General features: G+C 65.9%; 49 protein-coding genes (2 of these 49 cut by a window edge). 15 read left to right on the forward strand and 34 right to left on the reverse strand.

Annotation, left to right across the window (positions count from 1 at the left end):
- A protein-coding gene (locus ICJ04_RS17265; RefSeq protein WP_188325389.1) for a methyl-accepting chemotaxis protein crosses the window boundary here: on the forward strand, positions 1-318 show its 3' portion. It extends 1806 nt beyond the left edge of the window; only the last 318 of its 2124 coding nucleotides appear in the window; its start codon lies off the left edge, out of view; its stop codon occupies positions 316-318.
- Between the two features lie 32 nt (positions 319-350).
- Here the strand turns inward: ICJ04_RS17265 and ICJ04_RS17270 are convergent, their stop codons facing one another.
- Positions 351-1259 carry a LysR family transcriptional regulator gene (locus ICJ04_RS17270; protein ID WP_188325390.1) on the reverse strand — a complete coding sequence of 303 codons (909 nt, stop codon included), beginning with the start codon at positions 1257-1259 and terminating at the stop codon, positions 351-353.
- A gap of 105 nt (positions 1260-1364) precedes the next feature.
- Here ICJ04_RS17270 and ICJ04_RS17275 point away from each other — a divergent pair, with 105 nt between their 5' ends.
- Complete coding sequence (locus tag ICJ04_RS17275) at positions 1365-2579, forward strand: MFS transporter (protein ID WP_188325391.1); 1215 nt, start codon at positions 1365-1367, stop codon at positions 2577-2579.
- Between the two features lie 89 nt (positions 2580-2668).
- Positions 2669-3472: a 2,5-didehydrogluconate reductase DkgB gene (gene dkgB / locus ICJ04_RS17280; RefSeq protein ID WP_188325392.1), complete on the forward strand. Its 804-nt coding sequence runs from the start codon at positions 2669-2671 to the stop codon at positions 3470-3472.
- Between the two features lie 66 nt (positions 3473-3538).
- Here the strand turns inward: dkgB and ICJ04_RS17285 are convergent, their stop codons facing one another.
- From ICJ04_RS17285 to mgtE, 3 genes are all read right to left on the reverse strand, one after another.
- On the reverse strand, positions 3539-4240 hold the full coding sequence (locus tag ICJ04_RS17285) for an alpha/beta hydrolase (protein ID WP_188325393.1): 702 nt from the start codon (positions 4238-4240) through the stop codon (positions 3539-3541).
- A gap of 25 nt (positions 4241-4265) precedes the next feature.
- Positions 4266-6980, reverse strand: a complete 2715-nt coding sequence (locus tag ICJ04_RS17290) for a bifunctional acetate--CoA ligase family protein/GNAT family N-acetyltransferase (protein ID WP_188325394.1) — start codon at positions 6978-6980, stop codon at positions 4266-4268.
- Between the two features lie 99 nt (positions 6981-7079).
- The gene (gene mgtE, locus ICJ04_RS17295) at positions 7080-8450 is read right to left on the reverse strand and encodes a magnesium transporter (RefSeq protein WP_188325395.1); all 1371 of its coding nucleotides are present in this window, start codon (positions 8448-8450) and stop codon (positions 7080-7082) included.
- A 326-nt stretch (positions 8451-8776) separates the two neighbouring features.
- Between mgtE and ICJ04_RS17300 the strand changes: the two genes are divergently transcribed.
- Positions 8777-10573 carry a monovalent cation:proton antiporter-2 (CPA2) family protein gene (locus ICJ04_RS17300; RefSeq protein WP_188325396.1) on the forward strand — a complete coding sequence of 599 codons (1797 nt, stop codon included), beginning with the start codon at positions 8777-8779 and terminating at the stop codon, positions 10571-10573.
- A 36-nt stretch (positions 10574-10609) separates the two neighbouring features.
- Here the strand turns inward: ICJ04_RS17300 and ICJ04_RS17305 are convergent, their stop codons facing one another.
- The 19 genes from ICJ04_RS17305 to ICJ04_RS17395 all read right to left on the reverse strand — a co-directional run bounded on the left by ICJ04_RS17305 (position 10610) and on the right by ICJ04_RS17395 (position 29485).
- Entirely contained in the window at positions 10610-13945 is a 3336-nt protein-coding gene (locus tag ICJ04_RS17305) for an ankyrin repeat domain-containing protein (protein WP_188325397.1), read from the reverse strand.
- Complete coding sequence (locus ICJ04_RS17310) at positions 13938-14198, reverse strand: YcgL domain-containing protein (protein ID WP_188325398.1); 261 nt, start codon at positions 14196-14198, stop codon at positions 13938-13940. Before ICJ04_RS17310 ends, ICJ04_RS17305 begins: the two co-directional genes overlap by 8 nt.
- Before the next feature lie 128 nt (positions 14199-14326).
- Positions 14327-15577, reverse strand: a complete 1251-nt coding sequence (locus ICJ04_RS17315; protein ID WP_188325399.1) for a beta-ketoacyl-ACP synthase — start codon at positions 15575-15577, stop codon at positions 14327-14329.
- Positions 15577-16308: a 3-ketoacyl-ACP reductase FabG2 gene (locus tag ICJ04_RS17320; protein ID WP_188325400.1), complete on the reverse strand. Its 732-nt coding sequence runs from the start codon at positions 16306-16308 to the stop codon at positions 15577-15579. Before ICJ04_RS17320 ends, ICJ04_RS17315 begins: the two co-directional genes overlap by 1 nt.
- Entirely contained in the window at positions 16305-16757 is a 453-nt protein-coding gene (locus ICJ04_RS17325; protein WP_188325401.1) for a hotdog family protein, read from the reverse strand. The genes ICJ04_RS17320 and ICJ04_RS17325 overlap by 4 nt, the downstream gene beginning before the upstream one ends.
- On the reverse strand, positions 16754-17947 hold the full coding sequence (locus ICJ04_RS17330) for a beta-ketoacyl-ACP synthase (protein WP_188325402.1): 1194 nt from the start codon (positions 17945-17947) through the stop codon (positions 16754-16756). The genes ICJ04_RS17325 and ICJ04_RS17330 overlap by 4 nt, the downstream gene beginning before the upstream one ends.
- On the reverse strand, positions 17944-18534 hold the full coding sequence (locus ICJ04_RS17335; protein WP_223202930.1) for a DUF3261 domain-containing protein: 591 nt from the start codon (positions 18532-18534) through the stop codon (positions 17944-17946). The genes ICJ04_RS17330 and ICJ04_RS17335 overlap by 4 nt, the downstream gene beginning before the upstream one ends.
- Positions 18534-20885 (reverse strand): MMPL family transporter, encoded by a 2352-nt coding sequence (locus tag ICJ04_RS17340; RefSeq protein ID WP_188327380.1) that lies wholly within the window; start codon positions 20883-20885, stop codon positions 18534-18536. Before ICJ04_RS17340 ends, ICJ04_RS17335 begins: the two co-directional genes overlap by 1 nt.
- Before the next feature lies 1 nt (position 20886).
- Positions 20887-21477, reverse strand: coding sequence for an outer membrane lipoprotein carrier protein LolA (locus ICJ04_RS17345; protein WP_223203090.1), 591 nt, complete (start codon positions 21475-21477; stop codon positions 20887-20889).
- 32 nt (positions 21478-21509) lie between these two features.
- Complete coding sequence (locus ICJ04_RS17350; RefSeq protein ID WP_188325404.1) at positions 21510-21932, reverse strand: acyl-CoA thioesterase; 423 nt, start codon at positions 21930-21932, stop codon at positions 21510-21512.
- Entirely contained in the window at positions 21919-23469 is a 1551-nt protein-coding gene (locus ICJ04_RS17355) for an aromatic amino acid ammonia-lyase (RefSeq protein WP_188325405.1), read from the reverse strand. Before ICJ04_RS17355 ends, ICJ04_RS17350 begins: the two co-directional genes overlap by 14 nt.
- Entirely contained in the window at positions 23459-24400 is a 942-nt protein-coding gene (locus ICJ04_RS17360) for an acyltransferase (RefSeq protein ID WP_188327381.1), read from the reverse strand. Before ICJ04_RS17360 ends, ICJ04_RS17355 begins: the two co-directional genes overlap by 11 nt.
- Positions 24397-25167, reverse strand: a complete 771-nt coding sequence (locus tag ICJ04_RS17365) for a glycosyltransferase family 2 protein (protein ID WP_188325406.1) — start codon at positions 25165-25167, stop codon at positions 24397-24399. The genes ICJ04_RS17360 and ICJ04_RS17365 overlap by 4 nt, the downstream gene beginning before the upstream one ends.
- Positions 25157-26863 carry an AMP-binding protein gene (locus ICJ04_RS17370; RefSeq protein WP_188325407.1) on the reverse strand — a complete coding sequence of 569 codons (1707 nt, stop codon included), beginning with the start codon at positions 26861-26863 and terminating at the stop codon, positions 25157-25159. Before ICJ04_RS17370 ends, ICJ04_RS17365 begins: the two co-directional genes overlap by 11 nt.
- The gene (locus ICJ04_RS17375; RefSeq protein ID WP_223202932.1) at positions 26856-27407 is read right to left on the reverse strand and encodes a hypothetical protein; all 552 of its coding nucleotides are present in this window, start codon (positions 27405-27407) and stop codon (positions 26856-26858) included. The genes ICJ04_RS17370 and ICJ04_RS17375 overlap by 8 nt, the downstream gene beginning before the upstream one ends.
- 22 nt (positions 27408-27429) lie before the next feature.
- Positions 27430-27687, reverse strand: coding sequence for an acyl carrier protein (locus ICJ04_RS17380; RefSeq protein ID WP_188325408.1), 258 nt, complete (start codon positions 27685-27687; stop codon positions 27430-27432).
- A 17-nt stretch (positions 27688-27704) separates the two neighbouring features.
- On the reverse strand, positions 27705-27962 hold the full coding sequence (locus tag ICJ04_RS17385) for a phosphopantetheine-binding protein (protein ID WP_188325409.1): 258 nt from the start codon (positions 27960-27962) through the stop codon (positions 27705-27707).
- Positions 27949-28755, reverse strand: coding sequence for a lysophospholipid acyltransferase family protein (locus ICJ04_RS17390; protein ID WP_223202933.1), 807 nt, complete (start codon positions 28753-28755; stop codon positions 27949-27951). Before ICJ04_RS17390 ends, ICJ04_RS17385 begins: the two co-directional genes overlap by 14 nt.
- Complete coding sequence (locus ICJ04_RS17395) at positions 28745-29485, reverse strand: beta-ketoacyl synthase chain length factor (RefSeq protein WP_188325411.1); 741 nt, start codon at positions 29483-29485, stop codon at positions 28745-28747. The genes ICJ04_RS17390 and ICJ04_RS17395 overlap by 11 nt, the downstream gene beginning before the upstream one ends.
- A 369-nt stretch (positions 29486-29854) precedes the next feature.
- Here ICJ04_RS17395 and ICJ04_RS17400 point away from each other — a divergent pair, with 369 nt between their 5' ends.
- The 3 genes from ICJ04_RS17400 (at position 29855) to ICJ04_RS17410 (ending at position 34904) form a co-directional block, all read left to right on the forward strand.
- Entirely contained in the window at positions 29855-31252 is a 1398-nt protein-coding gene (locus tag ICJ04_RS17400; protein ID WP_188325412.1) for a cytochrome ubiquinol oxidase subunit I, read from the forward strand.
- A gap of 1 nt (position 31253) precedes the next feature.
- The gene (cydB, locus tag ICJ04_RS17405; RefSeq protein ID WP_188325413.1) at positions 31254-32267 is read left to right on the forward strand and encodes a cytochrome d ubiquinol oxidase subunit II; all 1014 of its coding nucleotides are present in this window, start codon (positions 31254-31256) and stop codon (positions 32265-32267) included.
- Positions 32268-32534: 267 nt separating this feature from the next.
- Positions 32535-34904 (forward strand): S9 family peptidase, encoded by a 2370-nt coding sequence (locus ICJ04_RS17410; protein WP_188325414.1) that lies wholly within the window; start codon positions 32535-32537, stop codon positions 34902-34904.
- A gap of 2006 nt (positions 34905-36910) precedes the next feature.
- Here the strand turns inward: ICJ04_RS17410 and ICJ04_RS18425 are convergent.
- The 5 genes from ICJ04_RS18425 to ICJ04_RS17430 all read right to left on the reverse strand — a co-directional run bounded on the left by ICJ04_RS18425 (position 36911) and on the right by ICJ04_RS17430 (position 40281).
- Positions 36911-37498: an RHS repeat-associated core domain-containing protein gene (locus ICJ04_RS18425; RefSeq protein WP_223203091.1), complete on the reverse strand. Its 588-nt coding sequence runs from the start codon at positions 37496-37498 to the stop codon at positions 36911-36913.
- 15 nt (positions 37499-37513) lie between these two features.
- The gene (locus tag ICJ04_RS18430) at positions 37514-37828 is read right to left on the reverse strand and encodes an RHS domain-containing protein (RefSeq protein WP_223202934.1); all 315 of its coding nucleotides are present in this window, start codon (positions 37826-37828) and stop codon (positions 37514-37516) included.
- A gap of 234 nt (positions 37829-38062) precedes the next feature.
- Entirely contained in the window at positions 38063-38248 is a 186-nt protein-coding gene (locus ICJ04_RS17420; RefSeq protein ID WP_188325415.1) for a hypothetical protein, read from the reverse strand.
- A 99-nt stretch (positions 38249-38347) separates the two neighbouring features.
- A complete protein-coding gene (locus ICJ04_RS17425) occupies positions 38348-38533 on the reverse strand; it encodes a hypothetical protein (RefSeq protein WP_188325416.1) in 186 nt (61 codons plus the stop codon).
- A 1124-nt stretch (positions 38534-39657) separates the two neighbouring features.
- Entirely contained in the window at positions 39658-40281 is a 624-nt protein-coding gene (locus ICJ04_RS17430; protein ID WP_188325417.1) for a DUF6531 domain-containing protein, read from the reverse strand.
- Between the two features lie 278 nt (positions 40282-40559).
- On the opposite strand from ICJ04_RS17430, the gene ICJ04_RS17435 reads away from it, so the two are divergent.
- The 3 genes from ICJ04_RS17435 (at position 40560) to hemF (ending at position 43580) form a co-directional block, all read left to right on the forward strand.
- Complete coding sequence (locus ICJ04_RS17435) at positions 40560-41120, forward strand: hypothetical protein (RefSeq protein WP_188325418.1); 561 nt, start codon at positions 40560-40562, stop codon at positions 41118-41120.
- Positions 41121-41161: 41 nt separating this feature from the next.
- Positions 41162-42445, forward strand: a complete 1284-nt coding sequence (locus ICJ04_RS17440) for a hypothetical protein (protein WP_188325419.1) — start codon at positions 41162-41164, stop codon at positions 42443-42445.
- 238 nt (positions 42446-42683) lie between these two features.
- The gene (gene hemF, locus ICJ04_RS17445; protein ID WP_188325420.1) at positions 42684-43580 is read left to right on the forward strand and encodes an oxygen-dependent coproporphyrinogen oxidase; all 897 of its coding nucleotides are present in this window, start codon (positions 42684-42686) and stop codon (positions 43578-43580) included.
- Positions 43581-43968: 388 nt separating this feature from the next.
- Here the strand turns inward: hemF and polA are convergent, their stop codons facing one another.
- Complete coding sequence (gene polA / locus ICJ04_RS17450; protein ID WP_188325421.1) at positions 43969-46743, reverse strand: DNA polymerase I; 2775 nt, start codon at positions 46741-46743, stop codon at positions 43969-43971.
- A gap of 97 nt (positions 46744-46840) precedes the next feature.
- Between polA and ICJ04_RS17455 the strand changes: the two genes are divergently transcribed.
- The 4 genes from ICJ04_RS17455 to ICJ04_RS17470 all read left to right on the forward strand — a co-directional run bounded on the left by ICJ04_RS17455 (position 46841) and on the right by ICJ04_RS17470 (position 48865).
- Positions 46841-47128 (forward strand): DUF2782 domain-containing protein, encoded by a 288-nt coding sequence (locus ICJ04_RS17455; RefSeq protein WP_188327383.1) that lies wholly within the window; start codon positions 46841-46843, stop codon positions 47126-47128.
- A 16-nt stretch (positions 47129-47144) separates the two neighbouring features.
- On the forward strand, positions 47145-47387 hold the full coding sequence (locus ICJ04_RS17460; RefSeq protein WP_188325422.1) for a hypothetical protein: 243 nt from the start codon (positions 47145-47147) through the stop codon (positions 47385-47387).
- Between the two features lie 69 nt (positions 47388-47456).
- A complete protein-coding gene (locus tag ICJ04_RS17465) occupies positions 47457-47948 on the forward strand; it encodes a helix-turn-helix domain-containing protein (protein WP_188325423.1) in 492 nt (163 codons plus the stop codon).
- Positions 47949-47974: 26 nt separating this feature from the next.
- A complete protein-coding gene (locus ICJ04_RS17470) occupies positions 47975-48865 on the forward strand; it encodes a CPBP family intramembrane glutamic endopeptidase (RefSeq protein WP_188325424.1) in 891 nt (296 codons plus the stop codon).
- Positions 48866-48902: 37 nt separating this feature from the next.
- Here ICJ04_RS17470 and ICJ04_RS17475 read toward each other — a convergent pair whose 3' ends face one another.
- The gene (locus tag ICJ04_RS17475; RefSeq protein WP_188325425.1) at positions 48903-49349 is read right to left on the reverse strand and encodes a universal stress protein; all 447 of its coding nucleotides are present in this window, start codon (positions 49347-49349) and stop codon (positions 48903-48905) included.
- Between the two features lie 130 nt (positions 49350-49479).
- On the opposite strand from ICJ04_RS17475, the gene ICJ04_RS17480 reads away from it, so the two are divergent.
- A complete protein-coding gene (locus ICJ04_RS17480) occupies positions 49480-50193 on the forward strand; it encodes a ThuA domain-containing protein (RefSeq protein ID WP_188325426.1) in 714 nt (237 codons plus the stop codon).
- A gap of 7 nt (positions 50194-50200) precedes the next feature.
- Here ICJ04_RS17480 and ICJ04_RS17485 read toward each other — a convergent pair whose 3' ends face one another.
- From ICJ04_RS17485 to cls, 4 genes are all read right to left on the reverse strand, one after another.
- Entirely contained in the window at positions 50201-53200 is a 3000-nt protein-coding gene (locus ICJ04_RS17485) for a hypothetical protein (protein WP_188325427.1), read from the reverse strand.
- A 213-nt stretch (positions 53201-53413) separates the two neighbouring features.
- A complete protein-coding gene (gene uvrD / locus ICJ04_RS17490) occupies positions 53414-55603 on the reverse strand; it encodes a DNA helicase II (protein ID WP_188325428.1) in 2190 nt (729 codons plus the stop codon).
- 9 nt (positions 55604-55612) lie between these two features.
- Positions 55613-57016 (reverse strand): FAD/NAD(P)-binding protein, encoded by a 1404-nt coding sequence (locus ICJ04_RS17495; RefSeq protein ID WP_188325429.1) that lies wholly within the window; start codon positions 57014-57016, stop codon positions 55613-55615.
- A 34-nt stretch (positions 57017-57050) separates the two neighbouring features.
- Positions 57051-57371, reverse strand: the end of a protein-coding gene (gene cls, locus ICJ04_RS17500) for a cardiolipin synthase (protein WP_188327384.1). 1098 nt of this gene lie beyond the right edge of the window; the window shows 321 of its 1419 coding nt (coding positions 1099-1419); its start codon lies off the right edge, out of view; the stop codon is at positions 57051-57053.

Consider the following 57371-nt stretch of genomic DNA (forward strand, 5'->3'; position numbering starts at 1 on the left):
ACCTCGGTGGACACCGTGGCCGAGGGGTCCGCGCTGGTGCGTCAGGCCGGTGCCACGATGGGCGACATCGTCGCATCGGTGCAGCGGGTCACCGACATCATGGCCGACATCTCCGCGGCGTCCCAGGAACAGAGCGCCGGCATCGAACAGGTCAACCAGACCATCGTGCAGATGGACGGTGCGACCCAGCAGAATGCCGCACTGGTGGAAGAGGCCTCGGCCGCCGCCCGCAGCATGGAACAGCAGGCAGCGCGGCTGACGGACGCGGTCGGCGTGTTCACGCTGGATGCGGCGCGTCGTCCGATGGCCACCGCGTAACGGCCATCGCGTCTGCTGGTCGTGCGGAGGGGTCAGGCAACGGGTACGAACGGCGCCCGTTGCATTTCCGCGGCCAGCACGTCGAGGAACGAGCGTACGCGCGCTGACACCGCCGTGTTGCGGTAGTACACCGCGTGGATGGGCTGGAAGACATCAAGGGTCTGCGCCGACAACACCGGTACCAGGCTGCCGGCAGCCCGGTCGCTGTGGGTCAGGAAATCGGACAGGCAGGTGATGCCGGCGCCTTCCACCGCCAGCCGGCGCAACGTTTCGCCGCTCGACGCGGCGATGTCCGGGCGGATCCGCAGCTGCCCCTCATCATCACCGGGCACTGGCCAACGGTTGAGCGACTCAGGCTCGTTGAATCCCAGCAGGGTATGCCGCTGCAGGGCCGATAGGCTGTCCGGCGTGCCGTGCCGCTGCAGGTATCCCGGGCCCGCCACCAGCTGCAACCTGCACCGGCCCAGCACGCGCGCATGCAGAGTCGAGTCGGCCAGTGGGCCGATGCGGATGGCCAGGTCGGTTCGTCGTTCCAACAGATCGATGTAGCGCTCCGAGCTGTTGACCTCCAGGGCGACGTCCGGGAACTGATCGCGATAGCGGGCCACCAAGGGGGCGATGACATGCAGCACGAAGGGCATCGCCGCGTCCACGCGCAGACGGCCGGCCGGACGCTGGCGACGCAGCGCCATCTGCTCTTCGGCCGTCTCCACCGCTTCCACGATGTGCCGCGCCTGGCGTACGAATGCCTCGCCTTCGGCGGTCAGGTGCAGCCGCCGCGTCGTGCGGGTCAGCAGCGTGGTGCCGAGCTTTTGTTCCAGGCGCGCCAGTGCACGGCTTACCCCTGACGTGGTCTGGCCGAGCTGCTCCGCTGCCGCGCTGAGGGTGCCGCAGTCGATGACCGCCAGCAGCGCCTGCATCTCATCAAGGGTTGTCTTCATGGAGCCATTATTGACCATGACGCAAGAGTGATTGGCGTGAAGATGGCTTCCGGCGCAAAGGTACGCGGCGCAGACTGCGCTCCTTCCTCCTCGCTGGACCCTGTCATGACCCGTGGCATTCCCCTCGCCCTTCTGGCTTTGACTCTCGGCGCCTTTGCCATCGGCACCACGGAGTTCGTCATTGTCGGGCTGCTGCCCACCATCGCCGCCGACCTGCAGGTCAGCCTGCCCTCGGCAGGGCTGCTGGTGTCCCTCTACGCATTGGGGGTGGCGATCGGTGCCCCCGTGCTTACCGCGCTCACCGGCCGCGTACCGCGCAAAACCCTCCTGGTCGCGCTGATGGTGGTGTTCACCCTCGGCAACCTGGTCGCCTTCCTGGCCCCCGGTTACAGCTCACTGATCGTCGCGCGCATCCTCACGGGCCTGGCGCATGGCGTGTTCTTCTCCATCGGCTCGATCATCGCCACCTCGGTCGTGCCGAAGGACAAGGCCGCCAGCGCGATCGCGATCATGTTCACCGGCCTGACTGTCGCCCTGGTGACCGGCGTGCCGCTGGGCACCTTCATCGGCCAGCACATGGGATGGCGTGCGACGTTCCTTGCGGTCTCCGCGCTGGGTGTCGTGGCCCTGCTGGGCAGCCTGTTGTTCGTCCCACGCAACCTGGCACAGAGCGTGCCGGCGACGTTCGGGCAACAACTCGGGGTGCTGGCACAGCCGCGCCTGCTGCTGGTGTACGCCATGACCGCGCTGGGCTACGGCGGCACGTTCCTTTCCTTCACCTATCTCGCCCCGATCCTGCAGGATGTCACCGGCTTCTCGGCCAACGCCGTGAGCGGCGTGCTGCTGGTGTATGGCATCTCGGTGGCATTCGGCAATGTGTGGGGCGGCCGACTGGCCGACCGGCTGGGCCCGATTCCCGCGCTGAAGCGCATCTTCGCGCTGCTTGCGCTGGTGCTGCTGGTGCTGACGTTCACCGCGTACAACCCCTGGCTGGTCCTGCTGACCGTGCTGGCACTGGGTGCGGTGGCGTTCGGCAACGTGCCCGGCCTGCAGGTCTACGTGGTCAAGCAGGCGCAGCGTTACGCACCGCAGGCAACGGATGTGGCGTCCGGCCTGAACATCGCCGCCTTCAACATCGGCATCGCCCTCGGCGCCTCGCTGGGCGGCCTGGTGGTGGAACACGTCGGCTTGATGCACACGCCCTGGTTGGGGGCCGTGGTGGTCCTGGGCGCGCTCGGGTTGACGGCGCTGAGCGGCCGCCTGGATCGACGCGATGGCATCGATGAGCAGGCCAACGGTATCGCCGTTGCCGCGCATTGAGCACCATCCCGCCGCCACGACGCAGCGTTGCCCGCATGCACACACCCCCTGCCCTACCCTCTTTCCATCCCCTGCTGGAGTTCTCCCCCATGACCCTTCCTGCTCTCGGCCTCGGCACCTTTCGCCTGAAAGGCCAAGCGGTGATCGATTCGGTGCGCAACGCACTCGACGTCGGCTACCGCGCCATCGATACCGCGCAGATCTACGGCAATGAAGCGGAGGTCGGTCAGGCGCTCGCCGAATCCGATGTGTCGCGCGATGACGTGTACCTGACCACCAAGATCTGGATCAGCGACTTCCAGCCCGATGCGCTGATCGCCAGCCTGGAGGCCAGCGTGCAGAAGCTGCGCACCGATCGGGTCGACATGACCCTGATCCACTGGCCCTCACCGGACGACGCGGTGCCGATGGAGACCTACCTGCCCGCCCTTGCCGACGCCAAGGCGCGCGGGTTGACGCGCGCCATCGGCATCTCCAACTTCACCATCGCCCAGACCCGCCGCGCCATCGGCATCCTCGGCGCGGACCAGATCGCGACCAATCAGGTGGAGATCCATCCTTACCTGCAGAACCGCCTGCTGGTGCCGTTCCTGCAGGAACAGGGCATCCACATCACGGCGTACATGAGCCTGGCCTACGGTGAGGTAATCAAGGATCCGGTGATCCAGGCCATCGCAGGGCGCCATCAGGCGACGGCTGCCCAGGTCGCGCTGGCCTGGGCACTGCAGCAGGGCTTCGCGGTCATCCCCTCTTCGACCAAGCGCGCGAACCTGGCCAGCAACCTGGAAGCGGCCCGCCTGCGGCTGACCGACGAGGACCTGGCGCAGATCGCCAAACTGGACCGCGGTCATCGACTCGCCAATCCCGAGGGCATCGCCCCGGCGTGGGACTGATCGAGCCGGTTCGGCGGGCCCCTTTGTCGCGCTTTGGTAGCGCCGAGCCATGCTCGGCGGATTGCGTCAGTCCCGCAGCAACCACGCGCGCAGCGCCGCGCTGACCTCGGCCGGTTTCTCCATCGGCACCAGATGCCCGCTGCCAGGCACGACGACCAGCGTGGAATGCGGCACCAGCGCCTGCATTTCCTCGCTGATCGAGACGGGGGTGATGCGGTCATTCGCCCCACAGACGATCAACAACGGGTCCTGATAGCCGGACAGCACATCGTGCCCGTCCACCCGCTGCAGCGCGCTCTGCTGCAGGAACACCCCGGCGCCCAGCCGGGCCGTCATCGCACGCACGCGCTGTACCAGCCCCTCGTCATCCAGCCGCGAGACATCGATGTAACTGCGCATCAGCGTGTCACCGAACCCATTGAACCGACCCGGAAGACGCACGCTGGCCACCTGGGTGGCGCGCTGCGCAGCGCGTTCGGGCGAATCAGCACGAATCGAGGTGCCGATCAGGGCCAGCCGGAGAACACGCTCGGGTGCCGTGCGAACAATCTGTTGGGCGACAAAACCGCCCATCGAGAATCCGGCCAGTGCAAAACGCGGTGGCGCCTGCGCCAGTACGGCGTCGGTCACCGCCTGCATCGTATCGCCCCGGGTCAGATCGCCGACGGTGCACGCCGCGATATCCTCGAGTGCGGTCAATTGGTCGCGCCACAGCTCTGCATCATTGAGCAGGCCGGGGAGCAGCAGCAGCGGGATGCGTTCGGTCATTCGTGCATTATCGCCGGTCCGCGCATCACGCCAACAAGGTAGACGCCACCTGTTGCACCGGCAGGCTGACCATCATCACCGTGGAGTCGTCCGGGTCCAGCCGGGTAGTGAAGCCCAGGCTCTGGCACATCGCGATCATCGTGCTGTTCTCGCGCAGCACCTGGCCTTCCACGGTGTCCAGGCCCAGCCACTTCGCGTACTCGATCATGATCGTCATCAGACGCCAGCCGATGCCGTGGCCCTTCAGGTCCGACCGGATCAGGATGCCGTACTCGCCGCTGTGGTAATCGGCATCGGCATGCAGGCGGACCGCGCCGAGCATCTCGCCCGATCGCGGATCAAGGGCGACCAGCGCAATGGAGCGTGCGTAATCAAGCTGGGTCAGGCGCGCGATGAACTCATGGCTGAAGTGCTTCACTGACTGGAAAAAACGCAATCGCAGATCTTCGTCACTGACCCGGGCGAAGAACGCACGGAACAGCGCATCGTCCTCCGGACGGACGGGCCGCACGAAGGCGGTGCTGCCATCGGACAGCACCAGTTCGCGCTCCCATTCCTTGGGATACGGGAACACCGCAAACCGCGGGTGGCCACGTCCCTTGTGCAGGATGCGCGATGGCGCGACGGCCACGCGGGCATCCAGTGCAAGGATGCCTTCGCGATCGGCCAGCAGGGGATTGATATCCAGGGTGCGGATCTCGGGGATGTCCGCGGCGAGCTGCGCAAGCTTGACCAGTACCAGCGCCACGGCGCGCTCGTCGGCCGCCGGGAAATCACTGTACGGCTTGAGGATGCGCGACACGCGCGTGCGGCCGATCAGCTCGTGGGCCAGCCGTAGATCCAGCGGCGGTAGCGCCAGCGCCTTGTCATTGATCACTTCGACGGCGGTACCGCCGCGGCCGAACACGATCACCGGCCCGAACGTCGCATCGTCGGCGATGCCGGCAATCAGTTCGCGCGCTTTCGGGCGCACGATGGTGGGCTGCACCAGCAGGCCGTCGATGCGCGCATCGGGACGCAGTTCGCGCGCGCGAGACAGGATGCTGATCGCTGCTGCCTGCACCGCCGCGAGGGTGGACAGATTCAGGCGTACACCGTCCACCTCGGACTTGTGCGGAATATCGGGCGACAGGATCTTCAAGGCCACGCTGGCACCCTGCTCCAGCAAGGGCTGGGCCAGGTCCATCGCCTCGTGGGCATCGCGGGCATGCAGCACGGGTGCGGAGGGAATGCCATAGGCCTTCAGCAGCGCATGCGTCGCCAAGGGGTCAAGCCAGCGCTGGCCGGCAGCCAGTGCCGCCTCGACGATCGCGCGCGCCGCGCCGGCATCGACGACGAAATCCTGCGGCAGGCTGGGCGGGGTCTCCATCAGCGCACTCTGCGCATCGCGATAGCGCACCAGGTGCTGGAAGCCGCGCACGGCCTCGGCTTCGGTGGGATAAGTCGGTACGCGCGCGGCGTTCAAGGTGGCCGTGGCGCGCTCGTCGTTGCCCAGCCAGACGGCGAATACCGGCTTGTCCCGCTGATGCCGTGGCCGCAGGCCCAGTGTGCGGGTGAGTGCCTGCGCAGCGTCGGCCGATGAGGTGAAGGCCGTGGGCACGTTGACCACCAGCAGGGCGTCGTTTTCGTTGTCGGCCAGCAGCGCTTCGATGGCGGCGGCATACCGATCGCCATCGGCGTCGACCACGATGTCCACCGGGTTGGAGCGTGACCACCCGCGCGGCAGCACCGCATCGAGCTGCTTGACGGTGCTGTCGGACAGGCCGGCCAGCGTGCCGCGCAGTGCCGACAATTGATCTACCGCGAGCCTGCCCACACCGCCCCCGTTGCTCAGGATGGCCAACCGGCGGCCGGGGAACGCACCCAACCGGCCCAGGGTCTCTGCCGCGGTGAACAGCTCGTCCAGCGCGCTCACCCGCAGCAGGCCCGCACGGTTGAACGCCGCGCCATACACATCATCGGCACGTGCCAGCGCCTGCACGTGGGTGTCATTGCCCGGCATGATCCGTTCGGCACGCCCCGACTTCACCACCATCACCGGCTTGGAGCGCGCGGCTGCACGCGCAGCAGACATGAACTTGCGCGCGTCCTTGATCTGTTCGACATACAGCAGGATCGCGCGCGTGCGGTAGTCGGTGGCGAAATAATCCAGCAGGTCGCCGAAGTCGACGTCCATCGTGTCACCCAGCGACACCACGGCGGAAAACCCGACCGAGCGCGCCACGCCCCACTCCACCAGAGCAGCGGCGATGGCACTGGATTCAGAGATCAAGGCAAGGTCGCCGGCCTGCGGCACGTGCGCGGCGATGCTGGCATTCAATCGTGCATGGGGAGCGATCACGCCCAGGCAATGCGGGCCGAGGATGCGCAGGCCCTTGGCGCGCGCGCTGGCTTCGACCTGCGCCGCCAACGAACCGGGCCCCTCCCCCAGGTGCGCGGTAAGGATGATGGCCGCCGCAACGCCCAGCGCCGCTGCATCGGCGATCACCTGCGGCACGATGCTGGCCGGCGCGGTCACCACCACCAGCTCCGGCACCCAGTCCAGGTCTTTGAGGCGCTTGACGGTGCGCGTGCCATCGATCTCCGCATGGCGTGGATTGACCCACGCCACCTTGCCGGCGAAGCCCGCCCCGCGCAGGTTGCGCATCACCGCACGGCCCGCCGAACGATCACGCGGACTGCCCCCGATAACGGCAACGGACTGCGGGCGGAACACGGACTGCAGGTTGTAGGTGCTCATGGCCGTAGTAGAGCAAAAAAAGGGGACGGAGGGGATTAAGTCGCAATCGGCTCGCTACGCAGCGGCCGATTGCGACTTAATCCCCTCCGTCCCCTTTTTTCACAGCAGGGTGCCGTGGAGGATCGTGGCGGCAATGCTGAAGTAGATGACCAGCCCGGTGACGTCGACCAGGGTGGCAACGAACGGGGCCGAGGCGCTGGCCGGGTCGAAGCCCAGCCGCTTGAGGGCGAACGGCAGCATCGAGCCGGACAATGAGCCGAACGTGACGATGCCGACCAGTGCTGCCGCGACGGTGAAGCCGAGCAGCAGCCAGTGTTCGCCGTAATCGTGCAGTCCGCCCAGCTGCCACACCGTGATGCGGGCCATCGCCAGCGTGCCCAGGATGGTACCCAGCACGATGCCCGTAGGCAGTTCACGCAGGGCCACTTTCCACCAGTCGCGCAGGCGCAGTTCGCGCAGTGCCAGGCTGCGGATCAGCAGAGAGGTCGCCTGCGAACCGGAGTTGCCGCCGGAGCTCATGATCAGCGGGATGAACAGCGTCAGCACCACCGCACGGGCGAGCTCGTGTTCGTAGTGCTGCATCGCGCTTGCCGTCAGCATCTCGCCGAGGAACAACACGCTCAGCCAGCCGCCGCGCTTGCGCAGCATCTCCAGGAAACCGATCTGCATGTACTGCTTTTCCAGCGCCTCCATGCCGCCGAACTTATGCGCGTCCTCGGTGGACTCTTCGATCAGCGCATCCAGGATGTCGTCCACGGTGACGATGCCCAGCACGCGCTGCCCTGCATCCACCACCGGGATCGCCAACAGATCGTGGCGCCGGATCAGCTGCGCGACTTCTTCCTGGTCCATCTGCACGTCCACGGTGACCGGTGCGTTGACCTGCGCCACGTCGAGGATGGCGTCCTGCGCCCGACCGGTGATCAAGCGGCGCATCGTCACCACCTGCTGCAGGCGCTGGCTGGCCGGGTCGAGCACATAGATCGCGTACACGGTCTCGCGCGTGCGCTCCACATCACGGATGTGCTGCAGGGTCTGCCCGACCGTCCACGTGGCAGGCACGCTGACGAATTCGGTCGTCATCAGTGCACCGGCGGTATGCGGTGGATAGCTCAACAGCTGCTGGATCACCTGCCGTGCGTCGGCGCTGATCAGGGGCACCAGCCGGGCGCGCTCTTCTTCATCCAGCTGATGGACGATATCGGTGGCGCGGTCATCGGCCATCAACCCAAGCAGCGCGGCGGCGCGGGCCGGCGGCAATGCAGCCACGAGGTCGCCGGCGCGCTGCAGCTCCGGCGCTTCCAGCAGCTTCACCGCGCGCGGCAACGGAAGCGCGCCCAGCAGTTCCACGGCGCGGGACAGCAACAAGGTGTTGAGGTATTCGACCGCATCGGCCGTGTTGAAACCGGCCAGGGGTGCGGCAAGGGTGGCGGCGTCGGTAGCGGGACGCAGCATCTGCTTCTGGTTCATCGTGGTTCGCCTTCGTGGTTGCAAGCGCAACGCCAACGCAGGCGAACCGTCCCTGTCAGGCGGTCGCCGTCGCTGGCGTCGAACGAGGTCGACTTCTACTGTCGCTGGACATGGGGGTTGGACTCCGGAAGGGTGTGCCGACGGGCATGCCGTGGCGGGGGGCAGGATGGACCTGTCGGCAGGGTGGGTCAACCCCATCGCGGCGCCGGGTAGGGTCGCACTCAGTTTCCGCGCTGCGCCGTGGGCAACACGCGGCGCATAATGACCGCCGAGGGTCCGGTGCTTCGCATCCGGCCCGTTCCCCCGCATCCCAGACGTTCCTCCCCATGCATAGCGGTGTGCTTGAACTCGCGTTGGTCCTGCTGCTTGCGGCGGTGATTGCCGTCCCCGTATTCCGCCGCCTCGGCTTCGGGGCAGTGCTGGGCTACCTGGCCGCCGGCGTGGTGCTGGGGCCCGATGGCCTGGGCTTCGTGCAGGATGCAGACCGCATCCTCGGCGCGGCTGAGATCGGCGTGGTGATGCTGCTGTTCGTCATCGGCCTGGAACTATCGCCGTCGCGACTGAAGGTGATGCGACGTTCGGTGTTCGGCGCCGGCGCGCTGCAGGTCGCCAGTTGCGGACTCGTGCTGGGCGGCCTGCTGATGCTCGATCATTTCCAATGGAAGAGCGCGTTGGTCGTGGGCATCGCCCTGGCCCTGTCATCCACGGCGGTGGGCCTGCAGCTGCTGTCCGAGCACAAGGCGCTGAACAGCAATCATGGCCGACTGGCCTTCGCGATCCTGCTGTTCCAGGACCTCATCGCCATCCCGTTGTTGGCCGCGATTCCGCTGCTGGGCGGCGCGCGCAACCAGACCCTGCACTGGCAGGATGCCGCCATCGCGATCGGTGCGCTGGCGGTGGTCATCCTGTGCGGACGCCCGCTGCTGCGCCGCGTGTTCGGCGTGGTCGCACGCAGCCGCAGCCCGGAGGTATTCACCGCCACGGCGTTGCTGGTGGTGCTGGGCACGGCGTGGTTCATGCAGGAGGCGGGGCTGAGTGCCAGCCTTGGGGCGTTCCTGGCCGGAGTGCTGCTGTCTGATTCGGAGTTCCGGCACGAGCTGGAAGCGCAGATCGAGCCCTTCAAGGGGTTGTTCCTCGGCCTGTTCTTCATTGCCGTCGGCATGGGCATCGATCTGGACCGCATCATCGCCGAGCCGGGCATGATCGCCGCCGGCGTGGGCATCCTGCTGGTGGTCAAGTTCGGCATTCTTTACGCCATCGGCCGCTTGGCCAAGCTGCCGTCGCGACAGGCGCTGCTGCTGGGCAGCGTGCTGTGGCTGGGCGGTGAGTTCGCCTTCGTCGTGTTCAACGAGGCACAGCGCGCGCAGTTGCTGGGCAGTGCCAATCATGATCGGCTGGTCGCCATCGTCGGTCTGTCGATGGCGCTGACACCGCTGCTGATGATCGTGCTCTTGCGGCTGCTGGGGCGCGAAGCGAGCACGACCACCCAGGCCCCACCGGCTGACGACGTCGCACCGGATAATCGGCCGAAGGTGCTGATTGCCGGCATGGGACGCTTCGGCCAGGTGGTGGCACGGCTGCTGACGGCGCAGAAGGTGCCTTTCGTCGCACTGGAAGCCAACCCGGATACCGTGGCCGACCTGAGGCGATTCGGTAACCAGCTTTACTACGGTGATCCGACCCGCCCGGAGATGCTGCGCGCAGCCGGCGGCGCCGAGATCGCGGTGTTCGTGGTGACGATGGATGATCCCGAAACCAACCTGCGCGCGACGCGGTTGATCCGCAGGCTGTATCCGGACGCGCGCGTGCTGGCGCGTGCGCGTAACCGCCAGCATGCGTGGCGCTTGATGGACATGGCCGCCGAACCGTTCCGCGAAGTCTTCGGGACCAGCCTGGAGCTAAGCGAACGGGTACTGATCGCGTTGGGCATCCCGGGCGACACGGCGAAGCGGCACGTGCAGCGTTTCCGCGAGCACGACGAGAAGCTGCTGCGTGACCAGTACCTGGTGTACGACGATGAGACCGCCGTGATCCAGACCTCGCGTGACGCCCGCGCCGATCTGATGCATCTGTTCGAGGCCGACGCAGGCCACGATGGGGACCGTTCGCGCGAGGACCAGTGACGACAGGGGCTCGTCACTGGCCAGCGGCGCAGCGCTTCATTCGCGCAGGAAACGCGCCATCGATGACACGCCCGGGACCCGGGGTGCGAACTCACCTGCCACGTCGATGAAACCGCGCATCACCGCGATCTCGCGCGGGCTGCGGTTGAGTGTGTCGCGTGCCTCGGGGTCCGCTCCTGCACGCAACAGGCGCTGGACCAGCAGCGGCAGTCCATGCAATGCGGCCAGGTGCAGCGGCCCGAACCCGCGTGGATCGCGGACGTCCAGCGATACGTCTTCATCCAGCAGGCGTTCGACGCCGGCCAGCACCACCTGCTCGTCGCAGGCCGTGCCCGGTTCGGCACGCGCGCCCAGCAGCAACAGCAGCGGGGTTACGTCACCTGCAGCGGACTGATCCGGTTCGGCCCCTGCCAGCAGCAGGGTATCGAGCAGCGCCAGCAGGCGCGAACGATCACGCGCGGAGAATCCGTACAGCGCGGCGCAATGCAGCGGCGCCAGTTGCTGTGCATCGCACGCGTGGACGTCGGCACCGGCGCTGAGCAGACGCGCCACGATGTCGGGCAGGCCCAGGGCCGATGCCAGCATCAACACCGTGACGCCGCCCGGCAGCCGGTGTTCCAGCTGCGCACCGGCGTCCAGCAGGGCCGACACGATATCCATCTGGCGCATGCTGACCGCCGCTGACAACGGCGTGGCACCGCTGGCCGAGGCATGTTGCGGATCCGCCTGGCGGGCCAGCAGCAGGTCCACCACGGCCAGGTGCCCGCCGCCTGCGGCACGCAGCAGGGCGGTACAGCCCTGCGCATCGACGCTGTCGACGGCGAAACCCAGGTCGATCAGGCGACGCACGGCATCGACATCGCCGGTAGTGGCGGCCGCGGCCACGTCCGACTCGCGCAGGGTGCGGCGCGGCAGGGCCCATACCCGCCAGTCCAGCCAATCGGCCAGATCGCGGCGGCCACTGGACAGCGCCACGCCCAGCGGCGTCTGGCCATCGGCGGCACGGGCTTCCGGCGATGCGCCATGGCGGACGAGCGTCTTCAATGCGGCTTCGCGACCGAGCGCGGTCGCCAGATGCAGGGCCGTCATGCCATGGCTGTCGCGTGCTTCGCGGTCCACGCCCAGGCTCAACAGGCCCGTCTGCAGGCGCAACCAGCCCAAACGCACGGCCAGCGACAGCGGCGGATCACCTGCCGGGGACGCCGCGAACGGATCCGCGCCCCGCTCCAGCAGCTCCAGCGCCAGTTGTTCAAGTCCGCGACTGGCGTGGTCATGCTGTGCACACGCCGCCAGGAACCGTGCCAGGCCGCCGGCGCCGGCGGGCGATACGCCCTGCTCCAGCATGGCCTGCAAGGCAGGCACGGCGTCCACGCCACGCGCGAGCAACGCGAACATCGGCGTGTCGGTGCAGGCATCGAGCGCGTCATGCGAGGCGCCGTGCTGCAGCAGCCAGCTGACCGCGCGCGGATCCAGTGCCAGTTCGGGATCGTGCAGCAGCGCGCCCAGTTCGTCAGGGCGGCACAACCGGACCAGCGCCTCCAGGCCGTCCAGATTGCCGAAGCCCAAGGACTCGCGCAGCAGTTCCAACGGCGGCCGGTCAGGCAGCAGCGACGCCCCGCCTTCGCTGCCTTCGGCGGCCGCGAGGCCGTCGCTGACCGCAGCGGGCAGCGGATACGCGGGGTCGAGCATGCTGACGATGGCCCAACGGCCCGCTTCGGCAGCGCTATCCACCGCGCGTCGTGCCACGGGATCTGCCAGGTCGGCGACCAGACCCAGGTCCAGCAGGCGACGGACCAGCTGCGGGGGGACGTCCGTTGCCATCGCGGCCAGCATCAGCGCGTTGCGGCCGTCACCGTCCACTGCCGCCAGGTCGGGCTTGTGCGGCAGCAGGTGTTCCAGCACGGCGGCACGACCGCCTGCGGCAGCCTCCAGCAGCGGGGTGCGGCCCAGGGCATCACGCGCTTCCAGGTTGGCTCCGGCCGCCAACAGCGCATCGATGATGGCTGAGTGGCCTGCCAGCGCCGCTTCATGCAGCGCGCTGCGGCGCTGGGCGTCACGCGCATCGGCGCGCGCCTTGTGCTTGAGCAGCAGCTGGACGCCCGCGGGATCATCATCGTCGGTGGCCGCAGCGGCCAGCAGCACCGGAATGCCTTCCACGGGCTCGGCCCGCGCGCCGCGTTCCAGCAGGAAACGCGCCAGCCGCCAGTTGCCGACCTGACAGGCCACCGCCAGCGGTGACCAGCCTTCATTGTTCAGTGCGTCGATTTCGGCGGCGGCGTCACGCAGCAGCGCGGCCACCCCGGGATCCGAGCTGCGCGCGGCATGGTGCAGGGGCGTATTGCCATCGGCGTCGGTGGCGCGCGAATCGGCGCCATTGGCGAGCAGCGTCATCACCGCTTCGGGACGACCGTGCCAGCTGTCACGGGTCGCCGCCAGCAGCGGCGTCATTCCCTTGTGCGGTGCATTGACGTCGACGCCGCGCGCGATCAGTTCGCGCAGCAGGCGCAGGTCTGGCAGCACCGCGGCCAGCACCGGAAGATTACGTTGGTCGCGCCATTGCGGGTCCGGCGCAGCACGCGGGTCCGCGCCGGCCTGCAGCAGCTGCAGCGCGCGCTCGATGCGGCCATGTCGCGCCGCTTCGTAGAGGGCCGGGCCCAAGGCATCGGCCTGCATCGGCTCCAGTGCCGTGGGCACGGCGTCGACCCTGGGCTCGTTTGCTTCCCACGCGGTACGCAGCGCGTCCGTGTGGGTCGCCGGGGCCACGCGCCCCGTGCCGGCCGGTGCGATCCGCTGCAGCATCAGGTGCAGCAACGGCGACAGCAGCACAATGGCAGCGACGGCAGGCCAGCGCAGCGCCGCCGGCAGCAGCGCCGGCCACGCTGGCAACACGACAAGCGCACTAATCGCCAGTACCAGGGCCGCCACGGCCAGTCCGCGCCACGCACCAAGGTCGCGGCCGGACAGGCCTGCCCCATGCCGCTGCAGGCCACCGGCCAGACGTTCCACGTCGCTCCACAACGGCCAGGTACGCCAGACGGCGAGCAACGCGACCCCCAGCAGCACCGCCAGTCCCAGCGCGGCGGCCAGGCTGCCGCTTTCACGCAGCGCAGCCAAGGGCCAGGCCATCAGCAGCGCCAAGACCGCAGGGCCGGCCAACCACAGCGCCAACAGCGCGGGAACCTCTTCGCGCAGCACCTGCGGCACGGCGCGCGGTACGCGGCTGCGACGGGCCCATGACACGCCCAGCGCATACACCGGCTGCGCCAGCGCCGCCAGCACCGCGCCGGGGATACCCCCGATGGCGGCACCCAGCGACAGCAACGCGCCCAGCCCCAGGGCGCCGTATACCTCGCGCGGCCTGCGGTCAGTCATTGTGGCGCGGCATCATGCTGGTGATGCTGGGCGGCACCTGCAGGTAGAACCCGCGACTGGCCAGCTCGGCACGCACCAGCGCCGCGTCGGCGCGGGCAAGGCGGCGATCTTCGGTCAGCGCGACTTCCATCACCAGATCGAGTTTTCCCAGCGAGGCAGCCAGCGGTGCAGGCAGCACAGCGAAGCCATCACGCTCGGCGAGATAGACGTAGGTGTCGTCTTTACGGTGGCTTTTGTAGACGTAGGCTTGCATGCTTTCAGGTTTTACCCTTTAAGACATGATTGTGTCGGAAACCCGTCACGGGCGGAAGGCGTCACAGCCCCGACAGCGCCACTGCGGCGAACTTTCGTGCACCGGGTTCATCATTGTCCGCGGGCCGTTCAGGCTGCCGAGGCGTCGAAACGCGCAAACACCAGCGACGTATTGATGCCGCCGAAGGCGAAGTTGTTGCTCATCACGTGGTCCACCTGCAACGTACGGCCGTCGCCGATGATGTGGTCCAGCGCGGCACAGCGGGGATCCGGGTCTTCCAGGTTCAGGGTGGGGGCGAACCAGCCGCTGCGCATCATCTCGATGCTCACCCAGGCCTCGAACGCGCCGCACGCGCCCAACATGTGGCCGACGTAACTCTTCAGCGAACTGATCGGCACGGCGCTGCCGAATACCTCGGCGGTCGCCTGGCTTTCGGCGATGTCCCCGTGCTCGGTCGCCGTACCGTGCGCGTTGATATAGCCGATCCGTGCAGCGTCCAGCCCGGCATCCTCCAGCGCCAGGCGCATCGCCTGGGCCATGGTCGGGCTGCTGGGCTGGGTGACATGCTGGCCATCGCTGTTGCTGGCATAGCCGCGCACCTCGGCCAGGATCGTGGCACCGCGTTCAAGCGCGTGCTGCAGATCCTCCAGCACCAGGGTGCAGGCGCCTTCACCCAGCACCAGGCCATCGCGCCCGGCATCGAACGGACGCGGCGTGGTGGCTGGGGCCGCGTTGCGCACACTGGTGGCGAACAGGGTGTCGAACACCGCCGCGGCGGTCGCATCAAGTTGTTCGGCACCGCCGGCCAGCATCACGGTCTGGCGCCCCGCGCGAATGGTTTCGTACGCTTCGCCCACCCCTTGGCTGCCGGATGTGCACGCACTGGAGGTGGTATGGATGCGCCCGCTGAGACCGAAGAACACGCCGATGTTGACCGGCGCGGTGTGGCTCATCATCTTCAGGTAGGTGGTGGCGGTGATGCCATCGGTGCTGAAGCTGCTGAGCATCCGGCCGAACTCGCCCACCGCTTCATGGCTGCCGGAAGACGATCCGTAGGACACCCCGGTGCGTCCACCACGCAGCACCGGGTGGTCGATCAGTCCGGCCTGCTGCAGGGCCAGCTCGCTGGCGCGCACCGCCATCAAGGCGACCCGTCCCATCGAACGGGTGGTCTTGCGGTTGTAGTGCGGTGGCAGCTCGAAAGGCGCGGCAGGCGCAGCCAGCCGGGTATTCAACCCTTCATAGACATCCCACTCCGGCATCGCGCGTACGGCATTGCGCAGTGCGCGCAGCCGCGCGTGGATGGTGGCCCAGTCGTGGCCCAACGGACTGATGGCGGCCGCACCGGTCACCACGACGCGGCGCCCGTCACGTGCCATCAGGCAAGCCCGCCATTGACCGAGATCACCTGCCGGGTGATATAGGCAGCGTCAGGGGACAGCAGGAATGCGACGGTGGCAGCGACCTCGTCGGGCGTCCCGACACGACCGGCCGGAATGCCCTTCAAGGCGTGTTCCAGCACGCCGGCATCCAGCATGTCGGTGTCGATCAGGCCAGGGGCCACGCAATTGACCGTGATGCGGCGGCTGGCCAGCTCGACCGCCAGCGCCTTGCTGGCGCCGATGATGCCGGCCTTGGCCGCGCTGTAGTTGACCTGGCCGCGGTTGCCGATCAGGCCGGATACCGATGCCAGCGTCACGATGCGGCCGGGCTGGCGACGGCGCACCATCGGCATCACCAGCGGGTGCAGCACGTTGTAGAAGCCGTCCAGGTTGGTGTGCAGCACCTGGTCCCAGTCGTCTTCGCTGAGCGCAGGGAACGCGCCATCGCGGGCGATACCGGCATTGCAGACCACACCATAGTAAGCGCCGTGCGCTTCGACATCGGCGTCCAGGGCGGCACGTGCCGCGGCGCGATCGGCGATATCGAACGGGAGTACCCGCGCCTGCCGTCCCATCGCGGTTATCTCATCGGCCACGGCCTGCGCTTCTTCCACGCGGCTGCGGCAATGCACGGTCACGTCGAAGCCGTCGCGCGCGGCGCGCAGCGCGATTGCACGGCCGATGCCCCGGCTTGCGCCGGTCACCAGCACCGCCAGGTTGGCTGTCATGCGGTTCCACTCTCCAGATAGGCCTGCGCGTCAGCGGGCTCGAACACCGACACGTTCGCTTCCACCCATGTCTCCCCGCCCACGTCGATCCGGCAGGCGAACATGCCCAGGCCATTGTCACCCATCAGTTCGCGGCGCGCGTAAACCTCCAGCCGGGTGCCGGCGGGAAACAGATCGCGCTGGCTGCTGTAGCGGCGGCTGCCGAGCAGGAACCCGATCTTCGGTTCGCCGCCATCACGGCGCGCACGGCAGCCGGCCCAGGCCGCGATGGCCTGCGCCATGTACTCGATGCCGATCCACGCCGGCACGCCGTCAGGCCCGGCGAATGCACCCTTCGACGGCACCACCAGGGCGGCATGGATGCTGTCATCGTCCCAGTGCACCAGCTCGTCCAACAGCAGCAGGCTGGCCCGGTGCGGCACGACATCCCGGATGGGATACACGGTCATGCCGCCGTACTCCGCTGCAGGGCAAGCACGGCGTTGCTGCCGCCGAAAGCAAACGAGCTGCTGAGCATCCGCTGCAGGGGGACCGGTGAACAGTCGCCCGGGGTGACCAGCCTGAGTGCCGGCAGGTCCGGATCGATATCGCCGTCATACCAGTGCGGCGGCAGGCGATTATCGGGATTGTCGACCAGCGCGATCCAGCACAGGGCGGCTTCAATGGCACCGGAGGCACCCAGCGCGTGGCCGGTGAGTGGCTTGGTCGAGCTGGCTGGCACCGTGCTGCCCAGCACGCCGGCCACTGCCCGGGACTCCATCGCATCGTTGTGCCGCGTGGCCGTGCCATGCAGATTGATGTAGTCCACCTCGTCCGGTGACCACCCTGCACGCTGCAATGCCTCGAGCAGCGCAGCCGTGGCGCCGGCGCCGCTGGGGTCCGGCGCGGACATGTGGTGGGCATCGGAGCTCTCCCCCCACCCGGCCAGCTGCACCGGGCCCGGCTCACGGCTCAGCAGGAACAACGCCGCCCCTTCGCCGATGTTGATGCCCGTGCGGTTGCGCGAGAACGGCAGGCAGCGCGTGGCCGAGATCGACTCCAACGCGCTGAAACCGGCGACGGTGAAGTGGCACAGCGAGTCGGCCCCACCGGCGATCACCGCATCGACGACCCCGGCGCGCAGCAGCCGCGCCGCCGAAGCCAACGCTTTCGCACTCGACGAACAGGCCGTGGACAAGGTCCATGCCGGGCCGCCGGCCCCGCTGCGATGGCGCACGAACGATGCCGCACTGCCCATCTCCTGCTGCCCGTAGGAGAAGCCGGCAGGCCATTGGCCATCAGACTGCAGCGCGCGAAGCGCAGGTTCGGTCTCACCGATGCCGGATGTGCTGGTGCCGATGATCACGGCGACACGCTCGGCACCATGTCGGCTGATGGCCTGCTTCACCAGCGGTGCGATCTGCACCAGCGCCGCATCCAGCAGGGCATTGTTGCGACCACGAAGCGAGATCGGCAGCGTCGAGAGGTCTGGCAGCGCGTCCCGTACGCGCCCCAGCGCGAGGGTCCGCCCGCGCACCACGTCATCGCAGTCGGACAGCCCGCCAGGGGCCGCGGCAAACAGCCCCTTGGCCACGCTGTGGCGGTCTGCGCCCAGGGCGCACACCACGCCCAGTCCATTGAGATACACCGCAGCGGTCACCGAGGGGTCTCCTGCGCCGGTGCAGCTGCGCCATCCACCGAACGGATGGTCAATGAGTATCCTTCGCGCAGGTTGTCCAACTGCAGGCTGCCATCGGCATGGCGCTGCAGATGCAGTGCCTCCTGGCCGGCGTGCTGCAGGCGGCGATGTTCACCATCGTCGGTGACCGTCCACTCGGCCGGCAGTACGGCGGCGATGGCGGCGGTGGGCCAGAGTGCGAACTGCAGATCATCCAGCACCCGTTCGGCACGCACCTGGCGTGGCAGCCACGGGGCGCGCTGTTCGTCCAGGTGCTGGCCATCCCAGCGCACGCGGAAGCCGGTCTGGCCCATCGCCTGCACCAGCAGTTGCACCTGCGCGTCGTCGGCCTCCAGCAACGCATCCAGATCACGCTCCACCCGGCCGAAGCGGAAGTGGAGTTGCTGCTGCAGCGCGAGGGTGCCCTGCAGGCTGGCCGGCGACAGCCGCAGCGGTGGCAGATCGCCACCGGGCCGCGTGGGCCGGCCGGCGCACGCGGCAAGCGCGGCGAGTACGGTCATTGCCGCCAACAAGCGCAGGGCCGGGCGAACGCAGCGCATCCAACGCATCAGGTGGACTCCTTTGTTTCATGCACACCGGCGGGCCGGAACAGCGGTGACAACAGCCAGACCAGGCCGATACCCAACAGCAGGGTAAGGCCGAAGGCACGCAGCGCCGGCGTGGCCGACAGCCCGAGCAGCCCGAAGGACAGCCAGGTACTGGCCGCGCCCACGCAGACCGCCACCCACGCACTGGGGTCACCCCGATGCTCCAGCAGGAAGATGCCGTAATCGATGCCCATGCCCAGCAGCAGCATCAGGGCGAGCACATTGAACAGCTGCACGGGCTGGCCGAACAAGGACAGCAGGGCGACGGTGAGCGTCCCCGCCAACAACGTCGGCACCATCACCCGCCACGCATCGCGACGATAGCGCCACCACAGCGCAGCGAACACCAGTGCAATGCCTGCCAGCAGCATGACGCTCATCAGACTGCGGTAATGACCGAGCAAGCGCGAGAAATCATCGGTGCGGTCAACCCAGCGCACGCCGTCCAGTCCCGCTCCGGCACCCTGCAGGTCGCGCAGCGCCTGCGGCTGCGACAGGTCATCCACCAGCACCACGCTGGCGACCCCGTCGCCCAGCCGGCCCAACCACAAGGGGCGGACCGGCAACGACGCCGGAGAGGCCACGAAGCGTTCGATGGTCATCGGCGCTGCGGTGAACGCCGGGCGCTCCAGCGTTTCGCCACTGACCTCCGCCACGGCCCGCAGTACGCCCGCCTCGATGCCACGCGTCAGTGCGGCATCGGCCTGCTGCTGCGCCGCTGAAGGCAACCAGTCGCTGATCGCGCGATGGCTGCCGATGCGGCCGTCGTGCTCCAGCGCGCGCAGCCGCCGGGTCAGGGCCTCTTCGCGTTGCAGCAGCTGTTCGGCATCTCCCCCCTGCACCAGGAAGAACTGCGCGGGGCTGGGCATCCCCAGCAGCCGCGAGATACGGATCTGCTGCTCCATCAATGCCGGGGGCGAGGACTGCAGGCTGCGCAGGTCATCGTCCACCTTCAATCGGGTCATGCCCGCAGCGGACACAACCACCAGACCGACCAGCACCAGCAGCAGGCGTCGCCCGGCAAGCCGTGGCCAGCGCTGCAGCGTGCCGCCAAGCCAGCGCGAAAAACCGGTCTGCCGCACCTGGCCGCCGTCCAGCCACGGAAACCACAAGATCACCGTCACGAACGCAGCGGACAATCCGACCACCGAGAACAGTGCCATCTGCCGCAGCCCCGGGAACGGCGCCATCGCCAGCGCCAGGTAAGCCAGCGCACTCGTCAGCAGGGCCAGCCACAGGCCCGGCAGCAGGTGCCGCAGCAGGGTCCAACGGCTCTCACGTGGGGCCGCCTGGCGCGACGCGAACCAGTGGATGCCGTAGTCCTCGGCGACGCCGACCAGCGAGGCACCGAACACCAGCGTGAGCAGGTGCACCTTGCCGAACACCAGCACGGTCACGGCCAAGGCGACGCCACACCCCACCAGCAGCGACACCGCCACCAGCAGGATCGGTCGCAGCGAGCGGAACGCCAGCCAGACCAGCAACAGCACGGCCGCCAACGAGCCCCAGCCGATCGTATTGATCTCCCGGTTGGCCTGCACGGCGGCGGCTTCGGCATGCAACGGAACACCGGCATGCAGGATTTCCAGCCCGGGCGCCGCGCCACGTGCTGCCGTGCCCGCGCGCTCCAGCAGCGCGTCGATATGCGGCTCGCCATCCAGCTGGAAGGCGGAATCACGGGTATCGAAACGGAGCACCGCCCAGTGCTTGCCATCGGCCTGCACCAAGCCATCGTCGCCCAGGCGCAGACCTGCCGCCTTGGCCTGCTGTTGCCACCATGCCGGCCACAGCGCCAAAGGGTCCTGCAGCCACGCCGTCAAACGCGGACCGCCCATCGGCCCGTACAGGGACGCAAGCGCCTGCCCTGCCAGATCGCCGGCGCCGGTCTGTTGCAGCTGATCGCGCTGGGATGGCGTCAGCAGGCGATCCCGGTACGGGGCGTAGAACCCGCGTGCCTGGTCGAACCACCCGTCCATCGCACCGGCAGGCCGCAGCAGGCCGCTGTCCGCATCGTCGGCCATGGCCTGCGCGAATGCCTCCTGCGCACGCAGAGCGGCTGCGCTGTCATCGCTGCCCAGCAGCACCACCACGTCGCGCGAGTTCGCATCGGCGATGCGCCGGGTAGCATCCGACAGCAGGCGATCGTGGGCGTCCTGCGGGAGCATTGCCAGAATGTCGGTGTCGATCGGTGGCTGCTGGCGCCACTGCAGGGCCTGCTGCACACCCAGCGCCAGCAGCACCAGCAGCCACGCCAGGGCCAGCCAGCGCCAGGCGCGGTGTGGGCTGGCGGCCGCGGCCGCGCCAGGGCGCATGTCAGTCAAGGCGCGCGGCCTCTTCAGCGCTCAGCGTGGCCGGCGTTTCGGTCAATGCGCTGAAGGTGATAAGGGTGCGGTCATTGCCCGCTTCCACGATCTCCACGTCACGTACGTAGCGGTCACCGCGCAGCCGCAGCGAGGTGAATGCCTTTGCCAGCATCGCCGACTTCGGCGTGAGCTGCAGCGTCCAGCCCGCCCCTTCGCGCCGCGCATCGACATTGAACTGGCTGGACAGTGCCTGCACGTCACCGCTCATCAGCGCGAACAGCGTGGCGTTCACCGAGCGCATTGCCGGCTGCTCGCGTGCATCGAGTTCCACGCGGGTGCTGCCATCGGCCTGCCGGCTGAGGATGCGGTCGGCGGTGATGACCATCTCCGAGGGGAACGGCTTCAGGGTGGACCAGATGACACCGCGCTGGTGCGCCACCACGAAGCGCCCCTGCGACTGCAATGGATTGCGGAATCCCGCCACCTGCTTCTGCTGGCTGAAGCTGCCACGCAGCACGGCAGGACGCGCGACATCCCGGGTGATCGATTCGATGACCGCGTCGGCGGCGCTGGTTGCCGACGCCAGCAGACACAGCGACATGACCGCCAACAGACGGAGCGGAGCGAACAGTTTCATGGTGCGGATACTCCCAGCTTCTGCCACAGGATCGGGGGACACAGGTACTGCATCTCGCCGCTGTCGGCGGCGACGGCGACCTGGATGGTATGGGCGCGGGTCAGGCGCTCACCGCTGAGCGCATCGAAAATCTCGTAGGTGATCTTCAAGCGGTTCTCCCACTCGACGATGCGTGCCACCACGCGCAGCGCCTGCTGGAAACGCAACGGGCGGATGTACTTGACCCGCGCGTCCACCACCGGCCACAGGAAGCCGGACGCCTGCATCTGCGGGTAGTCGTAATCATGCCGCTGCAGCAGCGCGCAGCGGGCGATCTCGAAGTACTTGAAATAGTTTCCGTGCCAGACCACCTGCATCGGGTCGCAGTCGTGGAACGCGGGCGACAGGGCGATTTCTTCCGTCAGATCATGCATCAGCATAGATCACCCACGCGCGTCCGCGGATGTCCTGCAGCAGCTGGCGCAGCTCGCCGTCCAACGCGCGATCTTCCTCGACCAGCGCGATGCGCCCGACGAGATCGGTATTCATCGCATCCAGCGCACCCTGCAGCTGCGCCTGCAGGCCGACCCGCTGGCGCAGCGCCACGGCCTGACGTGCCGCGATCAGCATCGCCGCCACCACCTGCTCCACCAACTCGATCACGCGCAGGCAGTCACGCGCGGCGATGGTGCCCATGCTGACCTTGTCCTGGTTGTGGCATTCCGTGGAACGCGAGAACACCGAGGCAGGCAGGGTATTTTTCAGCGCCTCGGCCGTCCACGCCGAGACACTGATCTGCAGCGCCTTCAGCCCGTGGTTGATGGCCGCGCGCGGCCCCGTGGCGGCAGACAGGTTGGCCGGCAGGCCATGGCTGTAGCGTGCATCGACCAGCAGCGCCAGCTGCCGGTCCAGCAGGTCGGCGATGTTGGCGACGGTGTTCTTCAAGGTATCCATGGCCAGCGCGATGTGGCCGCCATAGAAGTGGCCACCGTGCAGCACGCGCTCTTCGTCCGGGTCGATCAGTGGGTTGTCGTTGGCGCTGTTGAGTTCGGTTTCGATCAACTGCCGCAGGAACGGCAACGTATCCTCCAATACGCCGATCACATGCGGGGCACAGCGCAACGAATAGCGATCCTGCAGTCGCTGCGCGTTGCGCGGCGGCTTCTCGCTGTGCAGGTCCGCGCGCAGGCGGGCGGCGATGCGTGCCTGGCCCGGATGCGGCTTGGCCGCGAACAGGGTCTCGTCGAAATGATGGGCGTTGCCATCACTGGCCAACACGTTGAATGCCGTCAAGCGGGTCGCCAGGCGGCTGAGATAGTCGGCACGGTGCCAGGCCAGGCAGGCCAGCCCGGTCATCACCGCAGTGCCATTCATCAACGCCAGGCCTTCCTTCGGTCGCAGCCGCAGCGGCACCATGCCGATCCGCGGCAGCACCTCGGCCGCAGGCTGCACGCGTCCTTCGAACAGGACGTCGCGCTCCCCGCACAGCACGGCCGCCACGTAGGACAGCGGGGTCAAGTCACCGCTTGCGCCGACCGATCCTTCCGCCGGGATGCGCGGCAGCACGTCGTGCTGGAGCAGCGAAGTGATCCCTTCCAGCAGCGCCACGCTGGTGCCGGACATGCCTTGTGACAGCGAGGCGAGGCGAGCCGCCAAGACGGCCCGCGTTTCCTGTGCATCCAGGAAACGACCCAGCCCGCAGCCGTGGTAGGTGTACAGGTGATGCGGCAGCTCGGCGACCAACGAGGGCGGGATCACCGTCGTGCACGAGTCGCCGTAGCCGGTGGTGACGCCATAGATGACCCCGTCCTCGCGCAGCAGGCGGTCGAGGAAATCGGCACCGCGCTGGATGCGCGCACGGAAAGCCGGTGCATCGCTGAGCTCGGCACGTGCACGCCGGTCTGCCAGCGCGACCACGTCTTCGATGGTCAGCGCAGCGGCGCCGAAGTGGCAGGAAGGGGAAAGATCAGTCGGCATCAGGTGCCTGGTCCCAGAAAGGAAAGAAGTTGAACCAATCCAGCGGTGACTGGGTCACCTGCTGTTCCAGCCACTGCGCATAGCGATGGGCGCAGTCCTGCAGGGCGGCGTCGCGTGCCCCGCGGGGCAGGCTGATGCGCTCCGCGAACAGATCGAAACGAACGCGATAACCGTCGCCGTGGTGCAGGCACGACAGGGTGTAGACCGGGCAAGCCAGCGCCGACGCCATGACATAGCCGCCCACCGGGAAGGGCGCGCGGTGACCCAGGAAATCGGCATGCGCCACCCGCTCGCTGTTCACCGGCACCCGGTCACCCACGATGGCGACGAAGCCACCCGCGGCGACCCGACGACCGAGCGCCATCGCCATTGCCGGGCCCACCTCGGTCACCTGCAGCAGTTCTACCGATGCCAACGGATCCAGGCGCGCCAGCAGGCTGTTGAAGCGCTGCGCATGCTTGGTGTGGACCAGCACGGTGAGGTGCAGCCCCGGCACTTTTTCGGCCAATACCTGGCACAGCTCCAGGCAGCCCACGTGCGCGGTCAGGAACACGCCTCCTTCGGCACGGCCGATGCGCTGCAGCGCCGCGTTGTCATGCAACTGCAGCTGCTGCGCCGGATAACGGCGTCCCAGCGCCAGCAGCTTGTCCAGCATGGTGTCGCCGAACAGGGCGAAGTGGCGCAGGCTGTCACGCCAGCCGGGCGTGTGGCCCAATGCCCCGGTGTGGGCCTGCAGGCGCTGCAGGTACTGCATGGAGGCACGCCGCGCCAGGCCGTTTCCCAACCAGTGGCAGGCCACCGCTGGCCATGCGCCCATCCGGTAGGGCCAGCGTCCGAGCCAGCGGTGCACCCAGCACAGCAGCAGCACGCCGCTGACGGAGGTGCGCTCGCCGATGTCCGCCCAGTGCGGCGCCGGTCGGGCGGCCATCAGCGCGTGCCTCGCAGGCGGCGACGCAGCAATCGCGGCGCACGCCGCAGCATGCCGCCGAACAGCCGCGCGTGCATGCCACTGATACGCACGTTGTCGCGCCATACATCGAAATGTGAAACGCCGTCGCGTGGGTAGGTCACCGGCGTCGCCAAGTGCAGCACCGCGATGTCACGCCAATACAGCCGCACCAGGATCTCGGTATCGAAATCCATGCGGCGGCCAATGGTTTCCTCGGCAATCAGCCGGATGACAGGCGGCAGCGGGTACACCCGGAAGCCACACATCGAATCACGCAGATGCAGCGAAAGCGTGTTGATCCACACCCACACATGGGTGGCGTAGCGGCCGTACAGGCGGATTTTTGGCACCGTTTCATCGTAGGCCGGGATGCCACAGATCACGGCGTGCGGATGCGCCTGCGACAAGGCCACGAAGCGTTCGAGCTCATTGGTGTTGTGCTGGCCATCGGCATCGATCTGCAGCACGTGGCTGTAGCCCAGCCGTGATGCCTCGCGGAAGCCGGCCAGCATGGCGCCGCCCTTGCCTTCGTTGCGCGGCAACCGCAGCAGCCCCACCCCATCGCCCGCGCTGAGCGCACGCAGCACGGCGGCACAGGCGTCGTGCGAGCCGTCATCGACCAGCAGGCAAGGCAGGCCGGCGGCGCGGATGCCTGCCACCACCTCGACGATGGCGTGTTCGTGGTCGTACACCGGCACCACCACCAGCGGGGCATGGTCAATGGCAGCGGACGGGGATTCAATCGGCATCGGCGAACACTACTTTGCCACTGGCATGGATGCCGTGACCGGAGCTGAACCGGAATGCGAGCATGCGGCGCGACGCGTCCCAGTCCAGTTGCAGCAGGAGGGTGTCACCCGGGCGCGCCACCCGCTGGAACTTCAGCGCGTCGATACGCACGAAGCGCGCCGGCAGGGCGAACACCGTCTGGGCCAAGCGGATCGCCCAGTCGACCTGGGCCACTCCGGGCAGCACCGGCACCCCGGGGAAGTGCCCATCGAACGCACGCAGGTCGGGTTGCAGGGTCAACTGCGCGCTGGCCGAGGCCGGTCCACACTGCAGCCACTGCACCGGCGGCAGGTCCACCTGCTCCGGCTGCTCCGGCTGGAACAACGACAGCAGGGCGGCCTGGGTCGTCTTGCCCTGCGCATTGAGGGGCAGTGCATCGACGAAGCGCCAGCGCCGTGGCCGCGCGACGGCGTCGTGGGCATCGGCAAGGGCGTTGGACAACTGACGGCCGGCGGCACGGCGGCCGGCCTCGTCAGCCTGCAGCAGGCGGGTATCGCGCGGCACCACCACGGCCGCCAACTGTTCGCGTTGGCCCGGCAGCAGCAGCACGCGGGCGTCGGCGACGGCGGGGTGCGCGCGCAGCGCATGTTCCAGCGCGTCCAGCGACACACGCCGCTCTTCTACCTTGACGATGCGGTCGGCGCGACCCAACAGGCGGAAACCGCCCTGCGCGTCAGCCTCGGCACGATCCTCGCTGCGCCACCAGCCGCCATCGGGCAGGTGCGCGGAGGCAACAGCCAACTGGCCCTCGTCGATCCGCCACTGCACGCCCGGCAGCGGCTGCCACGCGCTGGTCGATGCATCACCGCCACGCCAGGCAATGCCGCCGGTCTCACTGCTGCCGAACACCTCGATCGGCACACGGTCCAGCAGCGCGCGGACATCGACGGCCGCCTGCGCAGGTAGCGGACCACCGGAGGAGAACACCGCGCGTAGATGCGTGCGCGCAGCGCGCCAGTCCAGTTGCGCCGGCAGCCGTTTCAGGTGGGCAGGCGTGGCAACGAGCACGCACGGCCCGGTCGACAGCGCCGCCACCAGATCTTCGTGAAAGAAGCGCCGTGGCAGGATCGCCCGACCCGCCGACAAGGGCCACAACACCCGGAACAGCAGGCCGTAAATGTGTTGGTGTGACACGGTGCCGTGAACCTGCGCACCCTCCAGCAGCGCACCAAAGGCCTGCTCCAGCGCACCCACTTCGCAGGCCAACTGGTCCAGGCGTTTCTCGATCGCGACCGGCGCCCCGGTGCTGCCGGAGGTGAACACCACCAACCGGCAGGCGCGTTCGTCCAGCATGATCGGCGCGATGGCATCGGCCCCCACCGCAGACGGGGCCAGCGGTTGCCAGTGCAGGTCGACGTCACCGGCAACGCCGTCGACCTGCGGCCGCAGCGCCTGCAGCGTGGCCGGCAGGTTGTCGGAAGGCAGGTACACGCGCTTGCCCGCTGACCACGCGCCCAACAGGGCAGCGGCGAACGCCAGGCTGTCATCGAAGTACAGGGCCCAGTCGCGTCCTCCCGCCTGCGAGAACGCCACGCGCCACGCCGCCACCCGGGCCAGCAGCCCGGCGTGGTCGATACGATCCGCACCGGCACCGCCAATCCAGCGGTCCGGCCGCGCCGGGCCCAGCAGCTGGTGCAGCGGGATCCACTCAGCCATGGCCATGTGCCGCCTTCACCCGGCGCCTCACCGTCCACTCCACCGCATGCAGCACGCCCATCAGCAGATAAGCCAGCAGGCCGTTGTACAGCGCCCAGGTCGCATCGGACGCCCACAGCGCGGTGGCCAGCGCCAGACCGCCATTGATGACGAAGAAACCGCACCACACCTGGGTGACCCGCCGGGTGTAGACGATGGCAAACGGGGGCAGCTGGGGTTCCTGCATGCGCGCAAAGCGCTCGGCCATGCTCGGTGGCCAACGCAGGCTGGCCAGGAACACCGCCAACAGCACCGCATTGACCAGGGCCGGATACAGCTTCAGCGGCAAGGCCTGGTTGCCCAGCAACGCCACCACGGCCAGCAGCCCGGTGCCCGCAGCGGCCCACATCCACACCGCTTCACGGCTGCCGAGCGCGCGCAACACGGCCAACGCAAACAGCAACAACGACAGCCAGCGCGGCTCGAAGCGCCCCATCGCGGCGTACATCAGCAGCGGGTACGCCAGCGATACGGCGACGAAGGCGACTTTGCGGAAGGAGGGCACGGCGGCGGTCCGCAGCGCGCGGTCAGGCAGCGGCCTGGTCGGGCAGCAGGCCATGAACGACATCGACCACGTCCTGCACGGTGCGCACGGCCTTGAAGGCATCGGGCTGCAGGTTGCGGCCAAGCAGTGGCTTCAGCTGCACGATCAGGTCCACCGCGTCGATGCTGTCGATGTCCAGGTCTTCATGCAGGCGGGCGCCCGGCACGATGAGCGCCGGCTCGATCTCGAACCCGGCGGTCAGCAGCTGGGCGATGTGGTCGAACAGTTCGGTCTTGGTCATGGCGATACCAGAGAAGGTCACGCGCGGCTGCTGGCGACGAAGGCGGCAAGCGCCTGCACGCTGCCGAAATGGCGGCGGGTTTCTTCGGAGTCGGCAGACAGGCTGACGCCGTACTGCTTCTGCAGGGCCAGGCCCAGTTCCAGTGCATCGATCGAATCCAGGCCGAGGCCTTCGCCGAACAGCGGCGCGGTCGTATCGATGTCGTTGGCGGAGATGTCTTCCAGCGACAACGCGGAAATGATCAGCTCCTTGATCTCGTGCTCAAGTTCCTGCACGGGGCAGCTCTCCACAGGGTTGGAAGTAACGGGTGAGATGGTCGGTGACGCGGCGCGCGGCCAGGGATTCCCCTCCTGCCACAGCGACGTCGTCGACAAACGTACCGATCGGAATGTCCTCACCGACCTCCAGCGAGACATGGAAGCGACGCGGGGGCACACGATACCATTTCCCTCCCTTTTCCAGCGTCGGCGGGGCACAGCGGATCCGTACCGGGGTGATGTCCAGGCCGCCACGCACGGCGATGTTGGCCGCCCCGCGGCGCAGCTGCAGGGGGTGGCCCGGCGTGCTTCGGGTGCCTTCCGGGAAGATCACCAGGCAGCCCCCCTCCCGTACGGCATCGATGCCGGCCTGCACCAGGGCGGGCCCGTCATCGTTGACGATGTAGCCGGCGGCCCTGACCGTCCCGCGCATGAACGGGTTGCGCGCCACCGCCCGTTTGACCACGCAGTCCGCGTCCGGTAGCAGCGCCACCAGCAGCACCACGTCGATCAGGGTGGGGTGGTTGGCGAGCACCAGCAGGCCCTTGCGCTGCAAGCGGTGGGCGCCGGTGACCTCGAAGGTCATCACGCCGAGGCCGCGCATGATCGCCACGTGCAGCGCGAAACTGCGCTGCACCCATGTGCGGGCCAGTCGGCGCCGACGTGCGGGGGGATGCACCAGCACCAGCAAGGCCGGCGCGACCACGATGCCGGCGATCAGTCCACCGACGCCGAACAGGGCGAAGCTGAAGCCGGTGGCCAACGTCCGCCATGCCCGGCCGAACAGGCCGGATCCGGGATCAGCCGACACGCTGCCAGCTCCAGCGCTGGCCATCGATCACCCGTTCATCGTGGCGCTGGCCGGACAGCAGGAAACGATGCAGGTCCAGCGCGTGCGGCAGCGGGCCGGGCGGATCGTCCTGGGCGGTATCGCCCCGCCATGCCAGCCGCAGTCGGGTGCCCTCCGGCGACGCCGCAGCGATCCGCCAGCACCAGGCGTAGTAAGGCGCCGGCTCGTCGATGAACTCGGCATACAGCTCAGGCAACGGGGGGTCGTAGGCAATGATGCGCACCTCTGCCGCACCGTCGGCCAGCAGGCCAACGGCTTCCAGGCAAGCGGCTTCGACCGTCGCCTTGCCGGCGGCCAATGCCAGATTGTTGCCGCGGTGACCGCGGGTGATCGAATACAGCGCACCGATGGCGTTGTGCACCGAGAGACCAAAGGTGGTGGGCGACAGGGCCTCATCGGCGACCAGCGAGCGCAGCAGCTCCATCGACCGCTCCACGTCACCGTGGCGGCTGGCAAAGATCAACGGCACCGTACTGTCCGCGCCCTGTTCCGGCTCACACCAGCACGCGGCCTGGATCGCCATCCGCCCCAGGCGCTCGATTCGCCGCCGCTGCATGGCGGGCACTTCGGAAAGACCCGGCGTGCCCTCGCCTTCCGGCGGCCACGGCGCCCGCGCCCAGGCCTGCCAGTCACTACGGGTAGTCAGGCCCGGGGCCCAGGCGGCCCAGTCGACGACGGAAAACTCGATCATTGCGGAAGCGGCAGTCACACGGAGCCGCGCACGCTAGCACGCCCGCTGTCTGCAGACGGTGGCTGGGGCTCGGATCGGACGGTTTCCGGCACCGCTGCGCTCGCCGAGCATGGCTCGGCGCTACCCCGTCGGCCTGCACGGAGATCCCCGTCGGCAGGGGCGGCAATCTCGCTCGGCAGGCGCGGCGATGCGGGCCCCCCGGTAGCGCCGAGCCACGCTCGGCGAGCGCAGCGGCAAGAAGACAGGCCGATGGCGACGCCTGCCCCTGCGTCAAAGTGAAGCACAGCGTCATCGGGTCGCATCCCTTCTTAACGGAAACCCACCCAGACTGGTCCGGTATCCCCACCCGCGCCCGGCAGGAGGCGTCACTTGGACGCATTGTTGTTGTCCCGTTTCCAGTTCGGATTCGTGGTCAGTTTCCACGTGCTGTTCCCCGCCTTCACCATCGGCACGGCCAGCTGGCTGGCCTTCATCGAGTGGCGCTGGCTGCGCACGCGCGATCCGATCTGGCGCGAACTTTATTTCTTCTGGCAGAAGATCTTTGCCGTGTCCTTCGGCATGGGCGTGGTCAGCGGCATCGTCATGGCCTTCCAGTTCGGCACCAACTGGCCGCGGCTGACCCAGTTCGCCGGCTCGGTGATCGGTCCGCTGCTGACCTACGAAGTGCTGACCGCCTTCTTCCTCGAGGCCAGCTTCCTCGGGGTGATGATGTTCGGCTGGGGCCGTGTATCGCCCCGCCTGCATTTCTTTTCCACCTGCATGGTGGCGCTGGGCACGCTGGTGTCCACGTTCTGGATCCTGGCATCCAACAGTTGGCTGCACACCCCGGCCGGCTATGAAATCGTCAATGGCATCGTGCACCCCAGCGACTGGTGGCAGGTGGTGTTCAATCCTTCATTCCCCTACCGCCTCGCACACATGGCGCTGGGCTCGTTCATCACCACCTGCTTCGTGATCGGCGGCATCGGTGCCTGGTACCTGCGGCGTGGCAAGCACGTCGAGGAAGGCCGCCGCATGCTGGTGGCCGCCGTGATTTTCGCGGCGATCACCGTGCCTGCGCAGATCTTCGTCGGCGACATGCACGGCCTCAACACGCTCAAACACCAGCCGATGAAGATCGCCGCCATGGAAGCGCACTGGCACGAGGGTAAGGAGGGGGCCGGTGTGCCACTGGTGGTGTTCGCGCTGCCCAACGAAAAGGAAGAGCGCAACGATTTCGAGGTGGCCATCCCGCGCTTGGGCAGTTTCATCCTGACCCATTCGCTGGACGGCACCTTCGAGCCCCTGACGTCGGTCCCGGCCAGTGAGCGACCGCCGGTGACGCCGGTGTTCTTCGCCTTCCGCATCATGGTCGGGCTGGGCACGCTGATGCTGGTGCTGGCATGGTTGTCGGCCATCGCGCTGTGGCGCGGCAAGCTGCTGCAGTCTGCGTGGCTGCTGCGGGGCTGGAACTGGATGCTGCCGGCCGGCTTCATCGCCCTGGTGTCGGGGTGGTTCGTCACTGAAATGGGGCGCCAGCCATGGGTGGTCTACGGGCTGCTGCGCACTGCCGATGCGGTGGGACCACAAAGTGCGTGGATGACCGCGCTGTCGCTGGGCGTGTACATCGTGGGCTACGCCTTCGTGTTCGGCTGGGGCATCTGGTACCTGGTGAAGATCCTGCGCCAAGGGCCCAGGCCGTACGAGGACGGGCCGGCGCTTGATGGTGGAAGCCATACCCCGGCGCGGCCGCTGTCGGCCGCCGATGAACCGCTGGAGGAGCGCTGAGATGGAGATGACAACCTGGCTGCCGGTGGCATGGTTCGCGGTGATCGGCTTCGGCGTGCTGATGTACGTGTTGCTGGACGGCTTCGTGCTGGGCATCGGCATCCTGGCCCCGTTCGCCCACAGCGAGGACGAGCTGGACCAGATGATGAACACCGCCGCGCCGATCTGGGACGGCAACGAAACGTGGCTGGTGCTGGGCGGAGCGGGTCTGCTGGCGGCGTTCCCGAAGGCCTATTCTGCGCTGCTGTCGGCGTTGTACCTGCCGGTGCTGCTGCTCGTGATGGCGCTGGTATTCCGCGGCGTGGCGTTCGAGTTCCGCTTCAAGGCGCACCGTTCACGGCGCCTGTGGAGCGTGGCGTTTGCCGTCGGCTCGGTGCTGGCCACCTTCGCGCAGGGCGTGATCCTGGGGGCCTTGGTGCAGGGACTGGATATCGTCGATGGTGTCTACCAGGGCGGCGCGTTCGGCTGGTTGAGCCCGTTCGCGCTGGTCACCGGCGTCGCCTTGATCGCCGGGTACGCGCTGCTGGGCAGTACCTGGCTGCTGTTGAAGACCAACGGCCCGGTGCAGGCACTGGCACGGAAGATGACGCGGCCCTTGGTGGTGGCCGTGATCGTGGCCATGGGCGTGGTCAGCTGCTGGCTTCCGTTCCTGCAGTCGCGCCTGATGGCACGGTGGTTCAGTGACGGCAATTTCTGGTGGCTGTCCCCCGTACCGCTGCTGACGCTCGGGGTCGCTTTTGCACTATGGCGCAGCGCCATCCATCCAAAGCGGGACCTGCCGCCCTTCCTGCTCAGCATGGCGCTGTTCGTGCTCGGCTTTGCCGGGCTGGTGCTGGGCATGTGGCCCTACCTGCTGCCGCCGACGATGACCCTGTGGGATGCCGCCGCCCCCGCCTCGTCACTGGGCTTCAGCCTGGTCGGGTTGGTGGTGTTGTTGCCGGTGATTCTGGGGTACACCGCGTGGTCGTATCGCGTGTTCCGCGGCAAGGTGGAAGCAGGCGCGGGTTACCACTGACCCGGCATCGCGATGCCGAACACAGGCGGCTCGGCGCTACCGTGCTCGCGGCATCCCGTTGTAGCGCCGAGCCACGCTCGGCGGAATCCCTCCGGGACCGCGATGCCGGACACAGCCCGCGCTGCGCGCTCGCCGAGCGTGGCTCGGCGCTACCGTGCCGGCGGCAGGAAGGCTTTGCCTGCCGCGGCGGCATGACCTGTGGGCCAGCCGCCGCGGGAAGCGGGCTGCTACCCTTGGCCGGTTTTCCATCCTTGGTGCCGTCCGCCCATGTTCCGAGTGCTGCCTCTTTCCCTGTTGTTGTCCGCCGCACTCGCTGCGCCGGCGGCGTACGCCGCGCCCACCCCGATCACCATCGAACAGGCCATGGCCGATCCGGACTGGATCGGACCACCGGTCGAGCGGGCATGGTGGTCGTGGAACAGCCAGCAGGTGGAATACCAGCTCAAGCGCAAGGGCAGCGCGGTCCGCGACACCTTCCGCCAGCCGCTTGCCGGGGGCGTGGCCACGCAGGTCGCCGACGACCAGCGCGGCACCCTCGACGTCGCCAACCCGATCTACGACAGCAGCCGCACGCGCATGGCGTTCGTGCGCAACGGCGATGTGTTCGTCCGTGACCTGCGCAGTGGTGCGCTGACCCAGCTGACCCGTGGCAACGAGCGTGCCGCCGGCGTCGACTTCGCCGTCGATGGCGGCGTGATCTGGCGCACCGGGCAGAACTGGTTCCACTGGACCGCCGCCAGCGGCGTCGCCCAGGTGGCCAGCCTGAAGGCAGAGAAAAATCCGTCCGATCCCCCCAAGGCCGATACCCTGCGCGAGCAGCAACTGCGAACGCTGGAAACCCTGCGTCGCGACCGCGAACAGCGCGAAGCCCTGAAAGAACAGGACCAGCGTTGGCGCGAAGCGGACAGCACCCGCGCGCCGGGCCCGGTGTTCCTCGGGGCCGACGTGGAGATCGTCGACAGCGTGCTGTCGCCGGACCTGGTGCACCTGCTGGTGGTGACCAAGCCGAAGGATTTCGAGGAAGGCCGCACCAGCAAGATGCCGCTGTACGTGACCGAATCCGGTTACGAGGAAACCGAAGACACCCGCACCCGCGTCGGCCGCAACGATCCGGAACCGCATACGCTCTGGCGTGTCGATGCGCGTAGCGGCAAGGTGGAAAAAGTGTCGCTGGATGCGCTTCCCGGCATCGGCACCGACCCGCTGGCTGCGCTGCGCAAGAAGGCGGGCAAGGACGCGCTGAAGGGCAACCGTGCGCTGGAGGTGATGAGCGACTTCATGGGTGGCGGCATCCGCTGGAGCGCGGATGGCCAGCAGGTTGCGATCATGCTGCGCGCCAACGACAACAAGGACCGCTGGATCATCAGCCTGGCCGCTGCCGATGGCCGCCTGCAGACCCGCGATCGGCTGACCGATGAGGCGTGGATCAACTGGGGCTTCAATGATTTCGGCTGGATGGCCGATGGCCGCACGCTGTGGCTGCTGTCCGAAGCATCCGGTTACTCGCACCTGTACACCCAGACCGGCACCGGCAAGCCGCAGGCACTGACCAGCGGCAAGTGGGAGACCTCCGCGCCGACGCTGTCCGCCGATGGCAAGGGGTTCTACTTCCTGTGCAACCAGCAGGCCCCGCACGATTACGAAGTGTGCAGCGTGGACGTGGCCAGCCGCCAGGTGCGCGAGCTGACCAGCCTCAACGGCGTGGAAGACTTCACGGTGTCGCCGGATGGCCAGCAGCTGCTGGTGCGTTACTCCGCGGCCTACCTGCCTGCGCAGCTGGCCGTGGTGCCGGCCGGCGGTGGCCAGCCGCGCGTACTGACCGATACCCGCAGCGCCGAGTTCAAGGCACGGGAGTGGATCCAGCCGAAGCTGGTGGCGGTGCCGTCCCAGCACGGTGCCGGCGTGGTCTGGGCGAAGTACTACGAGCCGCAGAACAAGGAACCCGGCAAGAAGTATCCGATCGTGATGTTCGTGCATGGTGCCGGCTACCTGCAGAACGTGCACCAGCGCTACCCCGCCTATTTCCGTGAGCAGATGTTCCATAACCTGCTGGTGCAGCAGGGCTACATCGTGCTGGACATGGATTACCGTGGCAGCGAAGGCTACGGCCGCGACTGGCGTACGGCGATCTACCGCAACATGGGCCACCCGGAACTGGAAGATTACAAGGATGGGCTGGATTGGCTGGTGGACACGCAGCAGGGCGACCGTGATCGCGCCGGCATCTACGGCGGTTCGTACGGCGGCTTCATGACCTTCATGGCGCTGTTCCGTTCGCCGGGTACGTTCAAGGCCGGTGCCGCGCTGCGCCCGGTGGTGGATTGGCACAACTACAACCACGCGTACACCGCCAACATCCTCAATACGCCGGACATCGACCCCGAGGCCTACCGCGTTTCCTCGCCCATCGAATATGCGCAGAACCTGCAGGACCACCTGTTGATCGGCCACGGCATGATGGATGACAACGTGTTCTTCCAGGATTCGGTGAACCTGAGCCAGCGCCTGATCGAACTGCACAAGGACAACTGGTCCATCGCACCGTATCCGCTGGAACGCCACGGCTACACCCGTGCCGACTCGTGGCTGGACCAGTACAAGCGCATCCTCAAGCTGTTCAACGAGAACGTGAAGTGACCCCCGCCGCGGCGACGATACGGATCGTCGCCGCGGTGATCGATGATGGGCGTTTCGGCTGCAAAGGTTAGCCGCCGCCCAGATGGTCGGCGCGGACGCCTGGGTCTACCACGCGCCATATAGCTGGCTCGCGCTTGATAACGCGACCTTATCCAAGCTCGCCACGTCATAGACAAGCAACGTGATCGATGCAGCCGCTGCAGCGAAAGACCCTTGGACTCAACTTACGGACACTGCGCTGGACAATATTCCGCTATCTGCTATCCGAAGCTTTACGCTCCGCTCTCCAGCCGAAGTACAGGCAGAGCGCTGCAAATAGAACGGTAAGAATCATGGCGAAGTGAACCTGTTTGCAGCGCAGGGATTCTGCGAGTAGCGAAAATTCACCTTTGCAATATCCGGACGCAAGACTCGCTGCCGAGAACATCCATAGAAAGCAGTAGAGCGACGCAAGTGCGCTGAGGATTGATCCCACTATGTACCAAGGGCGCGATCTAATCTTCATATCCGACCGACGGCGGTCTCAAGATGTGAGCGCAGCACGTGAATTGAATTGAACAACCTTCTTTACCTTTGCTTCCTTCGGCTCGTTCCAGCCAAGCGTCTTGCGTAGGTGAGCATTCATGAGGTCTGCCACGTTTTTTGACATGTTTCCGCCTCGCCTTGGACGTGCCCGCGCACTTTGACATGAACTGGCTCAGCAACCCGCTTTTCTTTCTGTTGTTGCTTCGATGCCAAGGGGCATGCAGACCAGTTCCCCGGTCGTATGTGAGGCTGTCTCAAGATACGGTGGGCGCTTTTCCAGGTGTCTACCAGCCTTCAACCGCGCGCCGGCAAGACAGGTCTACTCTTGCGACTTCTTCGCGCCCGGGCAGTAGAGAGGGCTCTCCACGTTCGTGTGCCAGTAGGTTGAAGTGTGTATCAGTGCGCGCTTTGCCCGGCCCTTTATCTCAAGTCGATGTGCGAATCGGCCATCGCAAAATATCAACAAGCGCCCATCAGCCTTTAATTGGTCGACTTGAGTCGTCCAACCTCGACGATTGGCCACGGAGCTGAAATAAGCAGTGGCAGCCTCTGCTCCAAGATCGGTAGCTACATCTCTGGATATACCCATATAGGTTCCCCTCGAGAAATACTTGCCCGCCGAGATGCTGCTGCGTGGAGGTACCTCCAGGCGTGAGTTCATCTGCTCCAGGTACGACTCATTGGGCTTGTTGGACCAATCGCCCGTTACGACGCTTTTTCCGACGGTCAGCCACGATGCACCAATTAAGCAGCCCCCAATTACCGCATAGACAACGTTCCGCTTCACCAGCCACCTCCCCAGCTGCCGCTGCGGCTTGAGAGCTCGCCTGGCGAGACGCCTCCTCCAATCCCGGCTCCCATCTCAAAAGATGCGCCACCTCCGCCTGGAGAATAGTTGACACCACCATCAATACCTATGTAATCACTGGTAATAGACATTTTCCCTTTCGCCGTTCCGTTCCGTTCGCAATCAATCAAAGCACAGCCCATCTAGCGACGCACCCAACGTCTTCCGACTCCAGCTTGCCGGCCACCGGCCGGCACTGCCTTCGGATTTCATGCAAGTTTTTTAGCTACTCCCTTCCGTTAGTATAAGGCAGCGAATTTTTCTAAACTCATAAACTAACCTAAAAAAGTCTATCTAGTTGCACCTTCCGAAGTCTCCTGGTTAACCTCCTTCACAACTGCACCATGTTCGTCGTAGTACCTCCAGATTCCAGTCGCTTTCCCGCGGGTGAACTGCCCGCGGATGCGAACATACCCTCCCTCCGCGGCAACAAATGGCCCTTCCCGCAGGTAACACCCGTCAGATTTACCATTCATACCCCAAGGATTTATCATGGCACGCGTAGGGGCAGGGCAGTTTACTCGCGGCCTGCTTAATGCCTCATAATCGGTGTCGGTGGCTGCAGGCCGCGAAGGGGCGCAGGACGTAGATGTCACTACAGCAGCAATGAGGAGAATAATTTTCACTTTAGATTTCATCTGAGCCCCTGAACCTTTGAGTTCAACAACCGTTGATCTTTGTCGCGCTGCTTTCCTTTCTGAGCTTGATCCATTGCGTTCCACAACACTCGAGTCGTAAAGACTCTGCACTGATTATCCCAAGTCCAGCTTCCCAGCTGCTGTCCAGCCTGGAGCTGCTCATTAACCAACCCCTCGTCGACTCCTGATACCTTACTGCACGAGGAACTGGGCTCGTTACTCCTCTTGTCGTGCTCAACCACTTGGACGGGGTCTCCGTATTGATCGCTCGCTACATTTCCCGCATCTCTTCCGGCGGCAGCAGTGCCCATTCCGGCCTCAAGTGTGCTTGTCTTTATCCATTGGTGGTTTACCGACACCCTTCCATTAAAAGCTGGCTGTCCGCAAAGAAAAACGTCCCGTCCGTATGGGTCGATCCAGCTCATCGGATTACCAGCTGCATACGCGTATGTATTGACGCCACCCTGCAAACCGATCGGATCACTCTGCACATAGCGCGCGATCCCCGCGTCATAGTCCCGAAAACCGTTGTACCAGAGCCCTGTTTCCGCATCATAGTATTGACCTGGAAACCCGATGTTCAGCCCGCCAACATCATCCTACGTAACGCTACGCCCATAGGCATAGTTGCACGCTTTCCACACTGTCTGCCGGCTTGCATTGGTCACAAACTCCGGCCGGCCGAGGTGGTCAGTGTGCACGTAGTTCACCTGCCCATTGCGTGCAAGCCCTACAAGCTCGCCCTCGAACCACAGATAGTTCGTCCAGACGTTCCCGGTCAACTCGGAAAGCAGCTGGTTCTGACCCATGTAGTGATAGCGATTCGTCCCTGCATCGTTTGACTTCGCCACGCGCTGGCCCTGTGCATTGACCAGGTACTGCGTCACACGACCATCCACGTTGCTTTGGCTCATTAATCCAGCACACGATTGTTACCGGGATCGATACGGTATTGGATCAGCTTGTCTCCACCCTGATACCGGTCATGATTGCCGCCGGCGTCGTAGGACAGGTGATTATTGATGCCATAGCGCTCCAATCGGGTCAGACGACGTAGCGCGTCGTAGCCCATCTTCTGGGCGAAAAAAAGTCAGGCAGCGGCATTCAACCAGATTGAAAAATAGCGTAATTATCGGACTTTTTAAAAACTATTTTTTCGTCTCCCACCCCAGTTTCTTAATAACCATAGAAACAATCTTTGCAGAACCAAATAGCCACGCAATGGCAATAATCACCGTAAACTTTTTGACTACTGGAGTATTTTGAGCGATAAGCAGCCCTGAAGAATAGATCAGCAAAAATGCAGTGTATCCGCAGGCCTTCTTCAGCAACATAATATTCACCGCGGAAGTATGTGAGTAGTCGGCATTCCAACAACCGGTGCAGCGCATAGAAATAATTTACGCACGTGCACATTGGCAACTCATAGACCCCTACTTTGACATTAGTAAGCGGTAAGTTATTACTGCCGCCACCACACCAAAAATTCCAGCAGCGAAAAGAATGATATCTTCAGCACCCAGTGCAATACCGGAAGATAATTTAAAGACAATCGTAATCATGAAATTAAAAGGGAGCAGTGCAAGTCCAACAACTCCTAGCCAGTACAATAGGCGCATATTATTTCCTAACATTCGCAGGGATCTTTCACCAATTCCTCATTCGCGGCTTTCGCGATCTCGTCAGAATGCCCATGGCGCCCTGCGGCCCAAGCGATGCGCCACCAATCTCTCAAATCCCGACAGTCGGGCTATTCCAGCAGATTAGTTTCGGATATTATTCCCACCATCGCGAGCCCCGACGCGCCCGCACTTGCAGAAGGCCTGCCGAGTAAAACACCGCCCTGGAATTAATTTCTATTTATTTTGATGAACTTCTTGCGTGCACTAGGTAGCCAGCCCAAGCATCCGCTAAGCGCAACAACGACAATAAACCCGACCAGCATTAAGTCAAGGTAGAAATCTGTTGTTTCGGGCATATCATCACATGACGCAGCTATTTCTCCAGTAACCGCAAGTTCATAGCACTGGCGTAGCAATTTATAGTTTCCCGCAGCGATACCCTTTCCGTAGATAGATGCGCCTATGCCTGCGGATGCAAGCAGTCTGCTCAGCAATGATCTCACTATCCTCTCCTACTCGCATTTCTCTACCGACTGCCGCTATTTGATAGATCGCTTGGCGAAACGCATCCTCCAGTCCTAACTTCCATCTCAAAACCGGTAGCCCTCCAAATGCTTGTCAACGTCTTCAGCGGTGGGCAGTTTTTACTTCGTCAGCCAGCCATCACTAACTATCCTTTCCTAATGAGCGTTGGGATTAGGATCATGCTTCAGGGGCTAGAAGACCAATCTATCGGGGACTCTAAATCCTCGCTCCATTGAATGTGTTGGTCGCGCTCCCACTCCTTGGATTTCGGAGATTAATTTTAATTCTCGTGCCACTTTAGAATTATTATTAATCTTCCACATATCCATTGACATACCGGGAACCAAATGACGGCAAATACGACGCTTGCGCCTGAATATTTCGACAAGGCTGCCCAAGCGGTGAACAATCCCGCCATGAATATAAAAAGGAAGAATGTGTGAATGGCAATCTTCCGTTTCTTTTCCGTTTTCATTTTTTCCACGGCGTCTGCCTGATCGTGGGCATACCTGCACCTGGTGCCGCGCACAAATTATCGTCCTTTTGAAGGAAGTCCGCTATCCCGTCTCTGTCGCAGTCAATTTCTGCACACCCCATCACCTCGGCCTCCAAGAAAGTAGTAACAAGCGATAGCCACCGTCAGGGTTACGGACGATGTACGAAATGGGCTGCGCCTTATCCTCGAACCATTGGCCTGAAGCAGCGTCACGCAGGTAGCGCACGCGTCTTCCGTCGGTCCGCTGGGCCCAGAGGACATCTCCATTCTGAGATGGCACCAGCGACAAGTCGAAATTGCTCAGCCAGTGGTTACCAAAGATGCCGGTGGCGCTCCAGTGGTGATTGTATGTTCGCGCAAGAAACAGGCCCATCTCGCCTACTGACGAAAAATCCAGTTCGTGCTCTACCTTGTTGCCGGTGTAAAGCACGACCGGGTTGCCACCGGTCTCGCCGTCTCCGTCGCAGCCCTTGCGGTGATCGGTTTCCTGTGACTTCGCTGTCCGGGCCAAGCGCGCTGCCAGAGGCGCACCGATGCCCCGCTCCATGCGGTGACTCAACCCGGGCGTGTACGTTTCTCCCCAACGCTTGGCCCACACCTCGACTCGAGGGTCCTCGGGCTTTTTTTCCTTGCTGGGGTCCAGTGCGGCGGCGCTGAAATGCCAGAAAAAAGGCGCCAGCATCAATCCACGATAGAAACCAGTCCGGTTCGGGGTACGTGCCATGCGTCTCGTCCTTTCTCTTTTCCCAGAGCGTCTTGCTCAGGCGCAGGCCTTGACTAAAACCGACGGTCTCCCAGCGCACTTCCAGAAATCGCGCATCTTCATGCAGCGTCCACCCATTCAGCTCCCAAGCCATAAATCGCCGAGCTGATCTGGATTCCCCTGCTCCCACCCCACGGGGTGTGCTTGGCAGCACTGAGCGAAGGCCATATCCTGCCCGCCGCACGTACCCTCTACGCCACGCGCTGATCTCCAGCGCGCGCCTGCCTCAAGGACACCGGATGTCATCAGCCCCTCCTACCCTCGGCGCTCCCCGCATGACGCCGCCGCGCACGGATTTCGTGCGTCCGCTGGCCCTGACCACGTTGCTGGTCTGCGCGGCGATGGTGCTGTGGTTTCTGTTCCAGGCGCTGCTGGCCTGGCCGCTGGGTGCCAGCCATCCGTGGCAGCTGCTGGTGGACGCCGCGACCGAACATGACTGGCCACGCAGCCTGCGCTGGATGCTGGCCCACCTCGTGTTGACCAGCCTGCTGATGGGCGCCGTGTGCGTGCCTTCGCTGGTCTCCAGCTGGGGCCTTTACAAAGGCACCCGATGGGGACTGATCAGTTACGTCTGGCTGCTGGTCATCACCGGCATCGGCAATATCGGCGTGGCGTGGTGGCTTGACCGCGTGGCGGCCGCGCTGATCATGAAGCTGGGTGACGCGCCAGTTGTCGAAGAGCTGCAGGCCCAGCGCCTGCTGTTCACCTTCACCGTGCTCGGCAGCTGCGTGCTGTTCGCCGCGCTGCAGGGCTGGCTGGCGTGGCGATTGATGCGTCCGGATATCCGTTCGCGCTACTGAAGCCGTTGCTCTGTCTTTTTCTGTTTTCCCTGGAGTCCCCCATGTCACTGAAAACGCCTGTGCGCCTGCTGCGCGCGTTGCTCCCCTTTGCCCTGCTGGCCGCCACGGGCAGCCTCGCTGCGCAGGACTGCGCGGTGTATGACGACGCCACCTGCGGTAACCAGCTGTACACCGCCGAAGCACCGCAACTGCAGCGCTGGTGCGAGCAGGGCACGATGGCCGCGTGCAGCGGGCTGCTGCGCGAGTGGACCAGTGAGGCGCGCAGTGCCGACACGCGCCCGCAGAATGATGACCCGGTGCTGCAGGAACCCGCTGTGTGCAAGGAAGCGGATCCTGCCTTCGATGAGCAGGCGTGCGAGGAGGCAGCCAAGGCGGCCCTGTCCAAGGCGATGGGGATGGCCCTCGTCGGTATCTTCGACCAGCGGCAGATCGTACTGCCGGCTGCACGCCGGCAGACACTGCAGCAGCTTTGCCTGGCACACCCGGAAGGGGAGTTCTGCCGCGAGGTCGCGCAGGCGCAGTGGACGGCCGGCAGCTACGACACGGCGCTGGCCGCGCTGAAGGCCGGCTGCGCGGGTGGCGATGAAAGCGCCTGTGAACTGCACGCACCGCTGCAGTCACTGGGCACCGCGCCGCGGCCGCTGCCTGCCACTGCGGTCCCCTGCGGCGAGTACAGCAGCGAAGGCGGCATGCTGGATACGCTGGAGTTCGGCGATGGCGGGCTGGCGGGGTTCGGCCTCGGTGACCATGCCCGGGCACGGTTGGAAGACGGCGCGATCCGGATCCGCCACGACAAGGGCGGCGACTTCGTGTTCAAGGCGTTGGCCGGTGGGCATCTGGTCGGCATGGACGATTGGACGCAGATGCGGGTCTACCGCCGCGTCGGCGGTGCTGCGCAGTGCAGCCCGGCCGTGGTGTTCAAGGCCGTGCCGCTGCCGCAGGATTGCCCTGGTGCGACCGCTGAGGGCGCGGCGGAGGCGTGCTGCGCAGCGGGGCGGCTGCAGGGCTGCAACGTGCTGGGGAACCAGCTGGCGCTGGACGAAAAGTGGCCGCAGGCCGCCACGCACTACCAGACGGTATGCCGTGCCGGTGTGCGCGAAGGCTGCGAGAACCTGGTCAGCGCGCAGGACAGCAGTGCCGAGGTGGACGCGCGTGCAGCCCTGGAGCACCTGTGCAAGGCCGATGCCAGCGGCACGGCCGTGGCCTGCGACGTCCTGGCCACGACCAACTGGGACATGATCGCGATGGGCCGGATGCTGCAGGAAGCAGCCGACGACGTGGCCGAACCTGAGGCGCCTGCGCGCACTCGCAACCATAAGCGGTAAGCCGCCTGCGGTGATGCAGGTCGGTAGTGCCGGGCCACGCTCGGCGAGCGCGCAGCGCGGCCTGCGTCGGGCACCTCGGTGCCTGAGCCACTCCGCCGAGCGCGGCTCGGCGCTACCGTCAGGATGCGGGCCTGCGTCGGGCACCTCGGTGCCTGAGCCACTCCGCCGAGCGCGGCTCGGCGCTACCGTCAGGATGCCGGCCTGCAGCGGGTGACGGGCACCGGCTAAACTGCACGGCATGAACGAATTCGACCGTGTACGCGCCTACCTCACCGACCTGCAGGACCGCATCTGCGCCGCCATCGAGGGCGCCGACGGCCAGGCTCGATTCCAGGAAGACCAGTGGCAGCGCGCCGAGGGGGGCGGTGGCCGCACCCGTATCCTGCGCGATGGCGCGGTGTTCGAGCAGGCCGGCATCGGCTTTTCCGACGTGGCCGGCAGCCGCCTGCCGCCTTCCGCATCGGCCAACCGTCCGGAGCTGGCGGGCGCCACCTGGCGGGCCACTGGCGTGTCGCTGGTGTTCCATCCGCTCAACGCCATGGTGCCGACCACCCACGCCAACGTGCGCTTCTTCCAGGCGCAGCGCGATGGTGAGACGGTAGCCAGCTGGTTCGGCGGCGGCTTCGACCTGACGCCGTTCTACCCCTTCGACGAAGACGTGCAGCACTGGCACGGCACCGCCCGCGACCTGTGCGCGCCCTTCGGGCCGGAGCGGTATCCCGCCCACAAGCGCTGGTGCGATGAATACTTCTTCCTGCGCCACCGCAACGAGACGCGTGGCGTCGGCGGGCTGTTCTTCGATGACCTGCACGGCGACTTCGAGCGGGATTTCGATTACCTGCGTGCGGTCGGTGATGGCTTCCTCGATGCCTACCTGCCGATCGTGCAGCGCCGCAAGGACACCGTGCATGGCGAGCGCGAGCGCGAGTTCCAGCTGTACCGCCGGGGCCGCTACGTGGAGTTCAACCTGGTCTACGACCGCGGCACGTTGTTCGGGCTGCAGAGCGGTGGCCGCAGCGAAAGCATCCTGATGAGCCTGCCGCCGCGCGTACGCTGGGAGTACGGGTTCGAGCCGGAGGCCGGCAGTGCCGAGGCGCGGCTCGCGGATTACCTGGTGCCGCGCGACTGGGTGTGAGGCAGGGGGCGGTGGCGCGGCTGTAATGGGTGATGGCGGGGGGACGACAGCCGGAGACAGTCGAAGCCAGCCGACTGAAGTCGGCTCTACCGGTCGGCTCTACCGGTCGGCGCCATCAGTCGGCGCTGCGTACCGGGGCTGGAAATAAAAAGCCCCGCTGACCAGGGGGAGGTCAACGGGGCCGGGGAACGGGTGCTTGGGGAGGAGCCCCCGTTCCAAGATCTTCTCCAGGGGATGGGAGAGATCCACAACAGGCGTTGCGCCTGTTGATGGCTATAAAAGCACTACGAACATTGATGAATCGTGAAGGCGGCCCATTTAGCCTTTCCTGCCCCGTGCAATATTCATCGTTTAGTCAGACTGTCGCGGCAGCAGACGTATTCAGGCTTCAATGCGCCTCGTCCCAGTTGAGTCCATGGCCCGTGTCGACCACCAGCGGAACCCGCAACTGAGCTGCCTGCGAAATGTGTTTGACGACCTCGGTACGCAGCTCGTCGATGTAGCCGGCCTCGCATTCGAAGACGAGTTCATCGTGCACCTGCAGGATCATCTTCGCCGGCGCGGCCGACTCGCGAAGCCAGGTATCCACCTTCACCATCGCCTTTTTGATGATGTCCGCCGCCGTGCCCTGCATCGGCGCATTGATCGCGGCACGCTCCGCGCCTGCCCGCAGCCCTTGGTTGCGTGCGTTGATGTCGTTCAGGTACAGGCGTCGGCCGAACAGCGTTTCCACGTAGCCCTGCTCACGCGCCTGTTGCCGCATCCTCTCCATGAAATCGCGCACGCCGGGGTAGCGGCTGAAGTACAGCGCCACGTAGTCCTGCGCCTGCCCGCGGTCGATGCCCAGGTTGCGCGCCAATCCGAAGGCGCTCATGCCGTACATCAGCCCGAAGTTGATCGCCTTCGCGGCACGTCGCTCGTTGCTGGTGACCTCCTCCAGGGAACGACCGAACACTTCTGCCGCGGTGGCGCGGTGCACGTCCGCGCCCTGTTCGAATGCCCCCACCAGACCGGGGTCGCCAGACAGGTGCGCCATGATCCGCAGTTCGATCTGCGAGTAGTCGGCCGCCAACAACAGCTTGCCTTCCGGCGCGATGAACGCGCGGCGGATACGGCGGCCGTCTTCCGTTCGGATCGGGATGTTCTGCAGGTTCGGGTCGGATGACGACAGGCGGCCCGTGGCGGCGCCTGACTGGTGATAGCTGGTGTGTACGCGGCCGGTATCGGCGTTGATCATTTCCGGCAGCTTGTCGGTGTAGGTGCTGCGCAGCTTGGCCAGCCCGCGGTACTCCAGGATCACCCGCGGCAGTTCATGCTGCTCGGCGATCGCTTCCAGTGCCTCTTCGTTGGTGCTCGGCTGGCCCTTGGGCGTCTTCACCAGCGCAGGCAGCTTCAGCTCGTCGAACAACACCGCCTGCAGCTGCTTGGGCGAATCCAGGTTGAAGCTGCGGCCGGCCAGCTCGGTGGCCTTCTGCTGGGCGGCCAGCATGCGCGTGGACAGGTCCTGGCTCTGTCGCCGCAGCTCCGCCATGTCCACTTGCACGCCATGGGCCTCGATGCGGGTCAGCACCGGTACCAGCGGCATCTCGATGTCGCGATACACCTCGTCCAGGCTCGGCACCGCCGCCAGCTGCGGGCGCAGCGCGTGGTGCAGGCGCAAGGTCACGTCGGCGTCCTCTGCAGCGTAGCGGCTGGCTTCGTCGATCCCCACCTGCGAGAACGAAATCTGCTTGGCGCCCTTGCCGGCCACGTCTTCGAACTTGATCGTCGTGTAGCCCAGGTAGCGCTGGGCCAGCGAATCCATGTCGTGGCGGGTGGCCGTGGAGTTCAGTACGAAACTCTCCAGCATGGTGTCGTCGTGGTAGCCCTGCACCGCGATGCCGTGGCGACGCAGCACATGCAGGTCGTACTTGCCGTGCTGGCCCAGCTTCTTCTTCTTTGCGTCTTCCAGCGCCGGACGCAGCGCATCGAGCACCTGCTGCATCGGCAACTGCGCCGGCGCGCCAGGGTAGTCATGACCCAGCGGGATGTAAGCCGCCTTGCCCGGCTCCACGGCCAGGCTGATGCCCACCAGCCGCGCGCGCATGGCATCCAGCGCATCGGTTTCGGTATCGAAGCTGATCAGCTCCGCCTGCTGCAGCCGCTCCACCCAGGCCTGTAGCTGCTGCGGTTCGAGCACGGTCTCATACTCGCCGGGCACCGACAGCGACGGGTCCACGTCAGCGACTGCAGCTTCCTCGCCCGCGCCACGCGCGAAACCCGCCGCGGTGCCGCGCAGGCTTGGCACTACCTCGCTGACGGTAGGCGGCAAACCCGCGCTGCCTTCCAGTTCCTTCAGTGCCTGGGTGAAACCGTACCGTGCGTAGAGCTCGCGCAGGTCGTCAACATGGCGCTCGCGCAGCGGCAGGTCCTGCGGGCCGGCATCCAGGGCGACGTCGGTGCGGATGGTCACCAGCTCGCGGTTCAGCGGCAGTCGCTCCAGTGCGGCACGCAGGTTCTCGCCGATCTTGCCCTTCATGCCAGTCGCGGCGGCCATCACGCCGTCCAGGTGCTGGTACTCGGCCAACCATTTCGCTGCGGTCTTGGGGCCGCACTTGTCCACGCCCGGCACGTTGTCCACGGTGTCGCCCATCAACGCCAGCAGGTCGACGATCTGGTCGGCGCGTACGCCGAACTTTTCCATCACCGCCGCGTCGGAATCCATCCGGCTGCCGGTCATGGTGTTGACCAGTTCGATACCCGGCCGCACCAGCTGGGCGAAGTCCTTGTCGCCGGTCGAGATGGTCACCGACAGATCGCGCGCGACGCCCTGCAGGGCAAGCGTGCCGATCACATCGTCGGCTTCCACGCCGGGAATGCGCAGGATGCTGATGCCGAGCGCCTCGACGATCCGGCACATCGGCTCGATCTGGCTGCGCAGCTCATCGGGCATCGGCGGGCGGTTGGCCTTGTACTGGTCGTACAGGTCGTCGCGGAAGGTCTTGCCGGGCGCATCGACCACGAACGCCACGAACGCGGGGCGCTCTTTCAATGTCGACCGCAGCATGTTGACCACGCCGAACAGCGCACCTGTGGGTTCACCCTGCGGATTGGACAGGGGCGGCAGCGCGTGGAACGCGCGATACAGGTAACTGGACCCGTCGATAAGGACTAATCTGCTCATGCGACGATTCTACGCGCCCATGGCATGCACGGCGCCCACACCGGGTGGGGCATAATCACCGTCCCCGTCCGGCCCAGGAGTCCCGTCCATGAAACGCATGATGCCTGCCACCCCGCTGGTCCTGGCGCTCCTGCTTGCAGGCTGCGCGACGTCCGGCGGTGCCGGCATGCCGCCGGTCGACGTGGCCGGTGCCGAGGTTGCCCAGCGCACGCTGGACAATGGCGACGTGGTGGAGGAATACCGCGTGTCCGGCCAGTTGCGCATGGTCAAGGTAACCCCGGCACGTGGCGCGCCGTATTACATGTACGACCAGAACGGCGATGGCCGAATGGATAATTCCAAGGACGGGGTGTCCCCTGTGTACTGGAAGCTCTACAGCTGGTAATGCCTGCTTTCCTGCGATGAGTACCGCCGACCGCCGCAACGCTGCCCTCGACCAGGTCGCCCTTCGCCAAGGGCTGACCGGCGAACAGCTGGCCGCAGTACAGACCCTTGAGCATTTCGGCTGGCAGCTGCGTTTCGTGCGCCGGCCTTTGTTCCGCGAACCCATCCCGGTGCTGTTCGATCGCAGCGGTGAGCGCTATGTGGTGCTGCAGGGTGACGGCAGCCTGGATGAATCGCAGACCCTGAAACTTCGCGACTGAATCGGTGCAGCGACGCACCGTGACCTTTGTCCTGTTGCGGATATATAACAGTGCTTATACATTCGCTGCATGTCATTGCCCACCGCCACCCTCGGTACCCTGGTCCGCCATCTGATCGAGCTGCTCGACGGTGAGGTGGAGTCGGTCTACGTGGCGGCCGGGCTGGAATGGCGGCCCCGCTACACCCCGCTGCTGCGTGCGCTGATGCGGTTGGGCCCGGTATCGATCAAAACGCTGGCGCTGCAGATCGGGATCAGCCATTCGGCCGTCAGCCAGACCGTTGCACAGATGCGCGCGACCCGCCTGCTGGCCCTGAGGCCCGGAGTCGATGCGCGCGAGCGTATCGTCGCGTTGACGCCCAAGGCAGTGAAGATGATCCCGGCGCTGCAGCGCCAATGGGCGGCCACCAATGCAGCCGCCGCCCAGCTGGACGCCGAGCTGTCTTCGCCGTTGTCGGTGCTGCTCGACGAAGCCATCACGGCCCTGCACCAGCGCCCCTATGGCGAGCGCATCGCGGCCGCCGCGGCGACGCTGCCGGACGACGCTTCCGCAAATCCCTGACTCAACCGCACCCGAGGATGTACCTGATGGCGACCTCTCTCTGTTCCCGCGTGCACCCGATCCAGCTGGGCGACCAGCGCGTACTGCGGCCCGGCCGCTTCCGCTGGTTGCGCGCACTTGCCTGGGTGGTGGCGCTGTTCGTACTGGTGGTGATGAGTTCGATGTCCACCGGCCAACTGCTGGGTACCCTGCTGCCGAAGACAAGCGGGCCAGCGCAACTGCTGGGCTATGTCGGCTCGGTGCTGGTCGGTTTGGGAATCTATGCCTTGGCGGTGCGGTTCGGTGAGGGACGCCGCCCGTCGGAGATCGCGCTGCGGCCGTTGCTGCCCGAGCTGCTGCTGGGACTGCTGCTCGGTGCGGCGATGTTCGCCGCGGTGATGGCGATCATGGCCGTATGCAGCCTGTACGACATCACGTTTACCGGCCCTGCGCCGGCCTGGATCGCCGCCGGCAAAGCGCTGCAGGCGGGGGTCATCGAAGAGTTGATGCTGCGCGCCATCCTGCTGCGTCTGGTCTGGCGCGCCTTTGGACCTTGGATCGCCTTTGCCGTCTCTGCGGCGCTGTTTGGCTTCGGCCACATGCCCAATCCGAACGCCACCGTCTTTGCTGCGGTCTGCATCGCCCTGGAGGCGGGCATCATGCTGTCTGCCTTCTACGCCCTGACCGGGCGTATCTGGATGTCGATAGGCGTGCACGCCGCTTGGAACTTCACGCAGGGCTATGTCTTCGGTGCCGCCGTATCGGGCAGCGAACTGGGCCCAGCGATCGCACGCAGCACGGCCGTTCCGGGCATGCCGGAATGGCTCACCGGCGGTGCCTTCGGCCCAGAGGCTTCGCTGCCCGGCCTGGCCGTCTGCCTTGCCATCGGCGCGTTGGTCATGTGGTGGGCGTGGCGGATGGGCCGCTTCGCACGATAGAACCGACGTCAGCCGGCGGACCTCGGTCCGCTGACGATCAACGGATGACCAGTACCGGCACCGAACTACGGGCCAGTACCTCGGCCGTCTGACTGCCCAGCAGCACACGTGTCACGCCGCGTCGCCCATGCGAGGTCATTACGATCAGATCGGTGCTGCGCTCGTCGGCAATATCGATCACGCCATCGGCGGCGTAGCGGTCCAGCACGTGCACGGCGTTCGCACGCACGCCGTAGGCTTCCGCCTTGGCGACGGCCGGCTGCAGGATCTTCTGCGCGCTTTCTTCGCGATCCGCCTTGTACTCGGGACTGTTCATGTAGCCCACGCTCCAGCCCATGGCGTCGTACATGCCGACGGCCCATGGTTCGGACACGGTCACGATGTCCACTTCGGCGGACAGGTCCTTGGCCAGTTCGAGCCCTTTCATAAGACCTTTTTCAGCCAGCTCCGAACCATCGGTGGCGATCAGGATGCGTTTGTACATGGCGGGACTCCTTGCGGGATGGGCCAGGTGGGAATATCACCATTGCACAGATAATGTGCAGGCCGCGCCTTGAGCTGGATCAGTGCAGTGCAGCATGGCCTGCCCGGCAGGCCGTGGCATGATCGGCCGCATGCGACGAGCTCTGCTGTGGTGTCTGTGTCTCGTGCTGCTGCCGCTGCCGGCCGCAGCCGACGACGCGATCCTGGTGTTCACCCGCACCGCCAAATTTCGCCATGAGTCGATCCCGGTCGCCGTGCATACACTGCGCCAGCTGGCGAGTGACCAGCACCTGCGTACCGACCACAGCGAAGACAGTACGATCTTCACTGCGGCCACCCTCGCCCCGTACAAGGCGGTGGTGTTCGCCAATACCACCGGTGATGTGCTCGATGCCCCCCAGCAGGCGGCGTTGCAGGCCTACATCGAAGGCGGCGGCGGGTACCTCGGGCTGCATTCGGCCGCTGACACCGAGTACGACTGGCCCTGGTATGGCGAACTGGTCGGCGCCTGGTTCGACAAGCATCCACCTGGCCTGCAGACGACACACGTCATCCTGGAAGGGGACGCTGTCGAACCCGTGCAGTGGACCCTGACCGACGAGATCTACAACTACCGCCGCAATCCGCGGCCTTTCGTGCAGGTGCTGGCGACGGTGGATGAATTCCGTTACGAGGGCGGCAGCATGGGCGAGGACCACCCCATCGCCTGGTGCCGGGCGATGGGCAAGGGCCGCAGCTGGTACACCGGCTTCGGCCACGATGCGACGGTATACGCCGATGCCAACGTGCAGGCCCTGCTGCGGCGGGGTCTGGCGTACGCCACCGGCATGACGCCTCGCTGCTGACGCCTGGCTATTTCTTCTCGCGCAGTGCAATGCGAGTACGCCCAGCCGATGCGCCTGCCGCCGCAGGTGGGTCACGCAGGGCCCGCAGGCGTGCTTCCAGTGGCTCGTTCAGGCGATCGTCCTGCAGTGCGGTCAGGCGCTGCGCGATCTGCGCGGTGGTCTGTCGCGACGAGGACGCGACGCCCTGCACGTCCGGCGCGCGCAGCAGGGCCAAGCGGGTATTCACTTCGTCCTTGAACTGGATGTTGCTTATCGCCGTGTCGCGCGCCGCACGCGATGCGGCTTCATGTGCCGCTTTGTCCGCAGCGTGTTTCTGCGCAGCCTTGGCCGCCGCTGCCTGCGCATGCGCCGCCACGGCAGTCGCCGCCAAGGACGGCACCGCCTTCTTCGCCTGCTCCGCTGCGTGGGACTGCGCCGACTCTCTTGCCTGCTGGCTCGCCTGCGCGGCAGCCTGTTTCTGCGCTTGGCTCTGGGCCTGTTCCGCTGCCTGAACCGCTGCAGCCTCACTGGCTTGGCGGGCCGCGTGTGTGTGCACCTGCGATGCGATGGAGGCGGTCTCCACCTGCGGAACGATGGGAATCTCGCGACCGCTCACCATGGAACCGATCTCATCTGCGGCCTGCTCGATGCACTGTTTCCACGCCAGGCCCCGCTCACTGCGGGTCATCTGCGGCTGCGCCAGCACCTGCGCTTCATAGCGCTTCCACGCACCCTGGATCCGGGTGGAGGCAGGGCCATGACGGTCCGCCTGCATCTGCTCGGTATACCCTCGCGCGGCCTCTTGTTGCTGCTGCTCCAACAAGCTTGCAGGCACAGGGACCCCGCGTAGCGCCGGATACTTGCGCAGCGCATCCCTCCATGCCTCTCCAACCGCGTCGGTCACGGCGTGATCGAGGGAATTCAACTCGTCATAAGAGACCAGTGTGACTTTAGAGAAAACGTCCTGCCGGAACAGCTTGGACTCCAGCAGCAACTGCTTGGCCGGGCAATAAGCGAGGTCTACTTCCTCGACAAGCTGCTGAAGCTCCATCTTGGCGCGCACCACCGAGAAATTGGTCTCGCCAAGGGACGTATCACTGCCCAGCACTGCGTTTCGCAGCTTGAACATGCCGGACCTCAACTTGAACATGTTGGCTGCGTGCAGCGACCTGTGCTCGCTTACCTCGGCCGATGACGGCCACAACTGCGAAGCCTTGAGGCGGTCGATCCAGCCTTGCGCCGCGTCGGACTGCAGCAGCGCCGAAAAGTAGTTGGCTGTCCCGGGCTGCTTGGCTTTCAGCAGCTGAGCGCGTATCACCTCGCGCGTCACGCCGTTGGGGACTTCAATCAGCGCTTCCAGCAACTGGATGAAGGCCATGCCTACCTCGGGACGGTCGACAGTATGAAAGCCGACACTGGCGGGATAGGCAGCGTACTCTATCGGCGTCATCAGCAACGCAGCCACCGCCTTCGCATCGACTCGCCGCTCTTGTACCAGCTTGCGCATCAGCAGCAGCCAGTCCTGGTTGGCGGTGAACGCAGCGACGCTATGTGGCTGGTAGCCAGGCCCAAAATCCAGACTCTGCAGCAGTGACTGATACACATCCGGTGACATGAGCTCGGCGGCGGCTGCGCTGACCACCTTGTCGTCACCTGTAGTAAGCCCGTCGCCCAATCGGCTCACCGCATTATGGAACGCCTGCAACGAACGAATTTCGCGATGCATGCTGTTGAGCGTCGGCACCGCGCAGGGCTCGACAGTGCGTAGCAGCGCTTCGTGTCGGGCCTCGATCATGCGTTCTGCGTCGTAGCCCGTTGAAGTCTGCATCAGGGGCTGCATCGCCTCGGACATCTCCTTTCTCACCCGCTGCGCACGTGTGGGATCTGCCTGGACCCAGTCCACCAGCTGCACACTGTCGAATCGCCTCAGCATCGCGTCACGGCGCTCGCTCAACAGCACGGTAAGTACTGAAGGATCGGGCCATGCGTTGGGTCGCGCTTGTGCCGGTGGTTGCCAGTACGTTTCGGTCACCGCGCCGATGGCCATTTCGGGAATCAGCGAGAGCCTGTACCCCATCTCAGCCAAGGTGTCGCAGACGGCCGAATCGGGGTCCGCTGGCGGACGGAAAAGCTCGGCAATGGTTTCAGACTGGAAACCGTACGGCCAGCGCAGTGTGTCGTGCAGCGGGCCGGGGTCACAGCCCATTGCATCGAATTCATCTGCGTAGACCTTGAAGGCAGGTGGCATCGGGAACAGGGACGGCGGTCGCTGGCAGATCGCCACATCCTTGCTCGCCTCTTTGGGCATCATCACGCCGGTGCGCAGGTTGCGGAAACCCAGCGGTCCGCAGGCACCGAAGTCCAGGCTCATTCCCACTGGCTCACCATTACGCATCGTGTAGCCGAAATTCTCCATCCGGTAGTTCAGCTGATCCCAGTTGGCCAGCCAGCGAGAGGCAACATAGTGACGCAGCTGTTCACAGCGCAGCGCAGTGGGCAGCATACGGTTCATGCGCTCCAGCGCGTCGAAGCGTGCCTTATCAGATTTGGCATGTGCCGCATGCAGCTCAGGGGGCAACTCCCATGGCTGGGCAACGTTGGCCTGTGCAAGCAACTGGCCACATGCTGCGGTCGCATCCTGATGCGCGAGCTGCAGTGCGGAATAACGCTGCGCGGCTTGCGGATCGTTTTTGCTTACCCGTGCCAGCGCGTGCTCTGTGGTGAGAAATGTGCCGAGGTCATAGAACGCTTCCTCAAAGCGCGACGCGACGCTGGGCGCGGCACCGGCCTGCGTGCTGAGCGGGCTGGCCAGCGCGGTTTCCGGCACAGTCAGGCCGGTCAGCTGGAACAGCTTGGCCATCGCTACTTCCTGCGCACTGCAATCGCTCTGCTTTACCCGCCACTGTTCGCGATTGAGTTCGATCCTTATCGCCGCTCCACTACCGGCGCCCTGCCACTTGATGGCTTTCGCACCGGTGAGATCGAGGATGGGCGGTGCGTTTCGTGGCAGCGCCGCCGCATTGGCCACCTGATGGGGAGCCGATGACGGGCCTGCGGTTGGCTCCTGCTCCTGTCTCACAGACGGGTGGGGAGCATGAGCAGCCGCGGCGGCGCGGGTGGGCGATAGCATGGACAGTTCCGGCGTTTACGGCGGGACACAATGCAGGTGTGAATCGCCACCGGCTTTCACAAACGCCGCCTTCGATTCATCAAATAAATCCACCGGGCCGCTGCGCGGGTGTCATGCCGCCGTCAGATTCGCATACGCCATCACCAACCACTTGCTACCGGCGTCAGCGAACTCGACCTGCACGCGCGCGTGCGAACCGCTGCCTTCGTAATCAGTGACCATGCCTTCGCCGAACTTCGGATGCGTGACCAGCGTGCCCAGCTTCATCGGCGGCACGTCCAGCGACGCGTGGCCGGCATTGCGGCTGGCGCCCAGCGAAGAAGGCCGTGACACCTGCACCTTCGGCCGCACTTCATGGAGCAATTCACGCGGGATCTCGCGCAGGAACCGCGATGGCACACCGTAGTTGTCCTGGCCATGGATGCGCCGTGATTCGGCGTAGCAGAGCACCAGCTTCTGCCGTGCGCGGGTGATGCCCACATAGGCAAGCCGACGCTCTTCTTCCAGGCGCCCGCTTTCTTCCAGCGAGCGCGCACTCGGGAACAAGCCATCTTCCATGCCGGCCAGGAACACCAGCGGGAATTCCAGCCCCTTGGCCGAGTGCAGCGTCATCAGCTGTACGCCGTCTTCATTGGCCTGTGCCTGGCCTTCACCCGCCTCCAGCGCTGCATAGGCGAGGAAGGCGACCAGCTCGTCCATGTCTTCGACTTCCTCGACATCATCGGCACGACGCACGAAGCGCGACGCCACCGAGACCAGTTCGTCGAGGTTGTCGGTGCGGGACTCCGAATCCAGCGCGTTGCGGCTTTCCTTGCTCCAGTGTTCGCGAAGCAGCGAGCGCGACAGCACGTGGTCGATGCGCTCGGCGAGCGTCATCTCTGCGGTCTGCGCCTGCAGTTCGTTGACCAGCATCAGGAAACCGGCCAGTGCGTTGCGTGCACGCCCGGCCAGCGCGCTGCCCTGGGTGACCAGCATGGTGGCTTCCCAGAGCGAAATACCCTGCGCGCGCGCTTCGCGGCGCACTTCGTCGAGGGTGCGATCGCCGATGCCGCGCGTGGGCGTGTTGACCGCGCGCTCGAACGCTGCGTCGTCGTTGCGATTGGACAGCAGCCGCAGGTAAGACAACGCGTCCTTGATTTCCGCGCGCTCGAAGAAACGCATGCCACCATAAACGCGGTAAGGCACCTGCTCGCTCAGCAGGACTTCTTCCAGCGCGCGCGACTGCGCATTGCTGCGGTAGAGCACCGCCACTTCGCCGTGGCTGCCGCCATCGCGCACCCACTGACGTGCGCGTTCGACGACGTAGCGCGCCTCGTCCATCTCGTTGTAGGCCGCGTACAGATCGATCGGGTCACCGTCGCCGCTGTCGGTCCACAGCTCCTTGCCGATGCGGTCCGGGTTGTGCGCGATGACCGCGTTGGCGGCGCCGAGGATGTTGGCGGTGGACCGGTAGTTCTGCTCCAGGCGGATGGTCTGCGCGCCGGGGAAATCACGCAGGAACCCCTGCACGTTTTCCACCTTGGCACCGCGCCAGCCGTAGATCGCCTGGTCATCGTCACCGACCACGAAGACATGTCCGGTGTCGCCCGCCAGCACCCGCACGAAGGCGTACTGGATGGAGTTGGTGTCCTGGAATTCGTCGACCAGTATCTCGCGGAAGCGAGCGCGGTAATGGGCCAGCAGGGCCGGGTTGTCACGCAGCAGCTCGTGGGCGCGCAGCAGCAGCTCGGCGAAGTCGACCAGGCCGGCGCGGTCGCAGCGCGCCTGGTACTCGATGTAGGCCTGGCGCATGGTGTCCAGCCACGCGTCATGCGGCTCGGGCTGGATGTGCTGCGGCCGCCGGCCCTCGTCCTTCTGCTCGTTGATCCACCAGGCGATCTGCTTGGGCGGGTACTTGCCATCATCCAGTTCAAGCGCCTGCACGACCCGCTTGACCAGCCGCAGCTGGTCATCCGAATCCATCACCTGGAAGGAATCGGGCAGCTTGGCGTCCGCCCAATGCAGGCGCAGCAGGCGGTTGGCCAGTCCGTGGAAGGTGCCGATCCACGCGCCGCGACTGCCATTGGGCAGCTGCGCGTCGATGCGGTGCCGCATCTCGCCGGCGGCCTTGTTGGTGAAGGTCACCGCGAAGATGCCATGGGTCGGCACGCCGAATACTTCGTGCAGCCACGCAATGCGGTGGGTCAGTACGCGCGTCTTGCCGGAGCCGGCACCGGCCAGCACCAGGTGGTGGCCGGGAGGGGCGGAAACGGCATCGCGCTGGGCCGGGTTCAGGCCATCAAGCAAGTGGGAGACATCCATGCCCCCATTTTACGGCATCGCTGCTTCGAGCTCCTGCACGGCGTGACGCGCGGCGTTCTGCGCTTGCTGACGCAGTTCAGGCACGGCCAGGCTCTCCCACAGGGTGCCTATGCGCAGGCTGCCGAGCACGGCGATATCCGCGTGGGCCGTGCCGTCTGCATCGAGCAGCCGGTCACCCTGCGGCGCGCTGTCCACACCCAGTCCGTGCGGACCGGGCCGCGCCAACCCCTCGGCGAGCAGCTGCCGCAGCAGGGGATTGCGCAGGCCATCGGCACGCGTCTCCACGCCCGTGGCGTTGACCAGGGCACCAAGGTGCCAATGCCGCAGCGTGTCCTGGGCGCTGTGCGCCGCCAGCTGCAGGCCGTCTTCGGTTTCCACCACGCCCCGCAGCCGCGCACGGTGCTGCAGCAGGCGCCCGTCGCGCATCGCGTCGCGCAGGTGGGCGTGTACATCGGGATCGATCCGGTGCCGATGCACATCCCACTGCCGCGCAACGTGGCGCAGGAAGCGGCGCTGGTCGGCAGCATCCAGGCTTTGCCACAGCGCTTGGCCGAGCGGACGGATGCGTTCCATCACGCTCTGCCAGGGAATGCCACGCGCGGCCGCATCGCGGGCGTGCTGGCGCAGAGCACGCATGCGGCCGCGCAGCGACAGGGCGAGCAAGGGCTGCGGGTCGAACTCCGCTGCGGCGCCATGCGCATGCGGCAGGGGCAGCAGGCCGTGGCGGGAGAACACATGGATCACACCGGTCTGCCCCGCCGCCGACAGGGCCAACACGCTGTCCACCATGCTCAGCCCGGAGCCGATGATGCCGATCGCGTCGTCACCCGCCAGCAGGCGCACGCCATCGTAGTCCCAGGCTTCTGCGACCTGCTCGTGCGGCAGGGCATCGGCACCGGCCACGGGCATCGGGCGGACGCTGTTGCCGCAGGCCAGGACAACCTGCCGCGCGATCGCCGTACGCCCGTCGCCGAACTGCAGCTGGAGCCCATCGTCGGCACGACGGAGCGCAAGTATCGGCTGCTGCACCACCTCAAGCTGCGCGACGCTGGTCTGTTGCGCCTCGGACAGACGCTGCCGCAGGTAGGCCGCGTAGTGATGACGCGAGACGAAGCGGGTGGCGAGGGTTGCGTCGTCATCCTGCGGATAGGCCGCCACCGCGCGCAGATACTCGACGAAGTCCGCCGGCTGGTCCGGCAGCGCGCTCATCCGCCCGGCCGGTACGTTGAGCAGGTGCTGCGGCACGCGGGTGGCGTAGGCGATGCCTTCGGCCAGCGTGGAAGCGGGCTCGAACAGCTGCAGCTGCAGCGGGTGGCGCGCATGGCGAAGCGCCTGCAGGGCGACCATCACGCCGGCGGCGCCGCCCCCGATGATGGCCAGGTCGATGCGGTGTGGATGCGCTTGATCGTTCATGACTCGATTGTAGGCGATGGGCAGCGGGCTGCCTTTACATGAGCGCGTCGGCCAGGCGGGCGATGCCTTCACGGCTGCGACGCCAGGCGGCACGCCTGCGCCACTGGTCCAGTTCCAGTGGGCGGGAGTGGCGCAGGTATTCCGCTTCGATGTCCAGCAGCTGGCGCACGATCTTGCGGTCGTAGCACAGCAGGCCGATCTCGGCATTCAGCGCGAACGAGCGAATATCGAGATTGATCGACCCCAGCAAGGCGATGTCCTCGTCAACGCTCAAGTGCTTGGCATGCAGGAAGTGGGGCTCGTACAACGCGATGCGCACGCCACTGCGCAGCAGTTCATCGTAGTACGCCTCCTG

The organism is Stenotrophomonas sp. 169, assembly GCF_014621775.1.
Taxonomy (GTDB): Bacteria; Pseudomonadota; Gammaproteobacteria; order Xanthomonadales; family Xanthomonadaceae; genus Stenotrophomonas.

What these genes read in the sequence shown, in the direction of transcription:
- ICJ04_RS17270 (WP_188325390.1), bottom strand. Translation starts at nt 1,259, where the DNA reads ATGAAGACAACCCTTGATGAGATGCAGGCGCTGCTGGCGGTCATCGAC.
- ICJ04_RS17275 (WP_188325391.1), top strand. Translation starts at nt 1,365, where the DNA reads ATGACCCGTGGCATTCCCCTCGCCCTTCTGGCTTTGACTCTCGGCGCC.
- dkgB (WP_188325392.1), top strand. Translation starts at nt 2,669, where the DNA reads ATGACCCTTCCTGCTCTCGGCCTCGGCACCTTTCGCCTGAAAGGCCAA.
- ICJ04_RS17285 (WP_188325393.1), bottom strand. Translation starts at nt 4,240, where the DNA reads ATGACCGAACGCATCCCGCTGCTGCTGCTCCCCGGCCTGCTCAATGAT.
- ICJ04_RS17290 (WP_188325394.1), bottom strand. Translation starts at nt 6,980, where the DNA reads ATGAGCACCTACAACCTGCAGTCCGTGTTCCGCCCGCAGTCCGTTGCC.
- mgtE (WP_188325395.1), bottom strand. Translation starts at nt 8,450, where the DNA reads ATGAACCAGAAGCAGATGCTGCGTCCCGCTACCGACGCCGCCACCCTT.
- ICJ04_RS17300 (WP_188325396.1), top strand. Translation starts at nt 8,777, where the DNA reads ATGCATAGCGGTGTGCTTGAACTCGCGTTGGTCCTGCTGCTTGCGGCG.
- ICJ04_RS17305 (WP_188325397.1), bottom strand. Translation starts at nt 13,945, where the DNA reads ATGACTGACCGCAGGCCGCGCGAGGTATACGGCGCCCTGGGGCTGGGC.
- ICJ04_RS17310 (WP_188325398.1), bottom strand. Translation starts at nt 14,198, where the DNA reads ATGCAAGCCTACGTCTACAAAAGCCACCGTAAAGACGACACCTACGTC.
- ICJ04_RS17315 (WP_188325399.1), bottom strand. Translation starts at nt 15,577, where the DNA reads ATGGCACGTGACGGGCGCCGCGTCGTGGTGACCGGTGCGGCCGCCATC.
- ICJ04_RS17320 (WP_188325400.1), bottom strand. Translation starts at nt 16,308, where the DNA reads ATGACAGCCAACCTGGCGGTGCTGGTGACCGGCGCAAGCCGGGGCATC.
- ICJ04_RS17325 (WP_188325401.1), bottom strand. Translation starts at nt 16,757, where the DNA reads ATGACCGTGTATCCCATCCGGGATGTCGTGCCGCACCGGGCCAGCCTG.
- ICJ04_RS17335 (WP_223202930.1), bottom strand. Translation starts at nt 18,534, where the DNA reads ATGCGTTGGATGCGCTGCGTTCGCCCGGCCCTGCGCTTGTTGGCGGCA.
- ICJ04_RS17340 (WP_188327380.1), bottom strand. Translation starts at nt 20,885, where the DNA reads ATGCGCCCTGGCGCGGCCGCGGCCGCCAGCCCACACCGCGCCTGGCGC.
- ICJ04_RS17345 (WP_223203090.1), bottom strand. Translation starts at nt 21,477, where the DNA reads ATGTCGCTGTGTCTGCTGGCGTCGGCAACCAGCGCCGCCGACGCGGTC.
- ICJ04_RS17350 (WP_188325404.1), bottom strand. Translation starts at nt 21,932, where the DNA reads ATGCTGATGCATGATCTGACGGAAGAAATCGCCCTGTCGCCCGCGTTC.
- ICJ04_RS17355 (WP_188325405.1), bottom strand. Translation starts at nt 23,469, where the DNA reads ATGCCGACTGATCTTTCCCCTTCCTGCCACTTCGGCGCCGCTGCGCTG.
- ICJ04_RS17365 (WP_188325406.1), bottom strand. Translation starts at nt 25,167, where the DNA reads ATGCCGATTGAATCCCCGTCCGCTGCCATTGACCATGCCCCGCTGGTG.
- ICJ04_RS17370 (WP_188325407.1), bottom strand. Translation starts at nt 26,863, where the DNA reads ATGGCTGAGTGGATCCCGCTGCACCAGCTGCTGGGCCCGGCGCGGCCG.
- ICJ04_RS17380 (WP_188325408.1), bottom strand. Translation starts at nt 27,687, where the DNA reads ATGACCAAGACCGAACTGTTCGACCACATCGCCCAGCTGCTGACCGCC.
- ICJ04_RS17395 (WP_188325411.1), bottom strand. Translation starts at nt 29,485, where the DNA reads ATGATCGAGTTTTCCGTCGTCGACTGGGCCGCCTGGGCCCCGGGCCTG.
- cydB (WP_188325413.1), top strand. Translation starts at nt 31,254, where the DNA reads ATGGAGATGACAACCTGGCTGCCGGTGGCATGGTTCGCGGTGATCGGC.
- ICJ04_RS17410 (WP_188325414.1), top strand. Translation starts at nt 32,535, where the DNA reads ATGTTCCGAGTGCTGCCTCTTTCCCTGTTGTTGTCCGCCGCACTCGCT.
- ICJ04_RS18430 (WP_223202934.1), bottom strand. Translation starts at nt 37,828, where the DNA reads ATGAGCCAAAGCAACGTGGATGGTCGTGTGACGCAGTACCTGGTCAAT.
- ICJ04_RS17420 (WP_188325415.1), bottom strand. Translation starts at nt 38,248, where the DNA reads ATGTTGCTGAAGAAGGCCTGCGGATACACTGCATTTTTGCTGATCTAT.
- ICJ04_RS17425 (WP_188325416.1), bottom strand. Translation starts at nt 38,533, where the DNA reads ATGCGCCTATTGTACTGGCTAGGAGTTGTTGGACTTGCACTGCTCCCT.
- ICJ04_RS17430 (WP_188325417.1), bottom strand. Translation starts at nt 40,281, where the DNA reads ATGGCACGTACCCCGAACCGGACTGGTTTCTATCGTGGATTGATGCTG.
- ICJ04_RS17435 (WP_188325418.1), top strand. Translation starts at nt 40,560, where the DNA reads ATGTCATCAGCCCCTCCTACCCTCGGCGCTCCCCGCATGACGCCGCCG.
- ICJ04_RS17440 (WP_188325419.1), top strand. Translation starts at nt 41,162, where the DNA reads ATGTCACTGAAAACGCCTGTGCGCCTGCTGCGCGCGTTGCTCCCCTTT.
- hemF (WP_188325420.1), top strand. Translation starts at nt 42,684, where the DNA reads ATGAACGAATTCGACCGTGTACGCGCCTACCTCACCGACCTGCAGGAC.
- polA (WP_188325421.1), bottom strand. Translation starts at nt 46,743, where the DNA reads ATGAGCAGATTAGTCCTTATCGACGGGTCCAGTTACCTGTATCGCGCG.
- ICJ04_RS17455 (WP_188327383.1), top strand. Translation starts at nt 46,841, where the DNA reads ATGATGCCTGCCACCCCGCTGGTCCTGGCGCTCCTGCTTGCAGGCTGC.
- ICJ04_RS17460 (WP_188325422.1), top strand. Translation starts at nt 47,145, where the DNA reads ATGAGTACCGCCGACCGCCGCAACGCTGCCCTCGACCAGGTCGCCCTT.
- ICJ04_RS17465 (WP_188325423.1), top strand. Translation starts at nt 47,457, where the DNA reads ATGTCATTGCCCACCGCCACCCTCGGTACCCTGGTCCGCCATCTGATC.
- ICJ04_RS17470 (WP_188325424.1), top strand. Translation starts at nt 47,975, where the DNA reads ATGGCGACCTCTCTCTGTTCCCGCGTGCACCCGATCCAGCTGGGCGAC.
- ICJ04_RS17475 (WP_188325425.1), bottom strand. Translation starts at nt 49,349, where the DNA reads ATGTACAAACGCATCCTGATCGCCACCGATGGTTCGGAGCTGGCTGAA.
- ICJ04_RS17480 (WP_188325426.1), top strand. Translation starts at nt 49,480, where the DNA reads ATGCGACGAGCTCTGCTGTGGTGTCTGTGTCTCGTGCTGCTGCCGCTG.
- uvrD (WP_188325428.1), bottom strand. Translation starts at nt 55,603, where the DNA reads ATGGATGTCTCCCACTTGCTTGATGGCCTGAACCCGGCCCAGCGCGAT.
- ICJ04_RS17495 (WP_188325429.1), bottom strand. Translation starts at nt 57,016, where the DNA reads ATGAACGATCAAGCGCATCCACACCGCATCGACCTGGCCATCATCGGG.